57 protein-coding genes (2 of these 57 cut by a window edge) are annotated in these 56,706 nt (G+C 68.5%); 31 read left to right on the plus strand and 26 right to left on the minus strand.

What is annotated here, in order from left to right:
* On the plus strand, positions 1-517 hold the 3' portion of the coding sequence (locus SK803_RS23395) for an SGNH/GDSL hydrolase family protein (protein ID WP_319968200.1). It extends 272 nt beyond the left edge of the window; the window shows 517 of its 789 coding nt (coding positions 273-789); its start codon lies off the left edge, out of view; the stop codon is at positions 515-517.
* Positions 518-529: 12 nt separating this feature from the next.
* Here the strand turns inward: SK803_RS23395 and SK803_RS23400 are convergent, their stop codons facing one another.
* From SK803_RS23400 to SK803_RS23415, 4 genes are read right to left on the minus strand one after another with little or no spacing between them, the layout of a single operon-like run.
* Positions 530-2,353 carry an ArnT family glycosyltransferase gene (locus SK803_RS23400; protein ID WP_319968201.1) on the minus strand — a complete coding sequence of 608 codons (1,824 nt, stop codon included), beginning with the start codon at positions 2,351-2,353 and terminating at the stop codon, positions 530-532.
* Complete coding sequence (locus SK803_RS23405; RefSeq protein WP_319968202.1) at positions 2,350-4,071, minus strand: ArnT family glycosyltransferase; 1,722 nt, start codon at positions 4,069-4,071, stop codon at positions 2,350-2,352. Before SK803_RS23405 ends, SK803_RS23400 begins: the two co-directional genes overlap by 4 nt.
* A gap of 18 nt (positions 4,072-4,089) precedes the next feature.
* Positions 4,090-5,499, minus strand: coding sequence for a sensor histidine kinase (locus tag SK803_RS23410; protein WP_319968203.1), 1,410 nt, complete (start codon positions 5,497-5,499; stop codon positions 4,090-4,092).
* A complete protein-coding gene (locus SK803_RS23415; RefSeq protein ID WP_319968204.1) occupies positions 5,477-6,202 on the minus strand; it encodes a response regulator transcription factor in 726 nt (241 codons plus the stop codon). The genes SK803_RS23410 and SK803_RS23415 overlap by 23 nt, the downstream gene beginning before the upstream one ends.
* 109 nt (positions 6,203-6,311) lie before the next feature.
* On the opposite strand from SK803_RS23415, the gene SK803_RS23420 reads away from it, so the two are divergent.
* The 6 genes from SK803_RS23420 to SK803_RS23445 all read left to right on the plus strand — a co-directional run bounded on the left by SK803_RS23420 (position 6,312) and on the right by SK803_RS23445 (position 12,973).
* Positions 6,312-6,821, plus strand: a complete 510-nt coding sequence (locus SK803_RS23420) for a hypothetical protein (RefSeq protein WP_319968205.1) — start codon at positions 6,312-6,314, stop codon at positions 6,819-6,821.
* Positions 6,822-6,906: 85 nt separating this feature from the next.
* On the plus strand, positions 6,907-8,559 hold the full coding sequence (locus SK803_RS23425; RefSeq protein WP_319968206.1) for a bifunctional metallophosphatase/5'-nucleotidase: 1,653 nt from the start codon (positions 6,907-6,909) through the stop codon (positions 8,557-8,559).
* A 74-nt stretch (positions 8,560-8,633) separates the two neighbouring features.
* Positions 8,634-9,089: a hypothetical protein gene (locus SK803_RS23430; protein ID WP_319968207.1), complete on the plus strand. Its 456-nt coding sequence runs from the start codon at positions 8,634-8,636 to the stop codon at positions 9,087-9,089.
* Between the two features lie 10 nt (positions 9,090-9,099).
* Positions 9,100-9,414: a sunset domain-containing protein gene (locus SK803_RS23435; RefSeq protein ID WP_319968208.1), complete on the plus strand. Its 315-nt coding sequence runs from the start codon at positions 9,100-9,102 to the stop codon at positions 9,412-9,414.
* Positions 9,415-9,458: 44 nt separating this feature from the next.
* Complete coding sequence (mug, locus tag SK803_RS23440) at positions 9,459-9,953, plus strand: G/U mismatch-specific DNA glycosylase (RefSeq protein WP_319968209.1); 495 nt, start codon at positions 9,459-9,461, stop codon at positions 9,951-9,953.
* Between the two features lie 227 nt (positions 9,954-10,180).
* On the plus strand, positions 10,181-12,973 hold the full coding sequence (locus SK803_RS23445) for an AfsR/SARP family transcriptional regulator (RefSeq protein ID WP_319968313.1): 2,793 nt from the start codon (positions 10,181-10,183) through the stop codon (positions 12,971-12,973).
* Positions 12,974-12,976: 3 nt separating this feature from the next.
* Here the strand turns inward: SK803_RS23445 and SK803_RS23450 are convergent, their stop codons facing one another.
* Positions 12,977-13,528 carry an NlpC/P60 family protein gene (locus tag SK803_RS23450; protein ID WP_319968210.1) on the minus strand — a complete coding sequence of 184 codons (552 nt, stop codon included), beginning with the start codon at positions 13,526-13,528 and terminating at the stop codon, positions 12,977-12,979.
* A gap of 141 nt (positions 13,529-13,669) precedes the next feature.
* Between SK803_RS23450 and SK803_RS23455 the strand changes: the two genes are divergently transcribed.
* The 4 genes from SK803_RS23455 to SK803_RS23470 all read left to right on the plus strand — a co-directional run bounded on the left by SK803_RS23455 (position 13,670) and on the right by SK803_RS23470 (position 16,096).
* Positions 13,670-14,143, plus strand: a complete 474-nt coding sequence (locus tag SK803_RS23455; protein WP_319968211.1) for a hypothetical protein — start codon at positions 13,670-13,672, stop codon at positions 14,141-14,143.
* Positions 14,144-14,173: 30 nt separating this feature from the next.
* Positions 14,174-14,932, plus strand: coding sequence for an LLM class flavin-dependent oxidoreductase (locus SK803_RS23460; RefSeq protein WP_319968212.1), 759 nt, complete (start codon positions 14,174-14,176; stop codon positions 14,930-14,932).
* A gap of 75 nt (positions 14,933-15,007) precedes the next feature.
* Positions 15,008-15,637, plus strand: a complete 630-nt coding sequence (locus SK803_RS23465; RefSeq protein ID WP_319968213.1) for a DUF4041 domain-containing protein — start codon at positions 15,008-15,010, stop codon at positions 15,635-15,637.
* 21 nt (positions 15,638-15,658) lie between these two features.
* Positions 15,659-16,096, plus strand: coding sequence for an SRPBCC family protein (locus SK803_RS23470; RefSeq protein WP_319968214.1), 438 nt, complete (start codon positions 15,659-15,661; stop codon positions 16,094-16,096).
* 18 nt (positions 16,097-16,114) lie between these two features.
* Here the strand turns inward: SK803_RS23470 and SK803_RS23475 are convergent, their stop codons facing one another.
* From SK803_RS23475 to SK803_RS23485, 3 genes are read right to left on the minus strand one after another with little or no spacing between them, the layout of a single operon-like run.
* Positions 16,115-17,653: a phytoene desaturase family protein gene (locus tag SK803_RS23475; RefSeq protein ID WP_319968215.1), complete on the minus strand. Its 1,539-nt coding sequence runs from the start codon at positions 17,651-17,653 to the stop codon at positions 16,115-16,117.
* Positions 17,650-18,513 (minus strand): NAD-dependent epimerase/dehydratase family protein, encoded by an 864-nt coding sequence (locus SK803_RS23480; RefSeq protein ID WP_319968216.1) that lies wholly within the window; start codon positions 18,511-18,513, stop codon positions 17,650-17,652. The genes SK803_RS23475 and SK803_RS23480 overlap by 4 nt, the downstream gene beginning before the upstream one ends.
* Positions 18,510-19,046 carry a hemerythrin domain-containing protein gene (locus SK803_RS23485; protein WP_319968217.1) on the minus strand — a complete coding sequence of 179 codons (537 nt, stop codon included), beginning with the start codon at positions 19,044-19,046 and terminating at the stop codon, positions 18,510-18,512. The genes SK803_RS23480 and SK803_RS23485 overlap by 4 nt, the downstream gene beginning before the upstream one ends.
* A 206-nt stretch (positions 19,047-19,252) precedes the next feature.
* Here SK803_RS23485 and SK803_RS23490 point away from each other — a divergent pair, with 206 nt between their 5' ends.
* Positions 19,253-20,491 carry an ABC transporter substrate-binding protein gene (locus SK803_RS23490; protein WP_319968218.1) on the plus strand — a complete coding sequence of 413 codons (1,239 nt, stop codon included), beginning with the start codon at positions 19,253-19,255 and terminating at the stop codon, positions 20,489-20,491.
* A gap of 52 nt (positions 20,492-20,543) precedes the next feature.
* On the opposite strand, the gene SK803_RS23495 is transcribed toward SK803_RS23490, so the two are convergent.
* On the minus strand, positions 20,544-22,868 hold the full coding sequence (locus SK803_RS23495; RefSeq protein WP_319968219.1) for a Tex family protein: 2,325 nt from the start codon (positions 22,866-22,868) through the stop codon (positions 20,544-20,546).
* Positions 22,869-22,916: 48 nt separating this feature from the next.
* Here SK803_RS23495 and SK803_RS23500 point away from each other — a divergent pair, with 48 nt between their 5' ends.
* The 6 genes from SK803_RS23500 (at position 22,917) to SK803_RS23525 (ending at position 29,720) form a co-directional block, all read left to right on the plus strand.
* Entirely contained in the window at positions 22,917-24,008 is a 1,092-nt protein-coding gene (locus SK803_RS23500) for an alkaline phosphatase family protein (RefSeq protein ID WP_319968220.1), read from the plus strand.
* Between the two features lie 11 nt (positions 24,009-24,019).
* Positions 24,020-24,880 carry a patatin-like phospholipase family protein gene (locus SK803_RS23505; protein WP_319968221.1) on the plus strand — a complete coding sequence of 287 codons (861 nt, stop codon included), beginning with the start codon at positions 24,020-24,022 and terminating at the stop codon, positions 24,878-24,880.
* A gap of 252 nt (positions 24,881-25,132) precedes the next feature.
* Entirely contained in the window at positions 25,133-27,268 is a 2,136-nt protein-coding gene (locus tag SK803_RS23510) for a discoidin domain-containing protein (protein WP_319968222.1), read from the plus strand.
* A gap of 58 nt (positions 27,269-27,326) precedes the next feature.
* On the plus strand, positions 27,327-27,902 hold the full coding sequence (locus tag SK803_RS23515; RefSeq protein WP_319968223.1) for an RNA polymerase sigma factor: 576 nt from the start codon (positions 27,327-27,329) through the stop codon (positions 27,900-27,902).
* Entirely contained in the window at positions 27,899-28,762 is an 864-nt protein-coding gene (locus SK803_RS23520) for a hypothetical protein (protein WP_319968224.1), read from the plus strand. Before SK803_RS23515 ends, SK803_RS23520 begins: the two co-directional genes overlap by 4 nt.
* 43 nt (positions 28,763-28,805) lie before the next feature.
* Positions 28,806-29,720 carry an alpha/beta fold hydrolase gene (locus SK803_RS23525; protein ID WP_319968225.1) on the plus strand — a complete coding sequence of 305 codons (915 nt, stop codon included), beginning with the start codon at positions 28,806-28,808 and terminating at the stop codon, positions 29,718-29,720.
* Here SK803_RS23525 and SK803_RS23530 read toward each other — a convergent pair.
* Both SK803_RS23530 and SK803_RS23535 read right to left on the minus strand, forming a co-directional pair.
* On the minus strand, positions 29,630-30,100 hold the full coding sequence (locus SK803_RS23530; protein WP_319968226.1) for a hypothetical protein: 471 nt from the start codon (positions 30,098-30,100) through the stop codon (positions 29,630-29,632). The two genes, SK803_RS23525 and SK803_RS23530, sit on opposite strands and share 91 nt — an antisense overlap.
* A gap of 83 nt (positions 30,101-30,183) precedes the next feature.
* A complete protein-coding gene (locus SK803_RS23535; RefSeq protein WP_319968227.1) occupies positions 30,184-31,743 on the minus strand; it encodes a WS/DGAT/MGAT family O-acyltransferase in 1,560 nt (519 codons plus the stop codon).
* Between the two features lie 222 nt (positions 31,744-31,965).
* On the opposite strand from SK803_RS23535, the gene SK803_RS23540 reads away from it, so the two are divergent.
* The gene (locus SK803_RS23540; RefSeq protein ID WP_319968228.1) at positions 31,966-32,787 is read left to right on the plus strand and encodes an esterase/lipase family protein; all 822 of its coding nucleotides are present in this window, start codon (positions 31,966-31,968) and stop codon (positions 32,785-32,787) included.
* Positions 32,788-32,937: 150 nt separating this feature from the next.
* Here SK803_RS23540 and SK803_RS23550 read toward each other — a convergent pair whose 3' ends face one another.
* Both SK803_RS23550 and SK803_RS23555 read right to left on the minus strand, forming a co-directional pair.
* A complete protein-coding gene (locus SK803_RS23550) occupies positions 32,938-34,332 on the minus strand; it encodes a glycoside hydrolase family 28 protein (RefSeq protein ID WP_319968229.1) in 1,395 nt (464 codons plus the stop codon).
* Between the two features lie 76 nt (positions 34,333-34,408).
* Positions 34,409-35,410, minus strand: coding sequence for a helix-turn-helix domain-containing protein (locus SK803_RS23555; protein WP_319968230.1), 1,002 nt, complete (start codon positions 35,408-35,410; stop codon positions 34,409-34,411).
* A gap of 95 nt (positions 35,411-35,505) precedes the next feature.
* On the opposite strand from SK803_RS23555, the gene SK803_RS23560 reads away from it, so the two are divergent.
* Complete coding sequence (locus SK803_RS23560) at positions 35,506-36,384, plus strand: alpha/beta hydrolase (RefSeq protein ID WP_319968231.1); 879 nt, start codon at positions 35,506-35,508, stop codon at positions 36,382-36,384.
* Complete coding sequence (locus SK803_RS23565) at positions 36,381-37,337, plus strand: serine hydrolase domain-containing protein (protein ID WP_319968232.1); 957 nt, start codon at positions 36,381-36,383, stop codon at positions 37,335-37,337. Before SK803_RS23560 ends, SK803_RS23565 begins: the two co-directional genes overlap by 4 nt.
* Here SK803_RS23565 and SK803_RS23570 read toward each other — a convergent pair.
* Positions 37,313-38,230: a hypothetical protein gene (locus tag SK803_RS23570; protein WP_319968233.1), complete on the minus strand. Its 918-nt coding sequence runs from the start codon at positions 38,228-38,230 to the stop codon at positions 37,313-37,315. The genes SK803_RS23565 and SK803_RS23570 overlap by 25 nt on opposite strands.
* A gap of 11 nt (positions 38,231-38,241) precedes the next feature.
* Positions 38,242-39,210 (minus strand): DUF2332 family protein, encoded by a 969-nt coding sequence (locus SK803_RS23575; protein ID WP_319968234.1) that lies wholly within the window; start codon positions 39,208-39,210, stop codon positions 38,242-38,244.
* 103 nt (positions 39,211-39,313) lie between these two features.
* On the opposite strand from SK803_RS23575, the gene SK803_RS23580 reads away from it, so the two are divergent.
* A complete protein-coding gene (locus tag SK803_RS23580) occupies positions 39,314-40,072 on the plus strand; it encodes an enoyl-CoA hydratase/isomerase family protein (protein WP_319968235.1) in 759 nt (252 codons plus the stop codon).
* Between the two features lie 19 nt (positions 40,073-40,091).
* Here the strand turns inward: SK803_RS23580 and SK803_RS23585 are convergent, their stop codons facing one another.
* The 8 genes from SK803_RS23585 to trxA form a co-directional block, all read right to left on the minus strand.
* Positions 40,092-40,691, minus strand: a complete 600-nt coding sequence (locus SK803_RS23585; RefSeq protein WP_319968236.1) for an MBL fold metallo-hydrolase — start codon at positions 40,689-40,691, stop codon at positions 40,092-40,094.
* A complete protein-coding gene (locus SK803_RS23590; protein WP_319968237.1) occupies positions 40,691-41,779 on the minus strand; it encodes an S-(hydroxymethyl)mycothiol dehydrogenase in 1,089 nt (362 codons plus the stop codon). The genes SK803_RS23585 and SK803_RS23590 overlap by 1 nt, the downstream gene beginning before the upstream one ends.
* A gap of 30 nt (positions 41,780-41,809) precedes the next feature.
* Positions 41,810-42,328: a VOC family protein gene (locus SK803_RS23595; protein WP_319968238.1), complete on the minus strand. Its 519-nt coding sequence runs from the start codon at positions 42,326-42,328 to the stop codon at positions 41,810-41,812.
* Positions 42,329-42,366: 38 nt separating this feature from the next.
* Positions 42,367-43,215, minus strand: a complete 849-nt coding sequence (locus tag SK803_RS23600; protein WP_319968239.1) for a chorismate transformation enzyme, FkbO/Hyg5 family — start codon at positions 43,213-43,215, stop codon at positions 42,367-42,369.
* A gap of 75 nt (positions 43,216-43,290) precedes the next feature.
* Entirely contained in the window at positions 43,291-43,560 is a 270-nt protein-coding gene (locus tag SK803_RS23605) for a DUF4235 domain-containing protein (protein WP_319968240.1), read from the minus strand.
* Entirely contained in the window at positions 43,557-43,877 is a 321-nt protein-coding gene (locus SK803_RS23610) for a DUF3618 domain-containing protein (RefSeq protein ID WP_319968241.1), read from the minus strand. The genes SK803_RS23605 and SK803_RS23610 overlap by 4 nt, the downstream gene beginning before the upstream one ends.
* A complete protein-coding gene (locus SK803_RS23615) occupies positions 43,874-44,263 on the minus strand; it encodes a phage holin family protein (protein WP_319968242.1) in 390 nt (129 codons plus the stop codon). Before SK803_RS23615 ends, SK803_RS23610 begins: the two co-directional genes overlap by 4 nt.
* A 53-nt stretch (positions 44,264-44,316) precedes the next feature.
* Positions 44,317-44,697 (minus strand): thioredoxin, encoded by a 381-nt coding sequence (gene trxA / locus SK803_RS23620; RefSeq protein ID WP_319968243.1) that lies wholly within the window; start codon positions 44,695-44,697, stop codon positions 44,317-44,319.
* A 134-nt stretch (positions 44,698-44,831) separates the two neighbouring features.
* Between trxA and SK803_RS23625 the strand changes: the two genes are divergently transcribed.
* From SK803_RS23625 to SK803_RS23640, 4 genes are read left to right on the plus strand one after another with little or no spacing between them, the layout of a single operon-like run.
* Positions 44,832-45,734 (plus strand): ABC transporter substrate-binding protein, encoded by a 903-nt coding sequence (locus SK803_RS23625; RefSeq protein WP_319968244.1) that lies wholly within the window; start codon positions 44,832-44,834, stop codon positions 45,732-45,734.
* Positions 45,724-46,557 (plus strand): amino acid ABC transporter permease, encoded by an 834-nt coding sequence (locus SK803_RS23630; RefSeq protein WP_319968245.1) that lies wholly within the window; start codon positions 45,724-45,726, stop codon positions 46,555-46,557. Before SK803_RS23625 ends, SK803_RS23630 begins: the two co-directional genes overlap by 11 nt.
* The gene (locus SK803_RS23635; protein WP_406601567.1) at positions 46,544-47,302 is read left to right on the plus strand and encodes an amino acid ABC transporter ATP-binding protein; all 759 of its coding nucleotides are present in this window, start codon (positions 46,544-46,546) and stop codon (positions 47,300-47,302) included. Before SK803_RS23630 ends, SK803_RS23635 begins: the two co-directional genes overlap by 14 nt.
* Before the next feature lies 1 nt (position 47,303).
* Positions 47,304-48,968, plus strand: coding sequence for a PAS domain-containing protein (locus tag SK803_RS23640; protein WP_319968247.1), 1,665 nt, complete (start codon positions 47,304-47,306; stop codon positions 48,966-48,968).
* Here the strand turns inward: SK803_RS23640 and SK803_RS23645 are convergent.
* Positions 48,946-49,128 (minus strand): DUF397 domain-containing protein, encoded by a 183-nt coding sequence (locus tag SK803_RS23645; protein WP_319968248.1) that lies wholly within the window; start codon positions 49,126-49,128, stop codon positions 48,946-48,948. The two genes, SK803_RS23640 and SK803_RS23645, sit on opposite strands and share 23 nt — an antisense overlap.
* Positions 49,103-49,942, minus strand: a complete 840-nt coding sequence (locus SK803_RS23650) for a helix-turn-helix domain-containing protein (protein WP_319968249.1) — start codon at positions 49,940-49,942, stop codon at positions 49,103-49,105. The genes SK803_RS23645 and SK803_RS23650 overlap by 26 nt, the downstream gene beginning before the upstream one ends.
* 149 nt (positions 49,943-50,091) lie before the next feature.
* On the opposite strand from SK803_RS23650, the gene SK803_RS23655 reads away from it, so the two are divergent.
* The 5 genes from SK803_RS23655 (at position 50,092) to SK803_RS23675 (ending at position 55,677) form a co-directional block, all read left to right on the plus strand.
* Positions 50,092-52,638 (plus strand): chitobiase/beta-hexosaminidase C-terminal domain-containing protein, encoded by a 2,547-nt coding sequence (locus tag SK803_RS23655; RefSeq protein WP_319968250.1) that lies wholly within the window; start codon positions 50,092-50,094, stop codon positions 52,636-52,638.
* A gap of 70 nt (positions 52,639-52,708) precedes the next feature.
* Positions 52,709-53,098, plus strand: a complete 390-nt coding sequence (locus tag SK803_RS23660) for a PPOX class F420-dependent oxidoreductase (protein WP_319968314.1) — start codon at positions 52,709-52,711, stop codon at positions 53,096-53,098.
* A complete protein-coding gene (cbiE, locus tag SK803_RS23665) occupies positions 53,079-54,242 on the plus strand; it encodes a precorrin-6y C5,15-methyltransferase (decarboxylating) subunit CbiE (RefSeq protein ID WP_319968251.1) in 1,164 nt (387 codons plus the stop codon). The genes SK803_RS23660 and cbiE overlap by 20 nt, the downstream gene beginning before the upstream one ends.
* A complete protein-coding gene (gene cobM / locus SK803_RS23670) occupies positions 54,239-54,979 on the plus strand; it encodes a precorrin-4 C(11)-methyltransferase (protein WP_319968252.1) in 741 nt (246 codons plus the stop codon). Before cbiE ends, cobM begins: the two co-directional genes overlap by 4 nt.
* The gene (locus SK803_RS23675) at positions 54,976-55,677 is read left to right on the plus strand and encodes a cobalt-precorrin-6A reductase (RefSeq protein ID WP_319968253.1); all 702 of its coding nucleotides are present in this window, start codon (positions 54,976-54,978) and stop codon (positions 55,675-55,677) included. Before cobM ends, SK803_RS23675 begins: the two co-directional genes overlap by 4 nt.
* On the opposite strand, the gene SK803_RS23680 is transcribed toward SK803_RS23675, so the two are convergent.
* Positions 55,649-56,706, minus strand: partial view of a precorrin-2 C(20)-methyltransferase gene (locus SK803_RS23680; protein ID WP_319968254.1) — the 3' portion only. Its footprint extends 409 nt past the window's final position; only the last 1,058 of its 1,467 coding nucleotides appear in the window; its start codon lies off the right edge, out of view; the stop codon is at positions 55,649-55,651. The genes SK803_RS23675 and SK803_RS23680 overlap by 29 nt on opposite strands.

The following is a 56,706-nucleotide window of genomic DNA, read 5'->3' on the forward strand; positions in this document are numbered from 1 at the left end:
CGTCTGCCGCGAGCTGACCGCCGCCGGGGTCTCCGTGGTCACCGTGCGGTTCCACGACCAGGGCCGCGTGTTCAAGCTGCCCGGCAAGCTGCGGCGGGTGCTGAAGGACCGCATCGACGAGTACAACCGCGTGATCGACGTCGTGGTCGCGCGACACGGCGTCCGGTGCGTCGACCTGCACACCATGCCCGGCGCCTACGAGCTGGAGACGTGGGCGGTCGACCGGCTGCATCCGTCCGAGCGCGGTCACCGGATGCTCGCCAAGGCGTTCGCGGCGGAGTTGCGCGCGGTCGGGCACGCGGTCGGCGAGGTCAGCCTGGAGTGCTCGGGCGGGCGCGAGCTCACGGTGTGGCACCACGTCGCGTGGCTGATGCTGAAAGGGATTCCGTGGCTGTGGAAGCGGGGCGCGGACCTGCTGCCGTTGCTGTGGATGGACGAGACGTCGGCCGAGAGGTACCCGAACAGCGCAGGGCCGGTGCCGGGAGAGGTGCTTCCCGCCGACACCGGCCTCGCCTGAGAAACGCGGGAGTCAGGCAGCGGCACTCAGGTCGTAGATGGTCTCGCCGCCCGCGGTGACGGCCTTGAAGTTCGCGGTCACCCACTCGCCGATGTCGCTGCTGCCACCGCCGGGGCCACCTCGTCCACCTGCGACGTAGTAGCGCACCCTGCCGTCGGCGACGAGTGCCTTGAACTCGTCGAGGGTGGGCGCGGGATCGCTGCCGTTCCAGCCGCCGATCGCGATGACCGGCCGTCCCGACGACAGCTGCAACGACGCCGCACTCTGCGCGCCGACCGTCGCGGCCGCCCACTGGGTGTCCGTGGTCTTCAGCAACTGCACGACCTCCGTGGACGAAGTGCCCTCGCGCATGCCGCCGCCTTGCTGGGTGCGCGGCCCGGACAGGGGGATCGAGCCGCTGTGCGTGGTGGCGGCGGTGGCGAACGCGTAGCCGGAGGTGCCGAGCAGCGCGGCCACGACCAGTGCGGCGGCGGTCCAGCGGCGGGCGTTCACGCCGAACACCAGCGCGAACACCACGAGCGCGGTGACGGCCAGCAGAACCCAGCGCAGCCAGGGCATCCAGGTCGGCGTGCGGTCGAGCAGGATGTAGCCCCAGACGCCGGTCGCCGCGACCATCGCCGTCAACGCCGTCCGTGCCGGGAAATGTGCCCGGCCGCGCCACAGCTCACGTCCGGAAACACCGACCAGCGCGGCGATTCCCGGTGCCAGCGCGACGGTGTAGTAGGGGTGCGTGATGCCGCTCATGAAGCTGAACACCAGACCGCTGACGAGCGTCCAGCCACCCCAGATCACCAGCGCCGCACGGGTGCGGTCGGTCCGCGGCGCACGACGGCTGAACCACAGCCCGGCGACGAGGCCGATCAACGCCGCGGGCAGCAGCCAGGAGATCTCCGGGCCCATGCTGGCGCCGAACAACCGGCCGATGCCCGTCTCGCCACCGAAACCGATGTTCCCGTTGCCGCCCATGGAGCTGCCACCCGGTCCGCCGCCCGAGTCGCCGAAGATGCGGCCGAGGCCGTTGTAGCCGATCGCCAGTTCCCACAACGAGTTGTTGGTCGACCCGCCGATGTACGGGCGGCTGTCCGCAGGCCACAGCTCGACCAATGCGATGAACCACCCGGCCGAGACGACCACGGCGAGACCGGTGCCGAGCAGGTGCAGCAGCCTGCGCGGCAACGAGGTGGGCGCGGCGATCAGGTAGGCCAGCGCCAGTGCGGGCAGCACGAGGAACGCCTGCAGCATCTTGGTGAGGAACGCGAGACCGATCGCTGTGCCCGCGAGCGCCAGCCACACCGGGCTCGCCTTTTCCAGCGCCCGCACCGTGCAGTACGCGGCCGCGACCATGAGCAGCACCAGCAACGCGTCCGGCAGGTTGAACCGGAACATCAGCGTGGCCACCGGTGTCAGCGCGAGAGCCGCACCGGCGAACAGCGCCGCTCCGGGGCCTGACGTGCGCCTGACCGTCGCGTACAGCAGCGCCACCGCCGCCACACCTTCCAGCGCCTGCGGGGCGAGGACGGTCCAGCTGGAGAAGCCGAACGCCTTGGCGAACAACCCGCTCACCCACAGGAACGCGGGCGGTTTGTCGACGGTGATCGTGTTGCCGGGGTCGAGCGACCCGAACAGCAACGCCTTCCAGCTCTGCGAAGCCGCCTGGGTGGCCGCGGCGTAGAACTCGTTGCCGTAGCCGGACGCCGTGAGGTTCCACAGGTACAGCACGGCGGTACCGGCCAGCAGGCCGAGGAAAGCGATGCGGTGCAACGTTTTCGGGTTCACCTTCCGGCGTTCGGCCGGAGCCGGCGCCGCGGCGGGCGCAGGTGCGAGTGTGGCGGTCATGCTGCGTCCAGTTCGTAGAGGGTGGCACCGGCGACGGTGGTCGCGGTGAAGTTCTCGGCGACCCACGCGGCGATGTCGTGGGCGGCGTCGCTGCCCGTCTCGCCCTGCATCATCCGGCCGGCGGCGACGTAGTAGTGGATCTGTCCACTTCGGACCAGCTCCTGGAACTGCTCCAGGGTCGGCGCGGGATCCGTGCCGTTGAAGCCGCCGAGCGCCATCACCGGCTGTCCGCTGCCGAGCTGGAGTCCCGCCGCGTTGTTGGATCCGATCGTCGCGGCGGCCCAGCGGTACTCGCCCGCGTTGTCCCGCAACAGGGTCACGACCTCGGCGTCCGGTGTCGTCGCGTCGAGCAGGCCGCCGCCCATGCCGCCCATCCGCCCGTTCGACGGGCCCGCGACGGGCAGTGCGCCGGTGTGCGGGGTGGTGACGGTGGCGAACGAGTACGTGGTGGGGCCGAGCAGCGCGGCGACGAGCGCGACCGGGATGGCCCAGCGCATCGACAGCACCAGGCCGACCGCCGCGATCAGCCCCGTCATCAGCACCAGCGCCGCGACAGGGGTGGAGAAGGAGTTGATCAGCACGTAGCACTGCAGCGCGCTCAGTGCGACCGAGCCCGAAAGCACCGCCGCCGCAACGGGTTCGCTGCGGCGTTCCCAGAGTTCGGTGGCCCCGATGCCGGCGACGGCGGCGATCGCAGGTGCCAGCGCCACGGTGTAGTAGGAGTGGATGATCCCGTTCATGAAGCTGAACACCCCGGCGGTGACCACTAGCCAGCCACCCCACAACGCGAGCGCGGTGCGGGCGCGGCCCTTCGTCAGCCACAGTCCAGCGATCAGCAGCACCACCGCGGCCGGCAGCAGCCACGCGATCTGACTGCCCATCTCCGCGCCCAGCAGGCGGCTCCAGCCGGACGAGCCCCAGCCGCGGCCACCGCCGACGCTGCCGACCTCGTCACCGGTGATCCGGCCGAGTCCGTTGTAGCCCAACGCCAGTTCGAGCACGCTGTTCGTCTGCGAGCCGCCGATGTACGGCCGGTCCGGCGTGAGTTCGACGGCGACGATCCACCAGCCGCCCGCGACGATCATCGCGCCGAGTGCGCCGGTCAGATGCAGGATCCGCCTGCCGATCGTCGTCGGTGCGGCGATCAGGTAGACCAGCGCGAACGCGGGCAGCACGAGAAACGCCTGCAGCATCTTGGTGAGGAAGCCGAACCCGACGGCCGCGCCGGCGAGTGCGAGCCAGAACGGGCTGGCCTTCTCGACCGCCCTGGTCACGCAGTAGGCGCCCGCGATCAGCAGCAGGACCAGCAGCGCGTCGGGGTTGTTGAAGCGGAACATCAGCACCGCGACCGGGGTCAGCGCGAGCACGGCACCGGAGATCAGCGCGGCGGCGGGGGAGAACCAGCGGCGCACCGTCGCGTACAGCAGCCACACGCTGCCGACGCCCATCAACGCCTGCGGCACCAGGATGCTCCACGCGTTGACGCCGAACAGCCGGGCGGACAGGCCCATCACCCACACCGAGGCGGGGGTCTTGTCGACGGTGATCGCGTTGGAGGCGTCCGACGAGCCGAAGAACCACGCCTTCCAGCTCGTCGCACCGGCCTGGGCGGCGGCCGAGTAGTAGGCGTTGGCCCAGCCCGAGTCCCCCAGCCGCCACAGGTACAGCGCGCCGGTCGCGATCAGCAGGACCGCCAGCGCCAGGCGTTCTCGTCTCATGGCGACGAGAGTCGCGGCCTAGCCTGGGTCGGTCGTGTGCTCTCGCTGTGAACGACCTGTGTGCAAGGCTGTGACATTCAAAGACACCGTGAAAGTGGTGTGCCCAGGTTCGCTTGCCACGGACACATCTCCGTTGTGCGCGCCGACGACGGCGGACACGATCGACAGGCCCAGTCCGGTGCTGCCCGCCGCGCGCGACCGCGAGCTGTCGCCGCGCGCGAACCGTTCGAACACTTCCAGGCCTTGTGGAATGCCCGGCCCGTCGTCCGTGACGGTCAGATCGACGCGTCCGTTGTGGACGGACAGTCCGGTGGTGATCGTGGTGCCCGGCGGGGTGTGCGCGCGGGCGTTGGACAGCAGGTTGCCGAGCACCTGGTGCAGTCGTTGCACGTCACCGGGAACGACCACGGGGTCGCTCGGCAGTGTGAGTTTCCAGTTGTGGTCGGGACCCGAGATCCGGGCGTCGCCGACCACGTCGAGCACCAGCCGGGAGAGGTCGACGTCCTTGCTCTCCAACGGACGGCCCGCGTCCAGCCTGGCCAGCAGCAGCAGGTCCTCGACCAGCGAGGTCATCCGCAGCGCCTCGGACTCGACCCGGTTCATCGCGTGGGTGACCTCGGGCGGCAGGTCGGCGCCGGTCCGTCTGGTCAGCTCGGCGTACCCGCGGATCGCGGCGAGCGGGGTGCGCAGCTCGTGCGAGGCGTCGGCGACGAACTGCCGGACCCTCGTTTCGCTGTCGTGCCTGGCTTTCAGGGCCTCGTCGACGTGGCCGAGCATCCGGTTCAGGGCGAGGCCGACCTTGCCGACCTCGGTCGCCGGATCGGTGTCCTCCTCCGGCACGCGTTCGGCGAGCGCGACCTCGCCTTCGTGCAACGGCAACTCGGAGACGCGGGTGGCGGTGTCGGCGACCCGGTCCAGCGGCACCAGCGCGCGCCGCACGATCACCCGGCCGGCCAGCGCCACCGCCGCCGCTCCCGCGACGATGAGCCCGGCGAGGATCCAGACCATCTGCCAGACGATGTCCGTGATGGGTGCCAGTGGCATGCCCTTGACCCGCATGCGGTCGGTGAGCACGCGGAACTCGCCCGCCTCACCGAGATCGACCGTGTGCAGGCCGGCGGGGACGGCCTCCAGGGCCGCGATCTGGTCGTCGCTGAGCGGGCGCGGCTGTTGCCAGCCGGGCAGTTCGATCGTGCCGTCGATGGTGCCGCCGGGCCCGATGATCGCGTTGAGACCGGGGGAGGAGTACGGCGAACGGGGCGGCGGTGGCCGGAGGTTCGTGATCTCGCGGTCCAGGTTGCTCATCAGGAACGCGTTCAGCGCGAGCACCGAGATCCCCCCGATCACCAGGCACAGCGCGGTGAGCAGGACGATCTGGCCCGAGACGAGCTTCGCCCGCAGGGTTCTAGGTCGCAGGCTTGAGGACATACCCGGCGCCTCGCATCGTGTGGATCATCGGGGTGCGCCCGGCGTCGATCTTCTTGCGGAGATAGGAGATGTAGAGCTCGACGATGTTCGCCTGGCCGCCGAAGTCGTAGCTCCACACCCGGTCCAGGATCTGCGCCTTGCTCAGCACCCGGCGCGGGTTGCTCATCAGGTAGCGCAGCAGTTCGAACTCCGTCGCTGTCAGGTCGATCGCGGCGCCGCCGCGGTTGACCTCGCGCGTCTCCTCGTTCAACGACAGGTCTCCGATGACCAGGCGGGCGCCCGCGTCCGCGTCGGTCATACCGGTGCGCCGCAGCAGTGCGCGCAGCCGCAGCACGACCTCCTCCAGCGAGAACGGCTTGGTCACGTAGTCGTCGCCGCCCGCGGTCAGCCCGGCGATGCGGTCCTCCACCGCGTCCTTGGCCGTCAGGAACAGCACCGGCAGCGTGGGGAAGTCCGCGCGCATCTTGCGCAGCACCTCGAAACCGTTGAAGTCCGGCAGCATCACGTCGAGCACCACGACGTCCGGCCGGAAGTCGCGCGCGGTCCGCACCGCCGTCTGCCCGTCGAGCGCAGTGCGGACGTCCCACTTCTCCATCCGCAACGCCATCGACATCAGCTCGGCCAGAGTGGACTCGTCGTCCACCACGAGCACCCGCACCGGCTGCCCGTCAGGCCTGCGGAGTTCGGTTTTCATCGCGCGCATGGCTCCCATCGTGAACGCGGATCCTGTGTACCAGCTGTGAGCGGGTCGCACAGCTCAGGCCTACGCCAGGCACAGGTTCGGCACAGGCAGCGCCGACACGGTGGCTGACATGACCGAACAACAGCCCCCGGAGTGGGGCGCACCAGCACCCGCACCCCAGCCCGCGGCACGCCCGGCGTGGACCGCGAAGAAGACAGTCGCCGCCGTGGCCATCGCCGTCGGCATCGCGGCGGCCGGTGGCGTCGCGATCTACGCGGTCAGCGGCACGAACCAGCAGACCGGGACCATGGGCGGCCCCGGTGGCATGGGAGGAGCGCCGGACGGCAACGGCATGCGGCAGGGCGGACCCGGCTTCGGCCTCGGGTCCGGGTCTGCCACGCACGGCGAGTTCCAGACGGGTGAAGTGACGTCGATCAGCGACACGTCCGTGGAGGTGAAGTCGACCGACGGTTACACGAAGACGTACGTGATCGACGCCGACACCGTGGCCGAAGGTGTCGAGAAGGGTGACACGGTGACGGTGATCGCCACCACAGAGGACGGCAAGTCGGTCGCTTCGAGCGTCGTCGAGCCTGGTCAGCGCGGTCAGCAGGGTCAGCAGGCCCCTCCGACGAGGTAGTTACGGGTCAAGTGTGAGTGGTTATGGTCGGGTACATGCCCGACCACAACCGGAGGTGAGCGGTCTGCGCACGTTCACACTGACTGTGTTGGGCACGACTGACCTGCACGGCAACCTCTTCAACTGGGACTACTACCGGGACCGCGAGTTCGACGACTTCGCGCACAACGACGTCGGGCTCGCGAAGATCTCGACGTTGGTCAATGACGTGCGCACGGCTGTGGGGCGGCAACGGACGTTGCTGCTCGACGCCGGTGACACCATCCAGGGCACGCCGCTCGCGTACTACTACGCGAGGGTCGAGCCGATCACGCGCTCGCACGTGCACCCGATGGCGGCCGCGATGAACGCCATCGGGTACACGGCCGCGGCGCTGGGGAACCACGAGTTCAACTACGGCCTGGAAGTGCTGCGGACGTTCGAGCGGCAGCTGGACTTCCCGCTGCTGGCCGCCAACGCGCTGGACGTCGCCACCGGTCTGCCCGCGTTCCCGCCGTACGTGATCAAGACGGTGTGGCGGACGGACGGGCCGCCGTTGCGGGTGGGCATCCTCGGGCTCACGAACCCCGGCATCGCGGTGTGGGACCGTGCTCACGTCGAGGGCGTGCTGACGTTCCCCGGCCTGGTGGAGCAGGCGCTGCACTGGGTTCCGGAGGTGCGGTCGAAGTCCGATCTGGTGATCGTGGCCGCGCATTCGGGTGCGGATCTCTCGTCGTCGCTGGGTGATCAGGTGCCGTTCCCGGAGAACTGCGCCGAACTCCTGGCCGAGACCGTGCCCGGCATCGACGCCGTGCTGGTCGGGCACGCGCACGTGGAGATCGCCGAGCGGTTCGTCACGAACAAGGTCACCGGGCGGCAGGTGCTGCTGACCGAGCCCTTGTACTCGGGCAAGCGGTTGTCGCTCATGGAGTTCGACCTGCGGTACACCACCCGCTGGGAGCTGGTCGGATCGCGGTCGTCCGTGCTCTCTTCCGCCTCGGTGGAGGAGGATCCGCGGATCGTGCGGCTGTTGCGGCACGACCACGAGAAGGTCGTTTCGTACGTGAACGCGCACATCGGCACTTGTGCGTCCGCGATGTCGGCTTCCCGATCGCGGTTCGAGGACACGCCGGCGTTGCGGTTCATCAACCACGTGCAGGCGTTGGAGGTCTCGAAGTCCACGTCGTTGCCGGTGGTGTCGTTGTGCGCGCCGTTCAACCGGGCGGCGGCGATCCCGGCCGGGGAAGTGTCGATCCGGGACGTCGCCGGGCTCTACATCTTCGACAACACGCTGGTGGGCGTGCGGTTGACCGCTGCGCAGCTGCGCGACTTCCTGGAGGAGTCCGCGCGGTACTTCCTCACGGTCAGTGGTCCGGGTCCGTTCTCGGCCGCCGAGGTGTCCGCCGACGTGCCGGACTACAACTTCGACATCGCCTACGGGTTGTCCGCGCCGCTGACCTACGACATCGACATCTCGCAGCCCGTGGGGTCGCGAATCGTGGGGCTGGCGTACGACGGCGTGCCGGTTGGGGACTCGTTCGAGTTCGCGGTGGCCGTGAACAACTACCGGCAGGCCGGTGGCGGCGACTTCCCGCACATCGCCTCCGCGCCCGTGCTGCACAACCAGCACCAGGAGATCCGTGAGCTGCTGATCGACTGGGTCAAGGCCGCGGGGGAGCTGAACCCCTCGGACTTCACCGGCTCCGACTGGCGCCTGGTGTCCGGCGGCGTGCCCGTCATGGTGTCCACGAACGAGTGAATTCGGGCGTGTTGACCTCGGTGTTTCGCCGCGGGTGGTGGCACGGGATCGCCCGGATGAGATAGGTCAGGCGCGTGCAGTTGCTGCAGCGCGTCTTCGTGGGCGCTCTAGTCGTGCCTGCGTTGCTCGCCACCGCGGGTCTCGCGGCCCACCCCGCTCCGGACGTCGCACCCGGCCACCTGGTGCTCGCCGTGCGGTCGTCCGAGATCGTGCTGGCCGGCACCGCCGCGTCCGCCGCCGAACGCCAGGAGGTCGTCGACGCCGTGCGCGCGCTGACCGCCGCCCACCGGATCACCGACATGATCACCCCCAACGCGGCCGAGCGCATGCCCGTCTCGCCTTCGGCTGCCGCGGACCTGCTGGGCGCCGTGCTGGACCAGGGCGTCACCGACTTCACCGGCGTGGTCCACAAAGGACACCTCACCGCATCGGCCCGCGTAGCTGACCCGGACCGCGCGGGCGCGCTGAGCGACGCCCTGCGCGCCGCGGTCCCCGGCATGCGCGTCGACGAGGACTTCACTTCGGACTAGGAGCTGTTCGTTGTTCGGGTTCTTCTTCCAGATGTTCCTGCTGTGCGCGGGCGCCTTCCTCGCCGGCGTGGTCCTGACCTGGCTCACCATGCGCGCCCGCCCGACCCCCGAGTCCGAGGCCGCCCCTCTGTCGATCATGGAGGAGCCCACGCCGGTCGCGCCCGCGATCAAGGCGAACTCGCGCACGATGATGTTCCACACGCCCGAATCGCCCTACTACAAGCGCATGAAGGGCGACGCCTTCTTCCACTCGCCCGAAGACGCCCGCCGGGCCGGCTACACGATGTGGACGCCCCGCCCACGCGTGCCCGCCACCGCGTCTTAGGCGCTGCGAAGCCTGGGGGGCGCGGCGTCTCGTAGGCTCGGCGAGTGATTTCCGACGTGATCAAGCCTGGGCTGGACGTGCTCTTCTGCGGCATCAACCCCGGCCTCGTGTCGGAGGCGACCGGGCACCACTTCGCGCGGCCGGGAAACCGGTTCTGGCCCGCCCTGCATTTGTCCGGTTTCACGCCTCGGCTGTTCGCGCCCGCCGAGCAGGAGGAGCTGCTCGCGCTCGGTCTCGGCATCACGAACGTCGTTGCCCGGCCGAGTGCCAAGGCCGATGAATTAACAATTGACGAAGTGAAGGCCGGTGGGCTGGAGCTGACCGAAAAGGTCGAGCGGTATTCACCGAAGGTTCTCGCGGTACTGGGCGTGACGGTGTACCGGGCGGCGTTCGGCCGCAAGAAAGCGCAGGTCGGGCCGCAGGTGGACCTCATTGGCGGGGCTCGGGTGTGGGTGCTGCCCAATCCGAGCGGGTTGAACGCGCACTGGCAGCTGCCGGCGTTGGGCGAGGAGTTCGGCAGGCTCAAAGCGAGCTTGTGAAACGGAACAGAAGTTCACATTCATGCCCACTGAAAGTGGGCTGGACGGAGTGTTCTCTGGTCTGGTTGCATCCGGATCTGCGTCCATTCGAGTGTCATCACCCAGAAGTGGAACCGGATAAGGCCGGGCTGCGTCAGAATTTGGCAATGCCGCGCAGAACTTGGTGAATCTTCAACACTGGTGGGGGCGCAGTGGAGGTAAGGATTCTGGGGCCGGTCGAGCCGTCAGTGCCGCCGAAGCCCGCGCAGATCCTAGCTGTCTTGGCGGTCGAGTGCGGGCGGATCGTGCCCGTCGAACGGCTCATCGATCTCATCTGGGGTGAGGAGCCGCCACCGCAGGCGCGCAAGTCGCTGCAGGTGCACATCTCGAGCCTCCGCCGCGCCGGGTTGCCGGTCGAGCATCGGGCGGCGGGGTACGTGCTCAACACCGAACCCGAGAACGTCGACCTGCACCTGTTCCGCAAGCTGGTCGCGGCGGCCGGTGACGAGGCAGACCTCAAGGTCAAGGCCGACGGGCTCAACGCGGCGTTGCAGCTGTGGCGTGGCACGCCCGTGGTGTTCGCACAGACGCTCGACGTCCAACGGCTCGCGGCGGCTGAGGCGTTGGTCGACGTCGAGCTCGCGCTGGGACGGCACGCCGAGCTCATCGAGAAGCTTGGCATGTTCGTCGCCGAATATCCGCTGGCGGAACGGCTGCGGGGACAGCTCATGACCGCGCTCGCCAGGGCCGGGCGCCGGGCCGACGCCATGCGGGTGTTCCGGGAGACGCGCAAGGTGCTCGTCGACGAGCTGGGCGTGGAGCCCGGCGAGCAACTCCAGCAGCTCTACCGGGACGTGCTGGAGGGCGCGCGGGACAGCCGGCGCAACTACCTGCCGCGCGACGCCGGGGACTTCACCGGGCGGGACCGGGAGCTGAGCCGGCTGCTGGACGGCGACGGGGGCGTCTGGTGGATCGAGGGGCCCGCGGGCGTGGGCAAGTCGGCGCTGGCCGTGCACGCGGCGCATCGGCTGGCGGACCGGTATCCGGACGGGCAGCTGTTCGTGGACCTGCACTCACCCTCCGGGGCGCTGGACGCGTTGCTGCGGGCGATGGACGTGCCGAGCGAGCGGATCCCGGAGTCGGCCGAGGAACGCGCGGCGCTGTGGCGGGCGACGGTCAGCGGGCGGCGCGTGGTGATCGTGCTCGACGGCGTCACGAGCGTGTCGCAGGTCAGGCCGCTGCTGCCGGGTAGTCCGGGGTGCCTGACGCTGATCACGAGCCGCAGCCGGTTGTGCGGGCTGGAAGGCGTGCGCCGCATCCCGCTGGACGTGCTCAGCGGCGACGAGGCCGTCACGCTGCTCAAGCGGATCCTCGGCGACGACCGGGTCGCGACCGAGCCCGATCAGGCCAGGGAAGTGGCGCGGCTGTGCGGGTACCTGCCGCTCGCGGTGCGGATCACCGGCGCGCGGCTGGCCGGGCGGTCGCACTGGCCGGTGTCCAAGCTCGTCAAACGGCTCTCCGACGAACGCAGCAGGCTGGACGAGCTGGTCGCGGACGACCTCGCCGTGCGGTCGAGCCTGGAGCTGACCTATCGGGCGCTCGACGAGAACGTCCGGGCGGCGTACCGGATCTTCGGGTTCCTCGGGCTGCCCGAGGTGCCGAGCTTCCTGTGGGTGCACCTGCTCGACGAGGACGTGCTCGACCAGCTCGTCGACGCCCGGCTGCTCGACGTCATCGGCAGCGCGCGGTACCGGATGCACGAACTGGTGCGGCTGCACGCCCGTGAGCTCGCCGAGGCCGAAGACTCGCCACAAGAACGCGAAGACGTGGTCAGAAGGGCGGTGGTCGCCGCACTGTCCACGGTGGACGGACTGACCGAACAGCTCTTCCTCGCCGTGCCGCGCATGCAGGACTCCCTCGGCGTGGTCACGACAGCGGTCCGTCCCGCGGACAAGGACGCCTGGTTCGCGCGCGAGGAGTCGCTGCTGACCAAGCTCGTCGAACGCGCGGCGGAACTCGGGCTCGCGGAGATCGCGTCACAGCTCGCCGAAGTGCTGGTGTTCGCCTGGTTCGGGCTCCGCAACCGGTACGAGGCCTGGGAACGAACACACACAGCGGCGCTGGAAGCCGTGTGGCAGACCGGAAACGTGCGACTCGAAGCCGTCCTGCGGTGCAGCCTCGGGCAGATGCACTACAAGCGCGACAACCTCGTCGAAGCGCGCTCGTGGTTCGACACCGCGCAGACGTTGTTCGTGAACCTCGGCGACAAGCACGGCGAGGCCGTCGCGATGAACGGCATCGGCATGGTCTGCCGCGACCTCGGCGACTACCGGTGCGCGCTGGAGGCGCTCGGCAGAGCCCGTGAGCTGCTGGAGTCGCAGGATCCGGAAGGCCTCGGCCACGCGCTCTACAGCATCGGCTCCATCAAACGGGAACTCGGCGACGACCAGGGCGCGTTCGACACCCTGAAGCACGCGGAATCCGTCTACCGCCAGGCGAACAGCCGCAGAGGCGAGGCGCTGGCCGCCCGCGGGATCGGGCTCGTGCATCGTGCCCGCGGCGAGCTGGACCTGGCCGAGGAGCACATCGTGCGCGCCTACGAGATGGTCGCGGGCACCGGTGACGAACTGCTCGGCTGCTACACCGCCCAGGCATGGGCGAAAGTGCTGCTGCGCAAGGGTTTGCTCGACCCGGCGGAGGAACTGCTGCACACCGCGCTGAACGGCTGCCGCGACGTCGGAGACCGGTTCGGCGAGGCGCTCGTCCGCCGCACGCTGGGGGAGTGGCGGCTCGCGGCCGGCGACCACTCCGGTGCGCGGATCGTCCTGACCGAGGTGCTGACCTCGTGGAACGACCTCGGCCTGCCGCTGTGGCGGGCACGCACCCTGCGAGACCTCGGAGCGGTCCACGCCTGCCTGGGGGACTTGGCAGGCGCGGACCGCCTTTGGGACGAGGCCGCCGGGCTGTTCACGCGACTGGGCACCCGTGAAGTGGGGGAGGTGCGCCAGTGGCCAGCTCAATGGGGCCTCGCGATCAGCTGATGATCAGCCGGTGATCTTGTTGTACTTCCACGGCAGGTAGCCGCCGCTCTTCAGCGTCGCGAGCGTCACGGTCTCGTGGTCCATGTCCGTCGCGGTGCTGCCCTCTTCGTAGATCCACACCGAGGTGTGCGCCGTGTTGGCCCACTTCTCGAACAGCTTCACGTGGCCGTTGCGCAGGATCATGTCGCCCGGCTTGAGGTTCGCCCACGAGATCCTGGTGGCGACCTCGTCCAAAGTGGACGTGTTGCGGCTGGACGTCAGCTTCCACGCCATGGACACGAAGCCAGAGCAGTCAGTGCGGTACTTCTTGCCGTGGTTGACGTCCCACGCGTAGGCGGTCTGGCTGTACGGAACCTTGCGGTCCCACCAGTTCTTCGCCCGGCTGATGACCTCGGTGCGGGTGATCTTGCCGCCGTACCCGGCCGCCGCCTGGACCTGCGAGATGGAGGTCTCCTGCTCGGCAGGACCCTCCGGCGCCGCCTGAGCGATACCCGTGATGCCGGACAGCAGTCCGAGCGAGAGTGCGGTCGCCGCGACGGCGTGGCGAATGCGCATCGTTGTTGCTCCGATCGATTTGGTGTTGACGACCGGGACTGTCCACGACCGCGCCAAAGATCGGCCAAAGGTCGGTTTAGGCGTCTCTTTACCGCTCCTTCCTAGCTTCTGCCCACCTTGCTTTGGGCATAAGGAGAGAGCATGTTCGTTCGCACGATCGCAGCCGTGATCGCGATGTTCGCCGCTCTGATCATGGGCGCGTCCGTCGCCTCGGCGGCCCCGGCCAAGTACACCCACGCGCAGGCGACCGCGCAGCTGCGCGCGGCCGGCATCACCTGGTCGTCCAGCGGCGGCTGCAGCGACCGCAACCGTCCGAACTGCACGTCGTTCGAACAGGTCAACCAGACGTCGATCGCGGGCGCCAAGACGTTCAAGAGCGCGTCGGGCTGTGCGCTGAACATCACCGGTGGGACGGAGACCGGCCACGCGTCGGGCACCTACTCGCACTGGAACGGCTACAAGCTGGACTACTCCCTGTCCAGCTGCGTCACCAACTACATCAAGAGCAGGTTCTCGTCCATCGGTGGCAACAAGTGGAAGTCGAATTCGGGCAACATCTACTACCTCGAGTCGAACCACTGGGACGTCACGTACTACAACTGCGGCGGTTGCTGAGTTGACCGCGGGGCCGGTAGTAGTTGTCGGGTGACCACACTCGGCGCCGTCTACCGGCCCCAGCTTCCGCCTGAGAACCTGCGTTCCGTCGTCCTCGCCGCCGAGGAGTCCGGGGTGGACTCCCTGTGGCTGTGGGAGGACTGCTTCCTGGAGAGCGGTGTCGCCTGCGCTTCCGCCGCACTGGCCTGGACGGAACGGTTGAAGGTCGGCGTCGGGCTGCTGCCGGTGCCGTTGCGCAACGTCGCGCTGACCGCGATGGAGGCCGCGACGCTGGACCGGTTGTTCCCGGGGCGCGTGTCGATCGGCGTCGGGCACGGCGTGCAGGACTGGATGGGTCAGGTCGGCGCGCGGGTGTCGTCGCCGCTGACCTTTCTCCGCGAGTACACCGACGCCCTGAAGGCACTGCTGGCGGGCGAACGGGTCACGCGCGACGGCCGGTACGTGAAGCTGACCGGCGTGGCCCTGGACTGGCCGCCGGCCAAGCCCATGCCGATCTACGTGGGCGGGCTCGGCATGAAGACGCTGGACCTCGCCGGTGAGGTCGGTGACGGCACGATCCTGGACGCGTCGGCCGATCTCGACCGCGTCCGGACCATCAGCGCCTCCCGCGAGCACCCAGTGATCGTCTACGTCGAGACGGACTCGCGGGACCGCGCGTTCGTCACCGACCTGGTCGCCTCGGTGGCCGAAGCGGGCGCTACCAGCGTGATCTTGCAGCAGTCCGCCACGAGCGAGGATCCCGAAGGATTCGTTCGTTTCGTGGGATCACTCGATGGAGTGAGTGCATAGCGCTGGAGATAACGGCGGATTCCTCCTTGCGATGGAACGGTCATGGGCCTTTCGTCGGTGTTCGGGGAGGTAAGCATGCTGGGGCGCAAGAACCGCCGGATCGCTGAGCTGGAGCGGGCCGTGGAGGGCCTGCAGGAGCTGCTCGCTCGAATCGGTGACGCCCGAACAGCGCAGACGTACGCGCTGGAGGAGGTCGACCGCGCCGGCGCCGAGCTGAGCGCGCTGCGTCACCGCATCAAGAGCGCGCGGGCCGAGCTCCAGCCGCTGAAGGAGGAGCTGACCTTCCAGCGGGCCGGCGTCTTCCGCACCGACGCGTCCGTGGACCACCAGGCCCAGCTCGACCTGATCCACGACGAGATGAAGACCCTGATCAAGAACGGAGCCGCGGTCGAAGGTGGCGGGCAGGTCACCTACAACGGGTCGGACGCCACCGGGCGCCGGCTCGTCGACGACTGGTCGGCGCTGATGCTCCGCTCGTACAACTGCGAGGCCGAGAACTGCCTGCGCATGTTGCGGGCCGGTGGACTGGACGCCGCCCGCAGGCGGCTCGATCGCGCGGCGTCGGCGATCGAGCGGCTCAGCGGCACGTTCGCCCTCCGGATCTCGCCGCGCTACCAGGCGTTGCGGTCCTACGAGCTGGAGCTCAGCGCCGACCACCTGCAGCGCAAGGCCGAAAGCCGCCGCACGCGCCGGATTGCCTCCTGACGCCGGGGGTACCTCCAGGGCGTGGCTGAGGTCTCTCTGAACGTCGAAGCGCCCATCGGCGCCGTGTGGTCAGTGCTCGCCGACGGCTGGTCCTACGCGGGCTGGGTGGTGGGCGCGTCGCACATCCGCGACGTGGACACCGGCTGGCCCAAGTGCGGCACGCGCATCCACCACAGCGTGGGGCCGTGGCCGTTGGTCATCCAGGACACCACCGAGGTCGTGCGGTGCGAACCGGGACAGTTGCTGGAACTGGACGCACGGCTGTGGCCGGCCGGGGCGGCGCGGATCACGTTCACCCTCCGCCCTCGCTCGGAGTCGATCACGCACGTGCACATGGCCGAGCGCGTCGTGCGCGGCCCGTCGACGATCCTGCCGGCATTTGTGCAGGACATGCTTCTGATTCCACGTAACAAGGAAACCCTCCGGCGCCTCGACGCGCTGGCCAGGGGACGCTCGTGAACTCCCTCGCACCCGGCGTCAGTAGATCGCTTTGTGCGCGCCCTGGATCAGCGTCCGGTACAGCTCGCCCGCCGCACCCCAGCGGGTGAGGGCCGCACGGGCCGCGTTCGCTCCCGCCGCGCCGTGCACGCCGCCGCCCGGCCAGGCTGAGGAGCCGGCCAGGTAGAGGCGGTCGAACGGGGTGTCCGCGCGGGCGAGACCCGGTACGGGCCGGAAGATCAGCTGCTGGTGGATGGCCGCGGTGCCACCGTTGACCGTGCCGATCTCGTCCGGGCCGAGCACCGATCGCTTGAGGACGCGGGAGCGGAAGCCGGGAGCGCGCTCCTCAATCATCAGCTCGAGGCGGTCGGCGCGGCGCTTCAGGCGGTCCGGGGTCCAACTGCCCTTGAGGGGTACGTGGGTGTACGCCCAGGCGGCCTCGGTGCCGGCGGGGGAGCGTGACGGGTCGGTCGTCGTCATCTGGCCCATGACCATGAACGGGTTGCGCGGGACCTTGCCGCACGCGAGTTCGTGGGCTGTGGTGGCCATGCCGTTGACGTCGCCGCCGAGGTGGACCGTGCCCGCCTGCGCGGCTTCCTGGTTGGTCCACGGGATCGGGCCGGACAGCGCCCAGTCGACCTTGATCGTGTCGCCGTCCCACTGGAACCGCTTCAGGTCCTCGGTGAGCTTGGCAGGCAGGGCGTCGCCGCCGATCAGGTCCAGGTACAGGTTCGGTGCCGGGATGTCGGCCAGGACGGCACGGCGTGCGCGCACTACGGAGCCATCTGCCAGACGCACGCCAACGGCGACACCGCGTGCGTGCAGCACTTCGGTTACACGAGCGTTCGTCTCGATGCGTCCGCCGAACCGTCGCACCAACGAAGCGCTCAGCTCGCCGGCGCCGCCACGGGGCACGGGATTGCCGACGTCCTGCCCGAGCATGGCCAGCAGCCAGCCGAAGCCCGCGCCGCCGGCCTGGTCCGGGCCGAGGTCCGTGTGCATCGTGTTGCCCGCCAACAACACACGGGCGCCCTCGCCCTCGAACAGTTCTTCGCCCAGACGACGTGCCGGCAGCGTCAACATCCGTGCGAGCCGCAGGGCGTCACCGACGCCCGCAGCCTTCAAGAGAGACAGGCCGCCACGGACCGGCGGGAAGGGACGCAGCAGTGAGTCCAGCACGGCGTCACGCACCGTGCGCCAGCGTGCGAACTCGGCCTGCCAACGGTCGGCGTCAGCGTGTGCGAACGCGCCGACCGACTTCGCCGTCGTTTCGACGTCACGTGACAGCAACGCCACACGGTCGTCCGGCAGCACATGAGCCAGCACGGCAGGTGCGTGTTGCCACTCCACGTCGAGGTTCAACGCGCCGAGGACGGGCGAGCCGAGTCCGAGCGGGTAGAACGCGCTGTAGACGTCGTTCGTGAAGCCGGCAGCGGTGATCTCGGCCGACGCGACGGCGCCGCCGGGTGTGGCGCGCTGCTCCAGCACCAGCACGTCCCAGCCCGCGTCCGCCAGCAGCGTCGCGGCGACCAGGCCGTTCGGGCCGGAGCCGATGACGACCGCGTCGACCTCGTTCACGCACGCCTCCCCATTGCTGTGACGACCTCGCGCAGCACATCACGCGCGTCGCGTTCGGGCCACCATTCCAGATCATCGTGCGCGCGGGTGGTGCGCACGAGAGGCGCCTGGTCGGCCATCCGGACCCACTCCGGCGTCAGCGGCTGCAACCCGACCCGCGCCGTCGCCCCCGCCAGCTTCTCGGCCAGCGGGTACGGCACCGCGATCCGGCCGGCACCGACGAGTCCGGCGATCATCGGCGCTGTCAGCACCGGTTCGGCGGCGAGGTTGAAGGCACCCAACGCCCTGCGGCGCACTATCTCCACGATCGCGCGCGCCACGTCGTCGGAGTGCACGAGTTGCAGGCGCAAGTCGTTCCACAGCGGTATCGGCAGCCACGGCAACATCGCCGGTGGGAGCCAACGGCTGAGCAACCAGCGTCGCAGCTGCGGTGCCGCGGACGCCTGAGCGATGCCGCACGGCCTGATGACCGCGTACGGCAACGGATAGCGGCTGAGCATCTCTTCGAGCTTGACCTTGTGCGCGCTGTACGTGCTGCCGGGGATGCCGGTGAGCGACCACGACTCGTCGACGCGCGACCACCGAGCCGCCGGGGCGTAGGCCGCGACCGATGACGCGCAGATCAGGTGACCGATCTGTTCTTTGACGCACGCGGCGAGGACGTGTTCGGTGCCGTCGACGTTCGTCTCGCGGTGCGTCGGTTTGATCGCCCACGCCAGGTGGATCACCACGTCGGCACCGCGGATGGCGTCGGACAACGAGGACAGCGCGCGCACGTCCACGCCGACGTCCTCGAAATCGAGGTGGCGGCGCAGGGCGGTGCCGACGTTTCCGGAACCGCCGGTGACGACGATCCTCACTCGAGCACCCTGCGGATCGCGTCCCGCGCCTTGTCGACCACGGCCACGACCGGCCCGAGCGCCAGGTTCGCGATCGGGCTCTCGACGCCGGGGTGCGGGCGGGTCGGTGCGATCGCCTCGGCGGCTTCCACCGCGCGACCCATGCGTTCGAGACGTTCCTGGTCGTGCGCCTTGCGCAGCAGCGGGAACTCGGCATGTTCCTCGTGGTCCGCGTGAGCGAGCACGTCGTCACGGAGCTGCACGAGCAGAGTGTCGAAGCCCTCGGCGTCGGGCCCGATGTCGTTCATCGTGCTGAGGAGTTCCTTCGCGCGGTGTTCCTCTGCCACGCGTGCGTCCACGATCGGCTCGCCGCCGCTCACGCGCGCGACGGCGGGGTGCACGATCTCCTCCTCCGCGGTCTCGTGGATGGAGAGCAGTCGCACGAGCCGATGCCACGCGTCTTTGCGTTCGTCGCCCGTTGCGGTCTCCACCTCGGCGAACAGCGTGCGGATGGTCTCGTGCTGCTTCTGCAGAAGTGTGATCACGTCAGCCATGCCGTCCGTATACCCGGAATGTGAGCGATCACGCCGTATCTCATTTCGTTCGGCACCGAAGAGCTAGCACAGTCCGTAGTCGAGCGGTAGTCACATGAACCTTACGTATCTGTGTTCCGTACCACATAGAGAGGCATTATGTGACTACGAAATCAATACTGAGCTACCGCTTAGTATGCCGAGCTCATTTGGACAAGGACTGCTGCATGCCCCTCCGCCGCCGTGTACTGCCCACCGCCTTGGCGCTCGCCGTGCTCGTCGCCGGCTGTGGCGCGAAAGACGACAAGAAAGTCCAGGTGAAGACCGGGCCGGGCGTTACCGACGACACGATCTCGCTCGGCATCCTCACGGACATGACAGGTCCGTTCAAAGCCTCCGCGCTGACCCGCATGAAGGGCTACGAGCTGTACTTGAAGCAGGTCAACGACCGCGGGGGCATCTGCGGTCGCCGGGTCGAGCTCAAGCAGAAGGACCACGCGTACGACGTGCAGAAGGCGCTCGACGCCTACTTCGACCTGGAACCTCAGGTCCTGGGCCTGCTGGAACTGGCGGGCACGCCGATGACCGCGGCCATCGAGCCGGACATCATGCAGACGCGCACGCTGACGGCGCCCGCGTCGTGGGCCGCGTCCCTGCTCGGCAACCCGCACATGATGATCGTGGGTACCACCTACGATCTCGACGTCATCAACGGGCTTGATCACTACAAGCGACGCGGTGTCATCAAAGAGGGCGACACCATCGGCCACGTCTACGTCCAGGGCAGCTACGGCGACAACGCCGTGGAAGGCAGCCGGTTCGTCGGGACGCAGTGGAACATGAAGGTCGCCGAGCAGCCGATCGGTGAGACCACGGCCGACCTGGCCCAGCAGATCGCCGCCCTGAAAGCGCAGAACGCGAAGGCCGTCGTGCTGAGCACCACGCCGGCCCAGACCGCCGCCGCGGTGGGGGTGGCCGCGGCGCTGAAGTGGGACGTGCCGTTCATGGTCAACGTCGTCGGCTTCGACACCGCGATCCTCGACTCGCCCGTGGGCGCGGCCGTGGAGAAGCAGGTGTCCGTCGTGACGTCCGTGGCGCCGTTCACCGGCACCCAGGCCGGTCCGCGCGAGGTGGCGGCGGCGTTCAACAAGCACTACCCGAACGACAAGCCCGCGATCTACGTCGACCACGGCTACACGGTCGCGATGGTGTTCCTCGCGGTCGTGGAGAAGGCCTGCCAGCACGGGGACCTCAGCCGGGACGGTGTGCTGAAGGCGTTCCACGAGACCAACGGCCTGGACACCAAGGGGCTGACCTCGGCGCTGCACTACTCGCTGGTGGGGCGGCCGTCCGCGACGCAGTCGTACGTCACCAAGGTCGACCGGTCGGCGCCCGGCGGTCTGACGACCGTCGAGGAGCTGTTCGAGTCCGAGCTGGTGAAGGCGAAGGGCACGCGCGCCAAGTAGACCGAACGAAAGAGGCCCCTCCCGACGCCGGGAGGGGCCTCTTTCGTTGGATCTACTTGCCGAATCCGGCCTTGCGGAGCGCGTCCGCCATCGACCCGCTGGCCGCCGGCGGCGCGGAGCGGTTCTGGCCGCCGCGCTGAGGCTGCCCGCCGCGCTGCTGAGGCCGGCGGTCCCGGCCGCCGCCCCCGCCCTGCTGCTTCGGGGCGGGCTTGCCCGGTTCGTCGGTCAGGCGCAGCGTCAGGCCGATCCGCTTGCGGGCCTCGTCGACCTCCAGCACCTTCACCCGCACCACGTCACCGGACTTCACGACGTCGCGCGGGTCCTTCACGTAGGTGTTGGACAGGGCGGAGATGTGCACGAGACCGTCCTGGTGCACGCCGATGTCCACGAACGCGCCGAACGCGGCCACGTTCGTCACGACGCCCTCCAGCACCATGCCGGGCTTGAGGTCGGCGATCTTCTCGACGCCGTCCGCGAAGGTCGCCGTCTTGAACGCCGGGCGCGGGTCGCGTCCCGGCTTCTCGAGCTCCTTCAGGATGTCCGTGACGGTGGGCAGACCGAACTGCTCGTCCACGAACTTCTCCGGCCGCAGCTTCGTCAGCACGGCCGTGTTGCCGATCAGCTCGGCGCCCGCCTCCTGCTGCATCTTCCGCACGACCGGATACGCCTCGGGGTGCACCGACGAGGCGTCCAGCGGCTCGTCGCCGTCCCGGATCTTGAGGAAGCCCGCGCACTGCTCGAACGCCTTGGGGCCGAGCCGCGCCACGTCCTTCAACGCCTTGCGGGACCTGAACGGACCGTTGGCGTCGCGGTGCAGCACGATGTTCTCCGCGAGACCGGCGGTGATGCCGGAGACGCGGCTCAGCAGCGGCACGGACGCGGTGTTGAGATCCACGCCGACCGCGTTCACGCAGTCCTCGACCACGGCGTCCAGCGAGCGCGACAGCTTCGCCTCGGCCAGGTCGTGCTGGTACTGGCCGACGCCGATGGACTTCGGGTCGATCTTCACCAGCTCGGCCAGCGGGTCCTGCAGCCGGCGCGCGATGGACACCGCGCCGCGGATCGACACGTCGAGCCCCGGCAGTTCCGCGGACGCGTAGGCGGAGGCCGAGTAGACCGACGCGCCCGCCTCGGACACCACGATCTTGGTGAGCTTGAGCTCCGGGTGGCGCTTGATCAGGTCGGCCGCCAGCTTGTCCGTCTCGCGCGACGCCGTGCCGTTGCCGATCGCGATCAGGTCGACGTTGTGCTGCTTGGCCCACACCGCGAGCTTGGCGATCGACTCGTCCCAGCGGTTCGCGGGCACGTGCGGCTGGATGACGCCGTGCGCGACGACCTTGCCGGTGGCGTCGACGATCGCGACCTTCACGCCGGTGCGGTAACCGGGGTCGAGACCCATCGTGGCGCGCGTGCCGGCCGGGGCGGCCAGCAGCAGGTCGCGCAGGTTCGAGGCGAACACCTTCACGGCCTCGTCCTCGGCGAACTGGCGCAGGCGGCCGCGCAGGTCGATGCCCAGGTGGACGAGGATCCGGGTCCGCCACGCCCAGCGCACGGTGTCGGTGAGCCACTTGTCACCGGGGCGGCCGCGGTCGTCGATCCCGAAGCGGGAGGCGATGCGCACCTCGAACGACGAGGGGCCCTCCTCCTTCGGCTCCTCCGGCTCCAGGACGAGGTCGAGGACCTCCTCCTTCTCGCCGCGGAACAGCGCCAGGATGCGGTGCGACGGCAGCTTGGAGAAGGGCTCGTCGAACTCGAAGTAGTCGGCGAACTTGGCGCCCTCGGTCTCCTTGCCCTCGCGGACCTTGGAGACGACCCTGCCGCGCGTCCACATCTGTTCGCGCAGGTCACCGATGAGGTCGCCGTCCTCGCCGAACCGCTCGACCAGGATGGCCCGCGCGCCCTGCAGGGCGGCCGCCGCGTCGGCGACCTCCTTCTCGGCGTTGACGAACTTCGCGGCTTCCTCCTGCGGGTTCAGCCCCGGATCAGCCAGCAGCGCGTCGGCCAGCGGTTCGAGACCGGCCTCCCGTGCGATCTGGGCCTTCGTGCGGCGCTTCGGCTTGTACGGGAGGTAGATGTCCTCGAGCCGCGCCTTGGAGTCGGCGGCGAGGATCTGCGCTTCGAGCGCCTCGTCGAGCTTGCCCTGTTCGCGAATCGAGGTGAGAACCGCCGCGCGGCGCTCCTCCAGCTCGCGCAGGTAGCCGAGCCGCTCCTCGAGCGTGCGCAGCTGCGCGTCGTCGAGACCGCCGGTCGCCTCTTTGCGGTATCGGGCGACGAACGGGACGGTCGAGCCGCCGTCGAGCAGTTCGACCGCGGAGCTCACCTGCCCCGCGGCCACGCCGAGCTCGTCAGCGATCTTCTGGTGGATGAGCGTTGTCACAGCGCGCCATTCTGCCCGCTGTCCGATTCGACGTGGCACGGTGTCCTCGTGACCATCGCCGAGGTCGTTCCGTCTTTGCTGTCGGGCCTGGAAGTGCCGGGTGCCGACAACACGCTGAACCTGCCGGTCGCCCGGCGTGTCGTGCTGCTCCTCGTCGACGGACTGGGCCACGAACTGCTGCGCGCGCACGCCGAGCACGCTCCGTTCCTGTCGTCGCTGCCCGGCCGGGAGATCTCCGTCGGTTTCCCGTCGTCGACCGCGACCAGCCTCGCCTCGATCGGGACCGGGCTGCTCTCGGGTGAGCACGGCATCGTCGGCTACACGTTCGCGGTCGGGGACGAGGTGCTCAACTCGCTGACCTGGTCGCGGGCCGACGACCGGCACCACGACCTGCGCAAGACGCTCGTGCCCGAGGTCGTGCAGCCGCACCCGACCCTGTTCGAACGCGCGGCGGCGGCCGGTGTCGCGGTCAGCGCGGTCGCCCCGCTGTTCCACCGGGGCAGCGGTCTCACCAGGGCCGTGCTGCGCGGCTCGTGGTTCCGCGGCGCGGCGGGGTTCGGCGACCTCGCCCTCGGTGCTCTGGCGGCCATCGCGGAGGACCGTTCGTTCTGCTACGCCTACCACGCCGACCTCGACACCATCGGGCACCTCTACGGGCCGGGTTCCGAGGAGTGGCTGCTGCAGCTGGAGTTCATCGACGCGCTGGCGTCCAGGATCGCCGCGCGCATGCCGCCGGACTCGCTGCTCGCCGTCACGGCGGACCACGGCATGATCACCGCGGGCGAGCGGATCGACTTCGACACCGAACCCCTGCTGTGGCAGGGAGTCCGGGTGATCGCGGGAGAACCTCGGGTGCGGTACCTGCACACCGCGAGCGACGAGGTCCTGGACGTGTGGCGCGAGTACCTCGGCGACCGCGCGGACGTGCTGGCGCGGGACGACGCGGTGGACGCCGGGTGGTTCGGCCCGATCAGCCCGCTGGCCGTGGACCGCATCGGAGACGTCGTGGTGGCGATGAAGAAGTCCGCGGTGGTCGTGCGCAGTCAGGCGGAGCCCATGTGGACCGGCATGCGCGGCTTCCACGGATCGCGCACGCACCAGGAAACGGCGATTCCGGTGCTCTTCCACGTCTCGCCTTAGGATCATCCGACGTGACGATCGAACTCCCCGGACCCGTCGCCTTCGTGCTGGGCGGCGGCGGAAGCCTCGGCGCCTCGCAGGTCGGCATGCTGCGCGCGCTGCACGAACACGGCATCAAGCCCGACCTGGTCGTCGGCACGTCCGTGGGCTCGGTCAACGGCTCGCTGCTGGCGCTGGACCCGGAGAAGGCCGCGGAACGGCTCGCGGTGATGTGGGAGGGCATGACGCGCCAGCGGGTGTTCCCCGGTGGCCCCATCGCGCAGCTGAGGTCGTTGCGCACCAACAAGACCTACCTGTTCCCGAACACCGGCCTGGCCTCCGTGCTGGCCGACGGTCTCGACGGGAGCACGTTGTTCGAGGAGCTGACGCTGCCGTTCGGCGCGGTGTCGGTGGACTGCGTGACCGGTGAGGCGGTCAACATCACCGAGGGCGAGCTGGTCCCGGCGATCATGGCCAGCGCGGCGATTCCCGGTGTGTACCCGCCGGTCCGCATCGGTGAGCGGGTCCTCTACGACGGCGGTGTGCTGGCGAACGTGCCGATCCGGCAGGCGCTCGCTATGGGCGCGAAGTCGTTGGTGGTGCTGGACTGCGCGTTCCCTGGTCACCTGCCGACGGTGCCGGAGACGCTCGCCGAGACCCTGCTGTTCTGGGCGACCCTGGGCATGCGCAACCAGGCCGTGCTGGAGGTCGAGCTCGCCTCGCAGCACGCGCCCGTGCTGTACCTGCCGGGGCCGCCGGTGCAGGCCGTGACGCCGCTGGACTTCTCGCACACCGCGGAACTGGTCGAGGCCTCCTACCTGGCCTCGACCACGTTCCTGACGACGCTGGAGATCGCCGGTGCGGGGTTGTACGGGCATCCGTCACACGGATAGCGCCGCTGCGAACCGGCTGGCGGGGCGCGGCAGGCCGTAGTGCCTCGTGACCGGGATCGGTCGGCTCTTCAAGCGGGATGAGCGTTAGACATCGGCTCGTTTGGAGCCTTTATCGATTCGGTTCGGCATGTAAACGTGTCATACCTCCGAGGACCTCTTGAACTCGCGCAGCCAGGTGGCGTAGACCAGTGCGCGGTAACACCGAGCACGTCTTCCTACCGCCGCGGGGAGCGTCCACCAGGAGGCTGGCTCGTGCGCAAAACGTTGCGTCGTCTCGGCGTGTTGATGACCGCCGCTCTGCTCGTTGTCGGCGTGAGCTCTCCGGCGCGTGCCGAGGTGCTGCATCCGCGGCAGGACTGGCTGCGGGCGTCCACCTCGGGGTTGTTCCTGCACTGGGGAATGCGGACGAGTCCGGGCTACACCAGTTGCAGCGCTTGGGAGGCCGCCGTCACGAACGGCGGTTGGACCGCGAAGTACTGGGTGGACGAGGCGAAGAAGTTGCACGCGCAGTACCTGGTGCTGGCGTCCTTCCACAGCAGGCTCGGGTATGCGCGGGCGTGGCCCTCGGCGATTCCCGGTAGTTGTGCGACGAAGCGGGACTTCCTCGGTGAGCTGATCGATGCGGCATCAGCCGAGGGGTTGAAGGTCATCAACTACATGACCGACGACCCGCAGTGGCACAACGAGGGCGGGCACGAGTGGCTCGACTCGGCCGGGTACTCGAAGTACAAGGGCAAGACGGTCAACCTGCAGGAACGGCCCGGTTTCGGGCAGTTCAGCTACGACAACTTCGTCGAGGTCATGCAGCGGTACCCGAAGCTCGCAGGGTTCTGGATCGACAACGACAACGCCTACTGGGAGCAGAACGGCCTGTACGAGCGGATCCGGCGTGATCGTCCGGACATGGTCCTCAGCAACAACAACGAGGACACGGCGATCATGGACACGATCAGCAACGAGCAGAAGACCGGCATGACCCCGAACTACGACTACCCGCAGGCGGTCTACACGGCGGCGCCGCGGTTGATCGAGGCGTGCTTCAAGCTGCCGAGCAGCGGCGCGTGGTGGTACTCCGGCAGCAACTCCGCGGTCGACTACAAGCTGACGCTGGGGCGGCTGATCACCAACGCCGGCAGCGACGTCAAGGCGCTGATGGCCGAGACCGCGATGGTCAACGGCAAGTTTCCGGGGAACCAGGCTTCCTTCAACAACTTCACGAACACCTACCTCGGCGACATCTGGGAGTCGATCGGCGGCACGTACGGCGGCGGCTACCTCAACGGCGGGCTCAAGCCGGGTTTCTGGAACGACGGCGCGCACGGCGTCACGACCGTGTCCAAGGCCAACCCGAACCAGCACTACGTCCACGTGATCACCAAGCCGTCCGGCAGCACGTTGAAGGTGCGGGACAACGGATACAAGGTCAGCCGTGTCACGAACCTGCGCACGGGTGCCGCGGTGAGCTGGTCCCAGGCAGGCGGCACGATCACGCTCAGCGGTATCTCCAGCTGGGACCAGTACGACACCGTGTTCAAGGTCGAGACCGCCGGGCGCGAAGGAGTCATCCCGCCGTCGACGTACACGATGAGCGCGTCGGCCTCGGGTTCCGGCCACCCGGCCTCGCACGCGGCCGATGGCAATTACCAAACCTATTGGGACGCAACGGGTGCGGGCACCGTGTCGTTGCGCTTCGACCTGGGCTCGGCGAAGAAGGTCTCGTACGTCGCGCTGAACCAGCGCGAGGACTCGACGACGTATCCGTCCTCAAATTCGGCGCGCATCAAGAACTACAACGTCTACACGTCCAACGACGGTTCCAATTGGACGAACGTGAAGTCCGGATCGCTGGCGAACCACCGCGGTGTGCAGTTCATCGACCTGCCGGCGAACACCACGGCGCGCCACATCCGGGTGGAGAAGACGTCCACGCAGGGCAAGGCGCAGCTGCGGATCGACGAGGCGTGGCTCGGCTCCGCCCACCCCGGCGCCGGCGGCGGCGAGCCCACCCCGGAGACGCGGTTCGAGGCCGAGAACGGCGTTGTGTCGCAAGGAGTCGTGGAGTCGAACCACGCCGGGTTCTCCGGCAGCGGGTTCGTCAACTACGACAACGTCGCGGGATCCGCGGTCGAGTTCAAGGTGCGATCCGAGACTGCCGGGCCGAAGCAGGTGACGCTGCGGTTCGCCAACGGCACGGCGGTGAACCGGCCGCTCGACATCACGGTCAACGGCCAGCTCGCCGTGGACGAGCAGTCGTTCGCGGGCACCGGCGCGTGGACGACCTGGCAGTCGGTGACCGTGACGCTGAACCTCGAAGCCGGCGAGAACACCGTCAGGGCCACCGCGACGACCGCGAACGGCGGCCCGAACCTCGACTACCTGGAGATCTGAGCCGCGCGCCGCGTAAAACTGGTGCCAACACACACGCGGCGGGCGGACACGAACAGGTATGACAACCGAAGACCCTGACGACCGCGCGTTGTGGTCGCAGGCCGCTGGGGGCAGTGCGCGTGCCTTCGGGGTGCTGTTCGACCGGCACGCGAAGGCGGTCTACAACCACTGCTTCAGGTTGACCGCGTCCTGGGCCGAGGCCGAGGACCACCTGCAGGCCACGTTCCTGCTGGCCTGGCGCAAGCGTGCGGAGGTGCGGCTGGAACGCGAGTCGGCGTTGCCGTGGCTGCTCACGGTGGCGGCGAACGTGGTGCGCAACGACCAGCGGTCACTGATGCGGCGGCTCAAGAACGTGCGGCGGGTCGGCGAGGAGCGGCCGGTGCCCGATCACGCTGACCAGGTGGTGGAGCGGCTTGACGACCAGCGGCAGATGAAGGAGCTGCTCAAGGTCGTGGCGAAGCTGCCGCGCAACGAGCGTGAGGCGCTCGCGCTGTGCGTGTGGTCCGGGGTGTCGTACGCGGATGCCGCGGCGGTGCTCGGCATCACCGAGGGCAGTGTGCGGGCGCGGGTCAGCAGGGCCAAGTCGAAGCTCCAGCAGCACCGCGAGCTCGTGCACACCGGGGAGGACCGATGACCAGCATGCTTCCACCCACTCGCGACCTGCCTCCCGGCCGTCACACGCAGATCCGCGCCGAGCTCGAACGAGCGGTCAGTGGCCGCCGCCGGTTGTCCCAGCTCACGGTGCCGATCCTCGCCGCCGCTGCCGCGGTGGCCGTCGTGGCGGCGGGCGTGGTGCTGCTCAGGCCAGGTCCGACGGAGCACGTGCCGGCCGTCCACATCACCACGTCCCCGACGTCCGCACCGGCGGTGCGCGACACCTTCGGCCTCACGCCGGAGCGGATCGAGGCGATCGAGCAGGGCTGTGCCACGGCCGAGAACATGTCCGGCAAGCCGACGATGTACCAGTTCGGTCGCGAAGACGCAGGTCCGTGGGCGTTGGTCTACACCGACCGGGCCGTCGTGTCGTGCGATCTCGGCCGCGGTGGAGTGGAGTACTACACGTTCCGTCCCAGCGAGGTCTTCATCAACTGGCTGCCGGGACACTTCTCCGTGGACGTGGTCAGCAGTGCTCTTGGCGGCGATGTCACCTCGTCCATCCCGGAGCTGGCGGGCGCCCCCGGCTACCGCGTCGTCGCGGGTCGCGTCGACTCGTCCGTCGCCCGGATCACCTACCGGGCGGAGGAGGGCAGGACGGTGGAGGCCAAGATCGTCAACGGCACCTATGTCGCTCGCATCGCCTACCCGTCGAACTGGGGCCCCGGCGCGCAGAACGTCCCCATGGAGGTGCGGGCCTACGACGCGGCCGGCAACCTGCTCGGAACCAACGCCGAGCTGGCCGGCACCTGCTACTACGCCCCGGACACCAAGGATGTCGTCCATGGCGAGCAGGGCGTCTCGGCGGACAGGTGCAAGCCCGCGACACCGTGGCGCTAACGGGGGCTACCAGCCGGTAGCGTCAACCGACATACTGGTTGGTATGACGACTGTGGCGAACTTCGGCGGCACCAGCCACTACGCGGACCTCGACGGGCCCGTGCACTGGGTCGACTTCGGCGGACCGGAAGACGGTCCCCGGATGGTCCTGGTGCACGGGCTCGGCGGCTCGCACCTGAACTGGGCGCTGCTGGCGCCGTTGCTCGCGCGGAAGGCGCGCGTGGTGGCCGTCGACCTCGCCGGGCACGGTCTGACCAACCCGGAGGGCCGCCAGACCACGGTCCAGGCCAACGCGGCGCTGCTCGGCCGGTTCGTCGAAGAAGTCGTCGGCGAACCGGTGATCCTGGTCGGCAACTCGATGGGCGGGATGATCTCCCTGTTCCACACCGCCTACAACCCCGGCCTGGTCAGGGGTCTGGTGCTGGTCGATCCCGCGCTGCCGATGGTGTTCGGGACGCGGCCGGACCCGACGATGATCGGCACGTTCTTCATGTACTCGGTGCCCGGTCTGGGGGAGCGGTTCCTGGCCAGGGCGAAGACCGCATCGGCCCGTGCGCAGGTCGACCGCCTGCTGGAACTGGTCTGTGCGGACCCGTCGGGCATCCCAGAGGAGCTCAAGCAGGCCTCGGAGCACCTGATCGGCGAGCGCGCGAAGGTGCGGGGGCTGGACGCGGCGTTCCTGGCGGCCGCGCGCAGCACCGTGTTCACGACGTCCAAGCGCGGCGCCTACTTCGCGGCGATGGCCAAGGTGCGAGTGCCGGTGTTCCTGATGAGCGGCGACCGGGACCGGCTGGTCAACGTCGCCGCGGCCCGGTACGTGGCCCGCAGGCACCCGCACTGGCGCTACGACGAGTACGCGGGCATCGGTCACGTGCCCCAGATGGAGATCCCCGAGGTCGTGTCCCGGAGGGTCTTGGACTGGATGGACGCCAACCGCTTGAGCACCTCCGCGAGCTGACCGAGCGTGAGCCGCTCCCGCAGGACGGGGGCGGCTCCGGTCAGCACGAAGTGGTCGTCGAGCTGCTCGACGCCGGTCAGCTGGATGCCGCGCGGTAGTTCGGGCACGGCGAACACGCGGGCCGGCAGCCACTTGTGCAGCCGCACGTGCAGCTCTGTGCCGACCAACTGGACGGTCAGCGGGAACCAACTGACCGGTTGTAACTCCGGAATGTCCGAAAAGTTCACCTCGACGCGGAACTCCACGGGGGACGACACCAGCACCGCGGGCGGGTTCACGTGGACGTCCCGGCACACGACGGTCGCGCGGCGAGCACGCCAGCGCGACCATCGCACGTCCTCCAGCTCGATGCGGACGTCGTCGACCTGACCGAGCGCCAAACCGACGGCGCCCAGCCGTGCGTCGAGTCCTACTACGGTCAGCTGCAGGTCGTGCGCGCCTGCTTGAACCGTCAGTTCGTGTCTCAGGCTGTGGTCTCCGGCTTCACGCCGTTCGTCGCCGCCTTGGACGTCGCGCGGACGGCACGCGGCTTGGGGGCGGGCTTGGCGGCTGCGGGCTTGGCTGCGGCGGGCTTCGCGGCAGCGGGCTTGGCGGCAGGCTTCACCGCGACCTTCTCTGAGGCCTTCGCGGCCGCCTTCTCCTCGGCCTCGGCGGCCAGGGCGACCATCTCGTCGAAGCCGGCGCGGATGCCGTCGGCGAGCAGCTGGACGTCCGGCACGCCGTCGAAGTCGGCGTTGATGCCGAAGGTGAACCTGTCCAGATAGGAGAAGATGCCGACGGTGATCCGGATCGTGGAGGCGATCGGCACGTACGGGAACATCTCCACCAGCGGGCGGCCGAGCATGTAGAGCGGGATGCGCGGGCCGGGCACGTTCGTGGTGACGGTCTGCAGGATCTGCTGCGGGAACCGCATCGCGGTCCGCGAGCCCAGCGCCATCAGCGTCGGCGCGGCGAAGTTCGACAGGTTCGTGATGACGTCCGCACCGGCGGCCTGGCGGGAGCTCTTCAGGTCGTCCATCTGCGCGCGGATCGACGCGAGGCGCTTGACCGGGTCCGCCTCGCCGACCGGCAGGTTCACCAGCACGGCGCTGACGCGGTTGTTCAGCTCGTTGTGCTGGTCGGACTTGCGCATCGACACGGGCACCATGGTCCGCACGACCATGCCCTCGGTCAGCTCGCCGCGCTTCTCCAGCAGGTCCCGGAAACCACGCGTGATGGCCGTGAGGATGACGTCGTTGACCGTGCCACCGGCGGCCTTGCGAACCTGTTTGATCTCAGCCAGGTTCGCGCGCGCCCACACCCAACGGCGGTGCGGCCCGATAGGACCGTTGAGCGACGTCGCGGCACGCGTGACCAAACGACGCGCGGTACCGGGAAGCGAACCGAGAACCGTCTTGCCGAAGTCCACGATCTCGTTGAGGGACCGCATGTTCCGCGCTAGAGCGGGCAACGCGGAGAGGTGCTGCACGGGCGTGACCACCGCGTCACGCACACCGTCGACCACCAGATCGAGCGTCGACGGCTGCGGCGCCGGCTTCCACTCCTTCGGCTCCGGCAGCGCGCTCTCCTTCTTGAAGTCCAGGATGAGCTGCAGCATGTCCGAACCGGACACTCCGTCGATCATGCAGTGGTGGACCTTGGAGATGATCGCCCAGCGACCACCCTCCAGGCCCTCGACCAGCCAGGCCTCCCACAGCGGCTTCTTGTCGTCGAGCTTCTGCGCGAAGATCCGGCCCGCGAGGTTGCGCAGCTGGTCCTCCCCGCCCGGCGACGGCACCGCGGTGTGGCGCACGTGGTAGAGGATGTTGAAGTGGTCGTCGTCGACCCAGACCGGACGGCCGACGTGGAACGGCAGTGCCTTCACCTTCTGCCGGTAGCGGGGGACCTGGTCCAGCCGCGACACGAAGAGACGGATCACGTCCCCGTAAGACGGCGCCGGGCCGTCGAAAACCAGGACGGAGCCCACGTGCATCGGCACGTTCTCGTCCTCGATGAAGTAGAAGCTGGCGTCCAAACTGCTCATCCGATCCACTCGAAAAATGGTAGAGGAGCTTTGCGTCTGAATCGACGTCCATGCAGGTGAGAGGCACTGCACAGGTGTGAGGTTGCCAACGTGTTACCTGGACGTGGCGAATCGAGACTCGAAAGTACTGGCGAAAAGATCGTTCACGAAACATCATGGACTCACTGGGCAACGCCGCCCAGGGACGCCGGCTCGGGGTTGTCGACGTGTGGGGAGGCTCCTATGTCTGCCGTACCTTCGGACGAGGTCTTCGACTTCGCTGCTGCTGCTCCTCCCCTGCACCTCGTCAGAGGAAGCGCGCCCGGACTGTTCTGGTACCTCACCGAACCCACCCGCTGCGCGCTCGACGTGAGCGAGTTCGTCGCCACGCGTTCGATGCTGCGCGGTGCACCGTCGGGTGACGGTCACCCGGTGCTGGTGTTCCCCGGCCTCGGCGCCGCGGACTCGTCGACCGTGATGCTGCGCCGGTTCCTGTCCGGCCTGGGCTATCAGGTGAACCCGTGGGGCCTTGGCCGCAACATCGGGCCGACCCGCAAGGCCGTGGACGGCATGCACGCCTTGGTGAAGAAGGTTTCCGACGCTTACGGCGGACCGGTCTCCATCGTGGGCTGGTCGCTGGGCGGGATCTTCGCGCGCGAGATGGCGCGGGACCACCCGCACCGCGTGCGCCAGGTGATCACGCTCGGGTCGCCGTACAACATGAGCGATCCCGTGCAGTCCCGGGCGATGCCGGCGTTCGCCCTGTTCTCGCGGCTGCACATCCCGAAGGACGAGTTCCCGCCGCTGGAGTCGACGCGGCCGCCGATCCCGGTGCCCGCCACGTCGATCTACTCCAAAACGGACGGGATCGTGTCCTGGGAGTCGTGCATCGAGGAACCGGGGCCGCGCAAGGAGAACGTCCAGGTGTCGTCCTCGCACCTGGGATATGGCTTCAACAGCACCGTTTTGTGGGTGGTCGCTGACCGGCTGGCACAGGCGGAGGGCACGTGGGCGCCCTTCGCCGCGCCGCCCGGAATGGCGCGGATGTACCCGCGGGCCGCGTGACGTACTAGCAGGGCCTCGGGACCAAATCGCGATCCCGCCGGACTCGATCGCCCGCGCCATCGCGTTCGCGATCGAGCAGCCGGCCGACGTCGACGTGAACGAGATCGCCGTGCGACCGGCTGCCCAGGGCTAGTTGTTCAGAGCCAGGAACTACTTCGTCATCGGCTTGCCGTTCGCCGTGACGTTGGTGAACTTCAGGCCGTCGACGTTCTTGACGGTGTTGGTGGTGGAGCTGACGGTGAACTTGGAGTCCCGCAGCTCCAGCCCCTTCACGTGCTCCTGCGACAGGCCGGACACGTCGAGGACCTTGGAAGCCTTGGTGCTGCTGCAGTTCGACACGTAGAAGGGGCCGAACTTCGGTACGTTGCCGCCCGTCTGCGAGTTGTACGTCGTGGTGACGTAGACGAAGGCGCGCGCGAACGTGCCGGAAACGCTGTCCAGGTTGATGTTCTGCGAGAAGCCGCCGCGCTTGGTGTTCGACTTGACGTACAGCGCGAACTTGGTGGCGTTGACGCAGTTGAGCTTGTAGCCGTAGACGTTGCGGATGCCGCCGGTCTGCTCGGAGCCGCACGTGATGGCGCCCCAGTTGCCGTTCATGCGGCAGTTGACGACGACGAGGTTCTGGCACGGCACGTTGACGCGCCGGCCGTCCTCGTCGCGGCCGGACTTGATGGCCACGTTGTCGTCGTGCGCGCCGAGATCGCTGTTGGAGATCACGACGTGGTCGCACGATTCCGGGTCGCACGCGTCCGTGTTGTTGGCGGAGGTCGTGGGGTCGGTGTGCACGTCGTCGACCGTGACGCTCTTGCACAGCGTGGGATGGATCTGCCAGAACTTCGGGTTCTTCAGCGTGACGCCCTGGATCAGCACGGTGTCGCACGAGTAGGGCTCGATGAACGTCGAGCGCATGTTCTTGCCGGAACCCGGAACCACCCGCTTCTCCGGTGGGGTTCCCTTGGCCACCAACGACTCCAGGTACGAGCGGTCGCTGCCCTTGTTCCACGAACCGGTGGCGCCCGCGTCGAGCGTGCCCTTGCCGGTCAGCGCGATGTTGGTCTGCTTGTACGCGTAGACCATGGGGGAGCGGTTCATGCACTCGATGCCCTCGTAGCGCGTGAGCACCGTGGGGAACTTCGAGGCGTCGCCGGAGAACTTGAGCAGCACGCCGTCCTCCAGGTGGAAGTCGACGTTGCTCAGCAGGTGGACCGCGCCCGTGACGTAGGTGCCCTTCGGGACGATCACGTGGCCACCACCGGCCGCGTTGCAGGCGGCGATGGCCTTCTTGAACGCTTCGGTGTTGTCGGTCTTGTTGTCGCCCTTGGCGCCGTACGCGGTCGCGTCGAAGTTCTTGTCGGGGAACGACGGGAGCTTCGTGTTGCGCACGATCTCGTTGGCGGCCGGCCAGGGCAGGTCGGGGATCGCTGCCGAGACGACCGCGGTCCGCCGCAGCGGATCAGCGACCGCGGCTCGTGCCAGCACCGGTGTGGCGATGGCGGCCACGACGGTTGACTTCATCAGCAGTCGACGGTTGATCCTGCCGTCCATTCGACGTCCTCTTCCACAGTGAGGCGAACGTGGGTGGCGGCGGTGTTGCAGAAAGACTGTAAACGTTTGCGGCGACTTAGTCGAGGAGCCGGAAGGCGGCCACCGCGAGCTTGACCCGTGCCAGGTCGGTGACCTCCAGAACCTTGCCGATCTGTTCCAGCCGGCGGGAGACGCTGCTGTGGTGCAGGTGCAGCAGATCGGCGGCGCGGCGCAGGGAACCGGTGGCGCAGTAGGCGTCCAACGTCTCCAGGTCGTCGGCGGACAACGCGGCGACCGCGGCCACGTCGGCGTTCGCGCGCAACACGTCCACGGGAACCTGGGCGAGCAGCGCCACTGCTCCGAGGGCGGAGTAGCGGACGACGGGTGTGCGGGCGGTGGTGAAGCGCAGGGCGACCTGGGCCTCTGCCCACGCCTGGGACGGGCACGCGTGAGCACCGACCCCGGCGCGAACGCCCGCGGGGAAGTCACCGAGTTTCGTGGCGAGCAGGACACCCGAACCACCCACCGGGGCCGCTTTCACCAGGTGTGACGGGCATACCAGCGCCGCCACGCGGTCCAGCGGCTTGTCAGTGCGCACCGCGGCGACGTGGATCGGCTGGTCAGGAGCGAAACCGAGCAGCCGCAACGCCCGTGCGCGCCCTGCCGCGTCGCTGTCGGCGCTGATCGCCAGCTCGACCAGCGCGGGATCGGCCATGGTGGTCCTGGCAGGGCCGTACCGCTCGACGACGGCCGCCGCGGCGATCGCCAGCCGGTCCAGCAGCACCTCGTCGAGCGGGAGGACGTCGCCCGCGCGTTCCAGCCAGACCTCGCCGATCTCCTCGTCGTCGAGCGTGATCGGGCTCCGGGAGGACGTCGGGTCCGTCGCCGTGGCCTCGGTGCCGCCCGGCGACATGCGGATCACCTTGCCAGTGCTGTGCAACCGGATCCCGGCGACGCACTCGGCCAGCCCCGCCGAGGCCCGTGCCAGTGCGGCGAGATCGACGCGGCGGCGCATGAGCGTGTCGTAGAAGATCACGACCCTGATCGCGCCCTCGACGTGTGAGTCCAGGTTCGACAGCCGGCTCGCCAACGCTTCCACGTGGACGACGATAGCGACGGATGGCGCGCGACCGGAGCGGATTGCGCGACGCACGTCGGCTGAAGAACGGCAGGGAGATCGTGAGGATGGAACGCATGGATCCCGAGTTGGAAGCGTTCATCCCGTTCTTCCCGAAAGCCGAGCTGACCGACGTGGCGAAGGAACGTGCGGTCCTCGCCGAACTCGCCGCCGGCATCCCCGCCGAGACGGGCGGCATGGAGGTCGAGGACCTGCTGGTGCCCGGCGACCCAGAGGTGCCGGTGCGGATCTACCGGCCGCACGACGCGCACGGCACCGTCATCTGGATGCACGGCGGTGGCTGGTGCATCGGTGACGTGGAGACCGAACACCCGTGGGCGTCCCGGGTTGCCGCACGTTCACAGGCGACCGTCATCTCCGTGGGCTACCGACTGGCGCCGGAGAACCCGTTCCCCGCCGCGCTGGACGACGCGTGGACGGTGTTGCGGTGGGCGCACGAGAACGCCGCGGACCCGGACCTCCTCGCGGTCGCCGGGCACAGCGCGGGCGGTGGGCTGGCCGCGGCGCTGGCGCTGAGGTCACGCGACGAGCAGGGCCCGCCGATCCGGTTCCAGCTGCTGCACCAGCCTGGACTCGACGACCGGCTGACCACCTGGTCGGCGCGGCACTTCACCGAAACGCCCTGGTACAACCGCGCCAAGGCGGGTCAGGCGTGGGCGAACTACCTGGGCGGCCGGCCCGCCACGCCCTACGCGGCCCCTGCCCGCGCCGAGGACCTGTCCGACCTGCCGCCCGCCTACATCGCGAGCGCCGAGTTCTGCCCGAACCGCGACGAGAACATCGCTTACGCGACCAGGCTCATGCAGTCGGACGTGCGGGTCGAGCTGCACCAGTGGCCCGGCACGTTCCACGGTTCGCAGGCACTGCTGTCGGCGGACGTGTCGCAGCGGCAGTTCGCGGAGATCGGCGACGTCCTGCGCCGGGCGCTGGCATGAAGGCCGAGCTGGAGGCGATCCACCACGCCGGAGTCCCGGGAGTGTGGGCGGAGGTGCGGGACAACGGGCACGTGTGGCGCGGCGCCGCCGGCGAGGCAACGCCGGACATGCGGCACCGGGTCGGCAGTGTCACCAAGACGTTCACCGCCGCTGCGATCATGCTGCTGGTCGAGCGCGGCAAGATCGGGCTGGACGTGCCCGTGCACGGCGAGAGCACGGTCCGGATGCTGCTGAACATGACCAGCGGCCTGGCCGACTACCGGTTCCTCGCGTTCCCGTCGCTGCTGGAGGGATCCGCGCAAAGCCTGGAGGACAACCAGTTCCGGCACTTCTACCCGCGCGAGCTGATCAAACTGGGCGTCGACGCGCCCGCTGTTCCTCCCGGCACCTACTCCAACACCGGCTATCTGCTGCTCGGCCGGCTGATCGAGAAGGTCACCGGCATGACGGCCGAGCGGTGGATCACCCGGAACGTCGTCGAACGCGCGGGGTTGCGCAACACGATGTTCCCGACCGGAACGCGCATCGAGGGACCGCACCCGCGGATGTTCGAGGCGCTGTTCGGGCTGCTCGATCCGCCGCGTGACTACAGCGTCTACGACATGTCCTGGGTGGGCGTCTCGGCGTCGCTGATCTCGACCATGGAGGACCTCAACCTCTTCTACGCCGCCCTGCTCGACGGCAAGATCGTGTCGCGGGAGTCGTTGGCGCAGATGAAACTCACCGGCCCGGTGGTCGCCTTCGACGGCTCGACGATCGAGTACGGGCTCGGGTTGCACCGGCACGGCGACTTCTGGGGACACGACGGTTCGGCGTGGGGCGCGGGCACGTGGTCGTTCCACAGCGCGGACGGCAAGCGGCAGGTGTCGCTTGCCGTCAATCTTCAGCGCTGGAACAACAAGGCGATCGATGAGGCGTTGGCGGCGTTTCAGCGGAAGGCGTTGCGCGTGTAGGTCAGGCTGAAGCTGCCCTTGTTGGCGAAGTACCTGTCGATCAGCAACGCCGGGTCGGTGGCCATGTAGCCGCGGTAGATCGCTCCGTCGTTCTGGTCGTCCCAGCCCCACGGCGCGTTGGCGGCGTTGTCCTTGCCGTTGTCACCGCGGAAGGTGCCGAACGACGCGTAGGTCTCGGAGTTGTTGCGACGGGCCCACATGCCGTTCGTTTCGAGCGTGTTCACCAAGCGGTAGTTGACGTTCCGGTCGTTGCCGCCGGACGGCACCTCACCGGTGGCGGCGGGGTGGTAGACGACGCCGTCGCCGCCGGGGAAGTTGTTGCCGTCCCACCGGTAGAGGCCGTGGCCCTTGGCCTCCTGCCGGGTGGCGGGGCGGCCGTTGACCAGCAGCAGCGTGCCGTCGATGGTCTCCGAGCCGTTCTGGAACGGCGACCCGGCGGGCACGTACGAGTAGAAGTCGCTGTGCGCCACGGTGACCGCGGCTTCGAGCTGGCCGAACCCGCTGTCCTTGCGGACGGTCAGCAGCATGCCCTCGAGGTCGTTCTCGTGGGTCCTCGTGCTGAACGGGTCGGGCTGGTCGTCCCAGTCACGCGGGTGGAAGAAGCCGTAGACGATGAACCAGTGCGTCGACGTCTCGACCACCGAGTAGTAGGCGGCGCCGGTGAGTTTCGCGAGCTGGGTCTGGTTCTCCCAGTTGTTCAGGCCGTTCCAGTCGCCGTCGAAGTCCACTGTGGACAGGTAGTCGGCGTCGTAGTCCGAGTCGTCGGTGTCCTGGTGGTGCACCGGCGCCCAGTGGAAGGCCAGGTCGTAGTCCGAGACGGCGGCGTGGGCAGGGGTGGCCAGGGTCGTCGTGAAGAGAGCGACGGCCAGCAGGGTGGCGCGGATCAGTTTCACGACGGCGCACGCTAGCTGTAGATGGTGACCGTCAGCCGTGGGTTTGAGCGAAAATCCATCGACTCGTAGGCAACGCGCGCGAGTGGCATCGAGCCGGCCGCCGCGGTCAGCGTCGTCTCGATCTCGTTCCGTTCGTCCTCGGTGAGGTACGCCCAGAACGAGCTGTGCCAGATCACCGTGTACGTGCCGCGCTCGTCCGGCGGCACGAGGTTCTCGCGCAGCCACCGCCCGGCCGGCGAGCGCTCGACCTTCACGCCGACCTTGGCCGCGAGCTCGATGGCGTCGTCGAGGTCCCACCGCAGCGCGTCGTGCTCCGGCGGGATGAACGAGTGCAGGATCATCGCGTGCTTGGCGTCGCCGGGGTCGCGCGGCTGCAGGTCGCACCCGGCCCGTTCGACGATCTCCAGGTTGGGCGGCTGCGGCCCGACGGCGGCCAGGCGGACCGGCGAGTCCTTGTCGCCCCACTCCCAGCCGAGCCCGAACCAGCGGTAGTGGTCCAGGATCAGGTTGAGGCCGGCGCAGGCGCCGAGTTCGAGCAGCCGGACCTTGGGTGCGCCGATCATGGTCAGGCCGCGGAGCAGGAACCCCGCCGTCTTCGGCTGGTGCTGCTGCACCGTGCGGTCCAGCGCCGCCAGGATCTCGCCCGCGTTCTCGACGATCGCCCGCCGTGCCGCGAGCCACGCCAGCAGCGCCGTCGAGTCGGACTCACCCGCCATCGCCGCGGCGTGCGCACTGGCGAACCGCTGACTCAGTTCCGGCGCTTTCCCTGACAGCATCAGCAACCGCACCCCGGCGAGTGCCTGGATGCCGAACAGCGGGCTGTGCACGGCGCTGTGCGAGCAGAGCAGGTCGGCCACCGGCCCGCCGCGGTCGAGTTCGCTCGCGAGTTCCGAGAGGATGCGCGCGGAGACCGGCGCGCTGGTGCGCAACCGCACCGCGAACGTGCGCAGGGTGGAAGCTCCGATACCGGCCGCGGTCACACTTCCTCCCCTCTTCGGCAAGGGACATTACAAGGGCGTGAACGGGTTCCTCCCCATATGAGACCGGGCGTGGCGCTGGAACGCGCTAGGTATCGTGCGGCACGTGAGCGAGTTCCTGGAGCTGTCCGCGGCCGGTCCGGTCGCCACGTTGACGATCAACCGCCCGGCCAAGCGCAACGCGATGAGCTACGAGATGTGGTCGGCCCTGCCAGGCCTTCTCTCCGGTGTTTCCGCTGATGAGAGCGTCAGGGTGCTGGTCATCCGGGGCGGTGAGCACTTCTCCGCCGGTGCCGACATCGCGGAGTTCTCGACGCTGCGGCGGGGTGCTGAGGGTGCCGCCCACTACGGCGAGGCGGTGCACAACGGGGAACGCGCGATCGCCCAGTTCGACAAGCCGACGATTGCCGCGATTTCCGGTTTCTGTGTCGGCGGTGGGTGCGAGATCGCCCTGGCTTGCGACATTCGGGTGGCGTCTGCGGATGCGCGATTCGGCATCACGCCCGCGAAACTCGGCATCGTTTACAACTTCACGTCCACCAAGGCGCTCGTGGACGCGGTCGGGCCGGCGTGGGCGAAGCAGATCCTGTTCTCGGCGGATTTGATCGACGCTTCGACGGCGCTGCGGATCGGGCTCGTGAACGAGGTCGTGGAGTCCTTGGACGCGCGCGTGAAGGAACTGTCCGAACAGATCGCCGGGCGGGCGCAGGTGAGCGTCAGGGGCGCCAAGAAGATCGTCAACTCGATCACCGAGGGCGGGCACGAGGACGACTTCGTGCGGGCGCTGTACGCGGAGGCCGCCTCCAGCGCCGACTACGCGGAAGGCGTGTCGGCGTTCCTGGAGAAGCGGCCCCCGCGGTTTTGAGACGCAGCGGTTCCAGCGTCTAGAACACCTCTGCGGCGATCGTGGTGTCCGCGCCGTGGCCCGTGTGCACCACGGTGTCGCCGGGAAGCGTCAGCAGCTTCTCGCGGATGGACTTCTCGATCGTCGGCCGGTCCGAGAACGACCGCCCGGTCGCGCCCGGTCCGCCCTGGAACAGCGTGTCCCCGGTGAACACCGCACCGAGCGACGGCACGTAGAAGCACACGGCGCCGGGCGAGTGACCCGGCGTGTGGAGCACCTCGATCCGTTCGCCGGCGACGGTGAGCACCTGGCCGTCTTCCAGCGCCTGGTGCGGGATGACGCCGGTGTGCGTCAACGACCAGACGATGTGGTCGTCCTGGTGCAGAGCCAACGGCGCACCCGTGGCGTGCGCGAGATCCGGCGCGACACGGACGTGGTCATCGTGAGCGTGGGTCAGGAGGATCGCCACGACCTTCCGGCCGTCGACGACCTTGAGGATCGCGTCGACATCATGCGGTGCGTCGATGACAACGCACTCGTTGCTGTCCCCGATGACCCACACGTTGTTGTCGACGTCGAAGGTCTCGCCGTCCAGCGAGAAGGTGCCGGACGTGACGGTGTGGTCTACACGAAGCGACATCAGAAGACCACGACCGATCGCAGGACCTCACCGTGGTGCATCTTCTCGAAGGCCGCTTCCACGCCGTCGAGCGGGATCTCCTCGCTGACGAACGCGTCCAGGTCGAACCGGCCCTGCTGGTACAGGTCGACCAGCATCGGGAAGTCGCGCGTGGGCAGGCAGTCGCCGTACCACGAGGACTTCAGCGAGCCGCCGCGCGAGAAGAAGTCGATCAGCGGCATCTCGAGCCGCATGTCCGGTGTCGGCACGCCCACCAGGACCACGGTTCCGGCCAGGTCGCGGGCGTAGAAGGCCTGCTTCCACGTCTCGGGACGGCCGACGGCGTCGATCACCACGTCCGCGCCGAACGAGTCGGTCAGCCGCTGGATCTCGGTCACCACGTCGTCGACGTCGCGCACGTTGATGGTGTGCGTCGCGCCGAAACCCTTGGCCCACTCCAGCTTTCGCGGGTCGGTGTCCACGGCGATGATCTTCGCGGCACCGGCGATGCGGGCGCCCGCGATGGCGCCGTCGCCGACACCGCCGCAGCCGATCACGGCCACCGAGTCGCCGCGCGAGACGCCGCCGGTGTTGATGGCGGCGCCGACGCCTGCCATCACACCGCAGCCCAGCAGACCGACCGCCGCCGCACGCGCGGACGGGTCGACCTTCGTGCACTGTCCTGAGTGGACCAAGGTCTTCTCGACGAACGCGCCGATGCCCAGTGCGGGCGAGAGCTTCGTGCCGTCGACCAGGGTCATCGGCTGTGAGGCGTTGAACGTCGAGAAGCAGTACCAGGGCTTGCCGCGCTTGCACGCACGGCAGGTGCCGCAGACCGCGCGCCAGTTCAGCACGACGAAGTCGCCGGGCTCCAGGTCGGTGACACCGGCACCGACGGACTCCACGACACCCGCGGCCTCGTGGCCCAGCAGGAACGGGAACTCGTCGTTGATGCCGCCCTCGCGGTAGTGCAGGTCGGTGTGGCAGACGCCGCACGCCTGGATCTTCACCACGGCCTCGCCGGGACCGGGATCGGGCACCAGCACCGAGGTCAGTTCGACGGGTTGGCCCTTGCCGCGGGCCACGATGCCCTTGACCTCTTGCGCCACGCTGGGACTCCGTTCCGACTCGAAATCAGATCACTTGATCAGGGTCGTGCCTTCGAACTCGCCGAGCTTCTCCCGGTAGAACTCAATCCCTACACCGTTGGGGTCGCGGATGTACAGGCTGTCCTCGACGCCGCGGTCGGGGCCCAGGTACTCGACGCCGCCCTCGTCCAGCTTGGACTTGATCTCGTCGAACCGCTCGGGGGAGATGGACAGCGCCAAGTGCTGCACGGCGCCGATCGTCTCCATGAACGCGGGGTGGTCGTGACCGGGGAAGTCGAAGAACCCCAGCAGGTTCTTGTTGCCGAGGTCGAAGAAGAAGTGGCTGGAGCCGCGGTAGTCGCGGTTCTCCACCAGCTCGACCAGCGGGAAGCCGAGGAACTCCTGGTAGAAGCGGATCGTCTCCTCGACGTCCTTGCAGATCAACGCGATGTGGTGCACGCCCTGGGTGGGCGAGCCACCCCGTTCGTCGAGCGGCTTCACGAACTGCTCGCGCAGCTCGTCGCGCTTGGCCCTGATGGCTTCGAGCTCGGCACCCTCTGGCTGTGGCATGTGAGCCAGAATAGTTGAGTGTTCAAGCGTTCGCAGGCCTACCCGGCGACGCCCTCGAACTCCACCGCGCGGTCCTCCGGCAGCAGTGTGGCCTGGAGGTGTGCCACGCTCGTCCCGAGGGCCAGACGTGCGTCCGGCAGAAGAAGATCACCCGGATGCTGCGCGTAGATCTTCAGCGACGTGATGTCGTGCAGGCCGAATCCGTCGTCGACGCCCCAGTTCGCCAGGTTCACGGCGCTCATCAGGTCCTCGGCGTCGTCCAGCGACGGCGCGGAGAAGTAGAGCCGCCCGTTCAGGTAGACGCCGCGGGCACCGCTGGGCGAGATGATCGTGACCGGCTCGCCCGTGCGGCAGGCCAGGAAGTGGAACGCGATGCCGCCGCCACGCGAGCCGACGACGGTGGCGGCGGTCAGGCCGCTCCACGTCACCGGCCGCCGTGCGAACGCCTCGGCCTGGCCCAGCAGGAACTCGCGGTAGATCCGCGGGTTCAGGTCCTGGAGGTAGTTCCACATCCGGAAGACGTGGTGGTAGCCGAGTTTCCCGGCGAGTTCCAGAGCCGCCCGGAACGCGAGCCGCCCCGCGTAGGTGTGCTCGTCGCACGGCGGAATCCGCCCGGCGCAGAACAGGTACTCGCCGTCGTGCGCGTAGGTGATCGCCTTGTGCTCACCGGACTCCACGCTGTGCGCGCTCGTCCAGACCTCGGCGAAGCCGAGACCGGGCTCGGCCAGGTGGACCGTCAGTTCCGGATGCCCGGCTTCCAACACGGGGTTGAAGGACGTGCCGGCGAACCGCACGACACCCAGCCGTGAGCGAGCCGGGTCGTCCGGAACGGCGGTGAGCGGCTCGAACGCCGAGAAGAGCGCACGAGCCCGCAGTTGACGAGTCATCACCGGTCAGATTAAGTCGCGAAACGATTTCGGAGAACCGTCGCGTCTCGTTTCGCCGACTGGATTGAGCAGGACTCAATCCTCTTCGTCGCCGGGCCATTCGCCGGTCAGCTTCTGGAAACTCTTGGCGCCACCGCGGTCGATCGCCGCTTTCACCAGGCCGAAGATAGCTCCCTGCAACGCCGCGGCCAGCAGGACCTCGCGCCAGGTGCGGTTCCTCATCGTGGCGCTCGGCGCTTCTTCGTCGCCCGCCACGAGTTTCCACACCTGACCGAAGATCGCGGTGGCGAGGAAACCTCCCAGCGCGCCGAACAGCATTCCCAGTGGGCGGTACAGGAATTTCATCCGTTCCTCCTGGAAATCTTCCAGATGATGAGGACGAGCGTGATGAGCACGGCCGCGACAGCGGCGGGATGCCGGCGCGCCTTCTCGACCTGCACCGCCACGGGCTCTGGCAGCGAGTCGATGGCGTCGTTGGTGGCCTTGGTCATGGAGTCGATCGCCTCGGTCGTGGCGGTGGCCACCCTGACCTTGGTGTCGTGCGCCTGCTCCTTCACCCGGCCGGGCACGTCGACCTTGTGCGCCAACGCTTCCACGGTCTCACCCAGCTCGCGGCGGGTGCGCTCGACGTCGCGCTGCAGTTCTTCCTTGGGATCGCTCATCGGTGCGCCTTCTCCTTGATCGTCGCGATGTCCTGCTGGACGTTGTCCATCGCCTGCCGCGGCACCGGGGGAGCGGCCTGCTTGACCTGACCCTTGCCCACGAGCGCGAAGATTCCCGCGAACAGCAGAAGGGCGGCCGCGACGATCAACGCGGCCGCCCACGGCGGTACTACGAGCGCCAGCAGCAGGATCAGGCCCGCGACGACGCTGAGCCCGCCCCACCACGCGAACACGCCGGCCGCGCCGAACATCCCGGCGCCGACACCGGCGTGCTTGCCCTTGTCCTTCAGCTCCGCGACCGCGAGACGGATCTCATCGCGCGCGAGCCTGCTCACCTGCTCGGACAGCTGGCTGACCAGCTGTGCGGTCGACGTGTCGGTGTTCATGCACGTCAGGTACCCACACCTCGGCTGGACCAATCAGCGGTCGATCGAGGTGATCAGCCCTGCTGGGCCTGAGCCTCCGCCACCTTGGCGTGGACCTCTTCCATGTTCACCTCGCGCGCCTGCTGGATCAGGTCGTCCAGCGCCTTGCCCGGCAGCGCGCCCGGTTGCGAGAACAGCACGACACCTTCCCGCACGATCATCAGCGTCGGGATCGACCGGATGCCGAACGTGGCCGCGAGCTCCTGCTGCGCCTCCGTGTCGACCTTGCCGAACACGATGTCCTCGTTCTTGTCCGACGCGGCCTCGTAGGTGGGCCCGAACGCACGGCACGGACCGCACCACTCGGCCCAGAAGTCGACCAGGACGATGCCGGAGCCGTCGGAATCGCCGACCACCTCGTCGAAGTTCTCCGTGGTCAGCTCGACCGTCGCCATGTTGGTCCTCCTCGTTTGCTGGGGGCATCCGGACCAACGAACCGGATGCCGATGGAATTCCCCGGGTGCCGCCGGTCACGCCTGGCTTCAACTTTTTGTGGACGTCTTCAACTCGACGTTGTACGGTCCCCGCCATGATGCCGCGCCTGCTCGTGACCTCGCTGCTCGTTCTGGGGCTCGCCGCCTGCGGGTCCACGTCGGACAATCCGCAGACGTCCACGCCGCCGTCCTCCGACCTGGGTTCGGTCAAGAAGGACGACGCGCTCGCCGCGCTGGTGCCGCCCGCGATCGCGTCGGCCGGCACGCTCAAGGTCGGGTCGAACATCCAGAACCCGCCGAACAACTTCTACGACCAGGACGGCAAGACGCCGCTGGGGTCGGAGGTCGACCTGATCAAGGCGATCGCCGCCAAGCTCGGGCTCAAGGCCGAGCACAGCGACATGGCGTTCAGCTCGCTGATCACCAGCCTGGAGACCGGCCGCGTCGACGTGACGATGGCCGCGATGAACGACACCGCCGAACGCCAGCAGAAGATCGACTTCGTCGACTACTTCACCTCCGGCATCACGATCATGGTGCAGAAGGGCAATCCGCAGGGGGTCAAGAGCGTCGAGGACCTGTGCGGCAAGGGGATCGCGGTCAACCTGGGCAGCTCGCAGGAGCAGTTCGCCAAGGAGCAGAGCCAGAAGTGCGTCGCGGCGGGCAAGGCGGAGGTGCAGCTCAGCGTCACCGACAGCGACACCGGCAACCAGAACCAGCTGCGCACCGGCCGCGTCGCCGCGATCCTCAACGACCTGCCGACCGCCGTCTACGTCGCCAAGACCGCCGGTGACGGCCAGTACTTCGAGGTCGTGCCGCTGGCGCCGATCAACGGTGGCCCGTACGGCATCGGCGTGAACAAGCAGAACGCCAAGCTGTCCGAGGCGATCAAGGGCGCGCTGCAGTCGCTGATCGACGACGGCACCTACGACAAGATCCTCACCACCTGGGACATCAAGCAGGGTGCGATCACCAAGGCCGCGATCAATGGCAAGTGATCTCCGCACCAGTGAGCTCCAGCAGTCCGAGCTCACCGTCGTGCCGCTGCGCCACCCCTGGCGGTGGTTCAGCGGTGCGGTGATCCTGCTGGTCCTCGCGGGTCTCGGCTGGGCGATGGCCGAGGCGCAGATCCAGTGGGAGGACGTGCCGGGGTTCTTCACGCACCCCGTGATGCTGGAAGGCCTGCTCAACACCATCGTGCTCGCCGTGGTGGCCCAGGGCGGCGCGATCGTGCTCGGCGTGGTCATCGCGCTGATGCGGCTGTCGGCGAACCCCGTCGCGCGGTGGTTCGCGGTCGGTTACATCTGGCTGTTCCGCGGCTTGCCGGTGCTGCTGCAGATCCTGATCTGGTTCAACCTCGCGCTGGTGTTCCAGAACATCAGCATCCCGATGCTGTTCTCGGTGCCCACCAACGTGGTCATGACCGCGTTCGTGGCCGCGTTGCTCGGGCTCGGCCTGAACGAGAGCGCCTACATGGCCGAGATCGTCCGCGCGGGCCTGAGCAGCGTCGACCCCGGCCAGACCGAGGCCGCCAAGTCGATCGGCATGACCCCGATGACGACCCTGCGCCGAGTCGTGCTGCCGCAGGCGATGCGCGTGATCATCCCGCCGACCGGCAACAACTTCATCAACATGATCAAGGGCACCTCGATGGCGTCGGTGATCGCCTTCCTGGAGCTCATCCACGCCGCGAACAACATCTCCTCGCGCAACCTGGAGATCATGGAAACCCTGTTCGCCGCCGCGGCCTGGTACCTCGTGATGGTGTCCGTCGCGTCGATCGGGCAGCACTACCTGGAGCGTGCTTATGGCCCTCGTTGAGGCGATTGGGGTCCGCAAGTCGTTCGGCCACACCGAGGTCCTCAAGGGCATCGACATGGAGGTCGAGCGCGGCGAGGTCGTCTGCCTGCTCGGGCCGTCCGGCGCGGGCAAGTCGACGTTCCTGCGCTGCGTGAACCACCTGGAGACCATCGACGCCGGCCGGATCTGGGTCGACGGCGTGCCGGTCGGGTTCCGTGCTGCCGGCGGCAAGCTCTACGAACTGCGCGAACGCGACGCCGCCCACCAGCGCCGCGACGTCGGGATGGTGTTCCAGCGGTTCAACCTCTTCCCGCACCGCACGGCGCTGGAGAACGTCATGGAGGGCCCGATCCAGGTGCTGGGCCGGGGCCGCGCCGAGGTGCGTGCGGAAGCGTTGGCGCTGCTGGAACGGGTGGGGCTCGCGGAGAAGGCCTCGGCCTACCCCGGTTCGCTGTCCGGCGGCCAGCAGCAACGTGTTGCGATCGCCCGCGCTCTGGCGATGAAGCCCAAGCTGATGCTGTTCGACGAGCCCACGTCCGCGTTGGACCCGGAGCTGGTCGGCGAGGTGCTCGACGTGATGACCTCGCTCGCCCGCGACGGCATGACGATGATCGTGGTCACTCACGAGATCGGCTTCGCCCGCTCGGTCGCCGACCGCGTGGTGTTCCTCGTCGACGGCGCCGTGGTGGAGAGCGGCACACCGTCCGACGTGCTGGACAATCCGCAGCAGCCGCGCACGCAACAGTTCCTCGCAAAGGTGCTCTAAGTTGATCGACGCCTCGTACCTCGCCCAGTTCCGCGAACCGGAGGGGTATCTGGACTTCGCCCGCTTCGGCCCGCCCTCCACCCCGGTGGTGGCGGCCACCTCGCGCCTGATGGAACAGGCCTCACTGGCCGGTCCCTCCACAGTGGACACCCTGATGCGCGAGGAACAACGGGTGAAGGCCGCCGTCGCGCGTCTTTGCCACTCGGACACCGACCACGTCGCCCTGGTGCCGAACACGTCGATCGGCCTGTTCCAGGCGGCCTTCGGGCTGTCCGGCACGGTCATGTACTCGGCGTCGGAGTTCCCGTCCAACACCTACCCGTGGGTGCGCGCCGGCCTGCCGTCGATCGTGCTGGACGGCCCGGTGCACCCTGCGGCGGTCGCTGTCGCCTTGACCGAAGAGGTTTCCGCGCTGTCGGTGTCCGCTGTGGACTTCCGCACCGGCTACCGGGCGGACCTCGCGGCGTTGCGCGAGGCCGTCGGCGATCGGCTGCTGATCGTCGACGGCATCCAGGGCTTCGGCGTGGTCGACGAACCGTGGGAACTCGCCGACGTGCTGGTGGTGGGCGGCCAGAAGTGGCTGCGCGCCGGGTGGAGCACCGGCTTCGTGGTGCTGTCCGACCGCGCGCTGGAACGGCTCTCTCCGGTGTTGTCCGGCTGGACAGGCGCCCTGGACGCGGGCCTGTTCGACAACTCGGTGCACGAGCCCGCCTCGGACGCCGCCTCCTGGAACATCACCAACCTCTCGCCGGTCGTGTCCGGCGCCTTCGCGGAAGCGCTGGAACTCGTTGAGCTGGCCGGAGTTTCCGCGCTGGACGCGGCCGTGGGCGAGACCGTGGCGGAACTCGAGGAGATCGTCCTGTCGTGCGGCGGCAAGATCGTCTCCGCCCGCGAGCGCCGAGGCGGCATCCTGGCGTTCACCATGCCCGAGGCGGCCTCGGTCGTCGGGGAAGCGTTGAACGGCTTCGGCATCGCGGCCACGGTTCGCCCTGAGCACGTCCGTTTGTCGCCACACGCCACGACGTCGCGCGGCACGCTGGAACGTGTCCGGGCGGCCCTGAAGTCGTTGTCCAGCTCGGCGGCTTCGCCGGTGCCGGCGGCGCTGTCGGCTCTCGTGCCGACGGTCGACTCGCTCGCTTCGGCTCTGGGCCCGGACACCGAGGTCGTGGTGCACGACCTGTCACGCCTGCCGAACTCGATCATCGCGATCGCCGGCTCGCTGACCGGGCGCCAGGTGGGCGGCCCGATGACGGACCTGTTGCTGGGGCTGGTGCGCCGCGGCACGACCACCGACATGCCCGGCTACGAGACGTACGCGCCGGACGGCCGTGCGATCTGGTCGTCCACGACGTTCGTACGCGACGCCGCCGGCGTGGCCGTGGGGTGCTTGTGCGTCAACAAACTCGCCGCGCACGAGGCTTCCGGTCCCGTTGAGTCGTTTCCACAGGACGTGGACACGCTGCAGCGGGTGTTGGTGGAGAAGGCGATCGCAGATGTCGGCGTGCCGGTCGAGCTGATGAAGAAGGTGCACAAGTCGCAGGTCGTGCGAGTGCTGGACGAGGCGGGGTTCTTCCTCATCCGGGACTCGGTGGATCACCTCGCGGGGGTCCTCGAGGTGACCCGGTACACGATCTACAACTACCTCAACGAGAACCGAGGGACTTGAGCAGGGATTTCCAGGCAGGAGACGAGAACGCGAGGACGTCGCCGCTCGCGTTCTTCGAGTCCCTGACCAGGGCGTCGTGGGTGAGTGACACTTCGACGCAGTTGCCGTCCACCGCTCCGCCGCTGTAGCTGCTCTTACGCCAAGTGCGGTCCTGAGTCATGGGGATCCTCTCGCGGTCCGCTGACGTACTCCGCCAGCTTGCTCCGCGATTGTTCCGCACTCAAAGCGACCTCGTCCAGGCGGCTGAAGAACAGCCTGGTGCGTGCGATGGCACCCGGATCCTGCACAAAGACGTTCGCGAGGTTGGTCTCGCTGAAGACGAGCGGCCGCGCTTTCTCGAACTCCCAGAGCACGAAGCCGGAGGCGACGACGGGTGCGTCCGCAGGCACGATCCGGATGGTGTGCGTGTTGAACAACAGCCGTGCGTACTGATCCTCCATGATCTGGTCGTTGCCGACCTGCAGTTGCAGCGCATGCTCATGGACGAAGAACACGCAAGTCGGCCGATCGTGTCGGCGCAGGATCGCCTGACGTTCGGTCCGGTACTGAACGAGGTTCGGGATGAGCTCTTCGGTGACCAATCCCGTCATTCGGTAGATGCCATCGGCGTACTCCGGCGACTGCACAAGGCCGGGCACGGCAAGCATGTCGTAGCTGGTGATCGTCGCGGCCGTGGACTCGGCCATCGCCATGGTCCGAAGGTTGCCGCACACCTGCACGATGTACTCGTCGAAAGCGCGCTCGTAGCGGCGTTTGAAGTCGACGACGAAGTCGATGTCCTTGCCGCACATCGACAAGTACTGGATGAGGTCGATCTCGCTGGCGCGTGCCTTGCCGTGTTCGACGGTGGAGACCTTGCTCGGGTCCCAGCCGAGCTTCTTGGCGAGCTCGTGGCCCTTGAGGCCGGTGCAGGTCTCGCGCAGCCGGCGGAGCTCGTCGCCCAGGTCCCTGCTGTACGCGGTGGATGGAATCATGCGTCGACGCTATGGGTTGTATTCAATCCAAGCAGGTACTCGTTCGGGTGAAAACAATTCCGGGACCGGTTCGCGTTCCGGTGGAGTCTGGGACCTTTCCCGTAACTTTCGTCTTCCCTCACCGTCATCCCGGCTTTACCGTTCCAGGTGTGAGAGCGCTCTCAAAGACGAGATGGCGGGCCGGACTGGCCGCCGTAGCGATTGCCCTGTCGTCATTGGCGACGGTCGAGGCCGCCTATGCGGCCGACGACTACACGCAGAACGTGACCGCGATCGACGCGACTCAAGCCCGGATCAACTTCACGCCGACGACCCCTGCCCTGTACGTCGACGTGCACTACCTGATCTCCGGCCAAACGCAGCAGAACTTCCGGATGACCAACAACGCCGGGACCTGGCAGAAGACCGTCGGGTCGCTGTCGTCCGGCACGGTGATCGACTACTGGTTCACCTACGAGAAGTCCGGGCCGCAGTACGATTCACCGCACTTCAGCTACACCCACAACAGTGCGCCGCAACCGGTCGCGACGCCTACCTTCAGCCCGCCTGGCGGGACGTACGCGACGGCGCAGACCGTGACGATCTCCACGGCCACGTCCGGTGCGACGATCCGCTACACCACGGACGGGTCGACGCCGACGGGGTCTTCGTTGCTGTACAGCGGGCCTATCTCGGTGCCCAGCAACAGGACCATCAACGCGATTGGTATCAAGTCGGGTCAGGCGAACTCGTCTGTCGGCAGTGCCTCGTACGTGATCGGCACGCCGGTCGCGACGCCGACCTTCAGTCCACCTGGCGGCGCCTACACCTCCGCGCAGACGGTGACGATCTCCACCGCGACGAGTGGCGCGACGATCCGGTACACAGTGGACGGGTCGACGCCGACGGCGTCCTCGCCGCTCTACAGCGGGCCGATCTCCGTGCCCACCAGCCGAACTGTGAGTGCGATCGGCATCAAGTCGGGGCTCGCGAACTCCGCAGTGGCCAGCGCGACCTACACGATCGGCACGCAGCAGGGTTGTGTTCAGCCGGACAACCCGAGCTTCGGGCCGAACACGCGCGTCTTCGACCCCGGCATGTCGGCGGCGAGCATCCAGGCGCAGCTCGACACCGACTTCAACAACCAGAAGGACACGCTGACCGCGCAGATGGCGCCGCGGCGGGTCGCGCACCTGTTCAAGCCGGGCACGTACAACGTTCACGACGACGTCGGTTACTACACGTCCGTCTCGGGGCTCGGCAAGAACCCCGGTGACGTCGTGATCAACGGCGACATCACCGTGGACGCGTTCAACGAGTCCGACAAGGGTGTGGCGCTGCAGAACTTCTGGCGCTCGGCCGAGAACATGGCCGTGAACCCGAGCAACGGCACCAACCGCTGGGCCGTCGCGCAGGCGGCACCGTTCCGCCGCATGGACATCCGCGGCAACCTGGCGCTCTACCCGGCCAGCTACGGCTTCGCGAGCGGTGGCTACACGGCCGACTCCCGCGTGTCGGGCCAGACGGCGTCGATCTCGCAGCAGCAGTGGTACACGCGCGATTCCAACTACGGCAGCTGGAACGGTGGCGTGTGGAACATGGTGTTCTCCGGGACTCCGGGTGCGCCGCCGAACACGTTCCCGAGCCCGCCGGAGACGACGCTCGCGACCACGCCGGTCTCGCGTGACGTTCCCTACCTGTACTTCGAGAACGGCGCCTACCGGGTGTTCCTGCCTTCCTTGCGCACCAACGCTTCCGGTGCGTCCTGGATCAACGGTGGCACCCCCGGGACGTCGTTGGCGATGAACCAGTTCTACGTCGTGAAGGCGGGCGACACCGCGGCCACGATCAACGCGGCACTGGGTCAGGGCTGCAACCTGTTCTTCACGCCCGGCATCTACAACGTCAACCAGACGATCAACATCACGCGGCCCAACACCGTCGTGCTGGGCATCGGCTACGCGACGATCGTGCCGCAGAACGGCGTCACCGCGATGCAGGTCGCGGACGTCGACGGCGTGCGGATCAAGGGCATCCTGTTCGACGCGGGCACGACCCTGTCGAGCTCGCTGCTGACCGTCGGGCCCGCGGGTTCGTCGGCCTCGCACGCGGCCAACCCGACCACGTTGCAGGACGTGTTCTTCCGGGTCGGCGGCGCGGTCGCGGGCAAGGCGACCAACAGTCTCGTCGTCAACAGCAACCACACGATCATCGATCACAGCTGGATCTGGCGGGCCGACCACGGCAACGCCGGCACGTGGGGCTGGAACGAGGCGATCGGTGACACGGGCCTGGTGGTGAACGGCAACGACGTGCTGGCCACCGGGTTGTTCGTCGAGCACTACCAGAAGTACCAGGTCATCTGGAACGGCGAGCGCGGACGGACGATCTTCTTCCAGAACGAGATGCCGTACGACGTGCCGAACCAGGCGTCCTGGAACAGGCCGAACGGACAGGCCGGATACGCGGCCTACAAGGTCGGCGACAACGTCACCACGCACGAGGCGTGGGGGCTCGGCAGCTACTGCTTCTTCAACGTCAATCCGTCGGTGCGGGCCGAGAACGCGTTCGAGGTGCCCAACCGGAGTGGCGTGCGGCTGCACAACCTGCTGACCGTGTCGCTGAACTACCAGGGCACGATCACCCACGTGGTGAACAACGTGGGCGGGGTGACGCCGCCGGGGACTGTGCCGGTGAACGTCGTCAACTATCCGTAGTACTCGGATGACGGGCCCGCCGGTGGTTGCCGGCGGGCCCGATTTCGTTTCACGGGTGTGGCGTTGCATGATGCGTGCCATGTCGATCGAGCGGGGCGCCGAGTTCGCCGAGTTCTGGGCTGAACGGCACCTGTGCACGTTGTCCACCGTGCGTCCGGACGGGACTCCGCACGTCGTGCCGGTGGGGGTGACGCTCGACCAGGAGGACGGCATCGCGCGGATCATCACGCACGGCGCGTCGTGGAAGGTCAAGCACGTGCGCAAGGCCGGGTACGCGGCTGTGTGCCAGGTGGACGGACGGCGTTGGTCCACGGTGGAGGGTCCGGCGGTCGTGCGCGACGACGTGGAATCCGTCGACGAGGCCGTGCGCAGGTATGCCGCGCGGTACAAGCAGCCTCGGGTCAACCCGGAGCGCGTGGTGATCGAGATTCAGGTGCGGCGTGTCACCGGAACCGTCTGACCTCGCCGACGTCGCTGACGTCACCGTCGTCGGCATCGGCGCCGACGGGTGGGACGGGCTCTCGCCCGCCGCGCGGCACGCCATCGGCACCGCGAAGGTGCTGATGGGCTCGCAGCGGCAGCTCGATCTGGTGCCGGGGGAGTTCGAACGGGTCACGTGGCCGTCGCCGCTGGTGCCGGCGTTGCCCGCGTTGTTCGAGAAGTACCGCGACGTGTGCGTGCTGGCGTCCGGCGATCCCATGTTCCACGGAATTGGCACGACTTTGGTCCGTTTGCTGGGTTCGCGGGTTACCGTGATCCCGCATCCGTCGTCCGTGTCGCTGGCCTGTGCGCGGCTCGGGTGGGCGCTGAACGACGTCGAGGTCGTGTCGCTGGTCGGGCGGTCAGCCGACCTGCTGCGGCCTGCCCTGACGCCGGGACGCCGGGTGCTCGTGCTGGGCGGTGATCCGGAGGTCGTGGCCGGGATCGCCGGGCCGATCACCGTGCTGGAGCAGTTGGGTGGGCCCGCCGAGCGGGTGTACCAGTGGTCCGGGGAGAACTCGGACCCGTTGTGCGTCATCGCGATCGAGTGCTCTCAGGGCGCGTATTCGCGGGTGCCGGGCTTGCCGGACGACGCGTACGAGACCGATGGCCAGCTGACGAAGCGTGAGGTGCGGGCGATTTCGCTGTCGACACTGGGGCCGTTGCCGGGCCAGCTGTTGTGGGACGTCGGGTCCGGGTCGGGTTCGATCGCGATCGAGTGGTCGCGGACGCATCCGACGTGCCGGGCGATCGCGGTGGAGCAGTCCGCCGAACGGGCTGAGCGGATCGTCCGGAACGCCGCCGCGCTCGGAGTGCCCGGGGTCGAGGTCCACATCGGACGTGCCCCGGAGGCGTTGGAGGGGCTGGAGAAGCCCGACGCGATCTTCATCGGTGGCGGGCTGACCGTGCCGGGCGTGATGCAGACCTGCTGGGACTCCCTGGGAGCCGGTGGGCGGCTCGTCGTGAACGCCGTGACGCTGGAGTCCGAGGCCGTGGTGGCGCAGTGGTACGCGAAGGTCGGCGGTGACCTGGTGCGGATCGCGGTGAACCGGGGGTCGCCGGTCGGCAAGTTCACCGGGTGGCGGCCGCACCTGCCCGTGACGACGTGGAGTGTGACCAAGTGACCGTGCACTTCATCGGGGCCGGGCCAGGAGCGGCCGACCTGATCACGGTGCGGGGGCGTTCGCTGATCGAGTCGTCGCCGGTCTGCCTGTACGCGGGTGCGCTGGTGCCGGTCGAGCTGCTGGACTTCTGCCCGGACGGGGCGCGGAAGGTCGACACGGCTGCGCTGACGTTGGACGAGATCGTCGCCGAGCTGGCCGCGGCTGACGCTGCCGGGCTGGACGTGGCGCGGCTGCACTCCGGGGATCCGGCGGTGTTCAGCGCGATGGCCGAGCAGATGCGCCGGTTGGACGCGCTGGGGATCTCTTACGACGTGACGCCAGGGGTGCCAGCGTTCGCGGCTGCCGCGGCGTCGTTGCGGCGTGAGCTGACCGTGCCCGGTGTCGGGCAGACGGTGATCCTGACTCGGACTTCGCAGCGTGCGACGCCGATGCCTCCTGGTGAGGATCTGGACACGCTGGGGCGTTCGCACGCCACCCTTGTGCTGCACCTTGCCGTGCAACGGATCGCGGCCGTGGTCGCGGAGCTGGTGCCGAACTACGGCTTGGACTGCCCGGTCGCGGTGGTCGCGTATGCCTCGCGGGCTGATGAGATCGTGCTGCGCGGGACGTTGGACGACATCGCTTCGCAGGTCGAGGCCGCTGGGATCAAGCGGACCGCGGTGATCATCGTGGGGAACGTGCTGGGCGCGACGCAGTTCCCGGACAGCCACCTGTACTCGGCCACGCGCGTTCGATGATCCTGATCCTCGGCGGTACGGGGGAAGCGCGCGAGCTGGCTTCCCGCGTGCCCGCGATTTCCTCCCTCGCGGGGCGGGTGAGTTCGCCTCGTCTTCCGCCTGGCGAAGTCCGGGTCGGAGGCTTCGGCGGGGTCGACGGGCTCGTGCAGTGGTTGCGGGACAACGACATACACGCGGTGGTCGACGCCACACATCCGTTCGCGCGGCAGATCACCGCGAACGCGTTCGAGGCTTGTGGACAGGTCGGTGTGCCGTTCCTGATCCTGCGACGGCCCGGGTTCACGCCTGTCGATGGCTGGCACTGGGTGGACAGCGTCGCCGAGGCGGCGCGGAACCTGCCGGGCGAGCGGGTGTTCCTGACCACCGGGCGGCAGGACCTGGCCGAGTTCGCGGCATGTCCGCAGTGGTTCCTGGCGCGGATGGTCGAGCCGCCGTCACCGCCGATGCCCGCCCGGATCGAGGTGCTGCTGTCGCGCGGCCCGTTCACCGTGGACGGCGAGCTGGGGCTGATGCGGTCACGTGAGATCGACGTGCTGGTGACCAAGGACAGCGGCGGGGCGATGACCTCGGCGAAGCTCGAAGCCGCGCGTCAGCTCGGGGTGCCGGTCGTGATCGTGCGCCGGCCACCGCTCCCACCTGCGGAAACGGTGGCCGACGTCGATGCCGCGGTCAGCTGGTTGGGTAACGCCGGGGTGTGAAGACCACGCCTGCCTCGGTCACGATCGTCTGGGACGAGCCGATGATCAGCAGGCAGCGCATGTCGATCGTGCCGGCGTCGAGGCTGCCGAGCGTGAGGACGCGGATCTCCTCCTCCGGGCCGCCGACGTCGCGTCCGACGACCACCGGGGTCTCCGGCTTGCGGTGCTGCAACAAGAGATCGCGCATGTCCGCGACCTGGTGCGTGCGGGCCTTGGACGCCGGGTTGTAGATCGCGATGACGAGATCTGCCTTGGCGGTGGCGGTCAGGCGTTCGGCGATGACGTCCCACGGCTTGAGGCGGTCGCTCAGCGAGATCACCGCGTAGTCGTGGCCGAGCGGGGCGCCGGCCTTGGCCGCCACGGCGTTCGCGGCCGTGACTCCGGGGATGATCCGCACCGGGACGTCCTGGGTCTCGGCGGCGACTTCGAGGACGGCGGTGGCCATCGCGAAGATGCCGGGATCGCCGGAGGAGACGACCGCGACCCGCTTGCCCTTCCTGGCCAGGTCCAGGGCGAACGCGGCGCGTTCCGACTCGACCTGGTTGTGGGAGGCGTGCTTGGTCTGGCCGGGGCGGTCCGGGACGCGGTTCAGGTAGGTGCTGTAGCCGACGAGCTCGTCCGCCGCTTCCAGTTCCTGGCGGGCCTCCGGGGTGAGCCAGGTCCGCGCGCCGGGGCCGAGGCCGACGACCACGACCTCGCCCTTCGGTTTCGCGGGCTTGGACTGGCTGGGGAGCAGGGCCAGCGAGAAGTACGGGACGTCGTCGGGGTTCACGTCGGCCAGCGGCGACATCTTCTGGCGGCCGGTGGTGGCGCGTTCGACGTACCAGGCGCCGTCGAGCCGGCCCGCGGTGTCGAGGGCTGCGCGGACGTTGCGGAAAGTGCGGCCCAGCTTGAGGATCGCGGCCGAGTCGGTGTCGGCGAGGCGGGTCGCGAGCTCGGCGGGCGGCAGGGTGCCGGGCAGGATCGTGAGGACCTCGTCGCGTTCCACCAGCGGGGTGCCGAGAACGGCTGACGCGCCGCTCACGGACG

It is taken from the genome of Lentzea miocenica (genome assembly GCF_033949945.1).
Taxonomy (GTDB): Bacteria; Actinomycetota; Actinomycetes; order Mycobacteriales; family Pseudonocardiaceae; genus Lentzea; species Lentzea miocenica.

Coding starts and splice junctions, on each gene's coding strand:
- SK803_RS23400 (WP_319968201.1), bottom strand. CDS start 2,353: ATGACCGCCACACTCGCACCTGCGCCCGCCGCGGCGCCGGCTCCGGCC.
- SK803_RS23405 (WP_319968202.1), bottom strand. CDS start 4,071: ATGAGACGAGAACGCCTGGCGCTGGCGGTCCTGCTGATCGCGACCGGC.
- SK803_RS23410 (WP_319968203.1), bottom strand. CDS start 5,499: ATGTCCTCAAGCCTGCGACCTAGAACCCTGCGGGCGAAGCTCGTCTCG.
- SK803_RS23415 (WP_319968204.1), bottom strand. CDS start 6,202: ATGCGCGCGATGAAAACCGAACTCCGCAGGCCTGACGGGCAGCCGGTG.
- SK803_RS23420 (WP_319968205.1), top strand. CDS start 6,312: ATGACCGAACAACAGCCCCCGGAGTGGGGCGCACCAGCACCCGCACCC.
- SK803_RS23450 (WP_319968210.1), bottom strand. CDS start 13,528: ATGCGCATTCGCCACGCCGTCGCGGCGACCGCACTCTCGCTCGGACTG.
- SK803_RS23455 (WP_319968211.1), top strand. CDS start 13,670: ATGTTCGTTCGCACGATCGCAGCCGTGATCGCGATGTTCGCCGCTCTG.
- SK803_RS23465 (WP_319968213.1), top strand. CDS start 15,008: ATGCTGGGGCGCAAGAACCGCCGGATCGCTGAGCTGGAGCGGGCCGTG.
- SK803_RS23485 (WP_319968217.1), bottom strand. CDS start 19,046: ATGGCTGACGTGATCACACTTCTGCAGAAGCAGCACGAGACCATCCGC.
- SK803_RS23490 (WP_319968218.1), top strand. CDS start 19,253: ATGCCCCTCCGCCGCCGTGTACTGCCCACCGCCTTGGCGCTCGCCGTG.
- SK803_RS23515 (WP_319968223.1), top strand. CDS start 27,327: ATGACAACCGAAGACCCTGACGACCGCGCGTTGTGGTCGCAGGCCGCT.
- SK803_RS23520 (WP_319968224.1), top strand. CDS start 27,899: ATGACCAGCATGCTTCCACCCACTCGCGACCTGCCTCCCGGCCGTCAC.
- SK803_RS23525 (WP_319968225.1), top strand. CDS start 28,806: ATGACGACTGTGGCGAACTTCGGCGGCACCAGCCACTACGCGGACCTC.
- SK803_RS23535 (WP_319968227.1), bottom strand. CDS start 31,743: ATGAGCAGTTTGGACGCCAGCTTCTACTTCATCGAGGACGAGAACGTG.
- SK803_RS23540 (WP_319968228.1), top strand. CDS start 31,966: ATGTCTGCCGTACCTTCGGACGAGGTCTTCGACTTCGCTGCTGCTGCT.
- SK803_RS23550 (WP_319968229.1), bottom strand. CDS start 34,332: ATGGACGGCAGGATCAACCGTCGACTGCTGATGAAGTCAACCGTCGTG.
- SK803_RS23560 (WP_319968231.1), top strand. CDS start 35,506: ATGGATCCCGAGTTGGAAGCGTTCATCCCGTTCTTCCCGAAAGCCGAG.
- SK803_RS23565 (WP_319968232.1), top strand. CDS start 36,381: ATGAAGGCCGAGCTGGAGGCGATCCACCACGCCGGAGTCCCGGGAGTG.
- SK803_RS23585 (WP_319968236.1), bottom strand. CDS start 40,691: ATGTCGCTTCGTGTAGACCACACCGTCACGTCCGGCACCTTCTCGCTG.
- SK803_RS23595 (WP_319968238.1), bottom strand. CDS start 42,328: ATGCCACAGCCAGAGGGTGCCGAGCTCGAAGCCATCAGGGCCAAGCGC.
- SK803_RS23600 (WP_319968239.1), bottom strand. CDS start 43,215: ATGACTCGTCAACTGCGGGCTCGTGCGCTCTTCTCGGCGTTCGAGCCG.
- SK803_RS23605 (WP_319968240.1), bottom strand. CDS start 43,560: ATGAAATTCCTGTACCGCCCACTGGGAATGCTGTTCGGCGCGCTGGGA.
- SK803_RS23610 (WP_319968241.1), bottom strand. CDS start 43,877: ATGAGCGATCCCAAGGAAGAACTGCAGCGCGACGTCGAGCGCACCCGC.
- SK803_RS23615 (WP_319968242.1), bottom strand. CDS start 44,263: ATGAACACCGACACGTCGACCGCACAGCTGGTCAGCCAGCTGTCCGAG.
- trxA (WP_319968243.1), bottom strand. CDS start 44,697: ATGGCGACGGTCGAGCTGACCACGGAGAACTTCGACGAGGTGGTCGGC.
- SK803_RS23625 (WP_319968244.1), top strand. CDS start 44,832: ATGATGCCGCGCCTGCTCGTGACCTCGCTGCTCGTTCTGGGGCTCGCC.
- SK803_RS23630 (WP_319968245.1), top strand. CDS start 45,724: ATGGCAAGTGATCTCCGCACCAGTGAGCTCCAGCAGTCCGAGCTCACC.
- SK803_RS23635 (WP_406601567.1), top strand. CDS start 46,544: ATGGCCCTCGTTGAGGCGATTGGGGTCCGCAAGTCGTTCGGCCACACC.
- SK803_RS23645 (WP_319968248.1), bottom strand. CDS start 49,128: ATGACTCAGGACCGCACTTGGCGTAAGAGCAGCTACAGCGGCGGAGCG.
- SK803_RS23650 (WP_319968249.1), bottom strand. CDS start 49,942: ATGATTCCATCCACCGCGTACAGCAGGGACCTGGGCGACGAGCTCCGC.
- SK803_RS23660 (WP_319968314.1), top strand. CDS start 52,709: ATGCGTGCCATGTCGATCGAGCGGGGCGCCGAGTTCGCCGAGTTCTGG.
- SK803_RS23675 (WP_319968253.1), top strand. CDS start 54,976: ATGATCCTGATCCTCGGCGGTACGGGGGAAGCGCGCGAGCTGGCTTCC.